Below are 44,943 nucleotides of genomic sequence, written 5' to 3' on the forward strand. Positions count from 1 at the left end.
GAAGCAGAAGAGGCGCTTCGGAAAAGCGAGGCCAGTCTTGCCAATGCACAACGAATCGCCCATCTGGGGAATTGGCAATGGAATATGAGGGAGAATAAAACGTATTGGTCAGACGAGATGTATCGCATCTTTGGTTTCGCTCCACAGACAATTGATGGGGTCTGTGAGGCGTATCTCAATTCCGTTCATCCTGATGACAGAGTACTGGTAAAGCAATCTCTTGATGAGGCATTATCCAGGGGAAAGCCTTACCGTATTGAGCATCGCATTGTTCTACCGGGAGGCTCTGTACGCATTGTCCATGGCCAGGCAGAAGTTATCCTTGATGATACGGGCATGGTGGTTCAGGTGAATGGAATAGTTCAGGATATTACCGAACGTAAGCATATGGAGGAGCTTTGTAAGTTATCAAATGCTATCGAACAAATTTCAAATTCGATTATCGTTACTGATACTGAGGGAAAAATCGAATATGTCAATGCCAATTTCATGAAATTAACAGGGTATACGAGCGAAGAAATTATGGGAAAAAATCCCAGCGTTTTGAAATCCGGTAAAACTCCATATGAAAACTATAAACAATTATGGAATACAATCACTTCTGGTAATAAATGGCAGGGAGAATTTATTAACAAGAAGAAAAATGGTGAACTCTATTGGGAACTGACATCTATTTCCCCGGTAAAAAATCCTGACGGTGTTATTACGAACTTCATTGCGATTAAGGAAGATATTACTGATCGTAAAAAAGTTGAACGACATTTGTGCTTACAATACGCTACAACTCGTGTATTGGTAGAGTCAATCGCCATTGATGAAGTTATCCCCAAAATCATTCAGGCTGTGTGTGAGAGTTTGGGATGGGATATAGGTATTTTCTGGACTATAGATCAGAAAACTAACGTGTTACGTTGTATTGAAATCTGGCATAGGCCTTTCGTGGAGGTACCAGGGTTTAAGGCATTGAGTCGGCAGATTGTTTTTTCCTTTGGTACTGGATTGCCGGGAAAAATTTGGGCTTCCAGCAAACCCATATGGATCAGCGATATTGCCCGTGATGCAAGCTTTCTTCGGGCTGCGCTTGCTGCTAAAGAAGACTTACATGGGGCTTTTGGTTTTCCTGTTTTTACCAGGAATGAAATATTAGGTGTTCTTGAGTTTTTTAGCCACGAGGTACAACAACCCGACGAAGACCTTCTTACGATGATGATGTCTATCGGTGGGCAGATCGGCAAGTTTATTGAGCAAAAACAGGCAGATGAGGCCCTCAGGCGGAGAATAGATTTTGAAAAAACGGTAGCCAGCATCTCTACAAGATTTGTTGCTCTTTCGGACTTCAATAATGCTATTTCCGTTTCGTTGGCTGATATAGGTCTATTGAGTGAAGCGGATAGAGTTTACTTATTTCAGTTCCGTGACAAAGGTGGTATTATGGACAATACCCATGAGTGGTGTGCTAAGGAGATTAACTCCAAAATACAAAATCTTCAGAATCTTCCTACTTCAAAATTTCCCTGGTTAATGGAAAAGTTACATACTGGCGATGTAATTCATATCCCCGATGTTTCCAAAATGTCTCCGGAGGCTGTTGCTGAAAAGGAGGTATTAGAGAAATATGCTATCAAATCGTTGTTGGCGCTACCGGTATATGCTGAAAAGAGATTAGTTGGATTTATAGGTTTCGATAATGCCCTGACTACCGGTTCACGGTATGAGGAAGATTTAGCCCTGCTTCGTATTACGGCGGAGATTATAGGGAACGCAATTGCGCGAAGGCAATCGGAATCTCTTATTAATCATATGGCCTACCACGATGCCCTTACCAATTTGCCTAACCGCATTTTGCTACAAGACCGTCTGGAAGTAGCTATTATGCAGGCAAAACGGAATGAGCATATGGTTGCTGTTATGCTTCTTGATCTGGACCGCTTTAAAACCATCAATGATACCCTGGGACATCACATGGGTGATTTACTGTTGAAGGCTGTTGCGGAGCGCCTGACACGATGTATGCGTGAGAGCAATACCATTGTCCGTATGGGTGGCGATGAATTTATTGTTGTCGTTCCTGACCTTGCTCACGCAAAGAATGCTGCTATTGTTGCGCAGAAGATCCTTGATGTATTATACCAACCTTTCCAGATTGAAGGATACGAGATTCACACCACTACGAGCATAGGTGTAAGTATCTATCCCATTGACGCCGATGATGCTAGTATGCTGATCAAAAAGGCTGATACTGCGATGTATCATGCGAAAGAGCAGGGCAGAAACACCTTCGAGTTCTACATGGAAAGCATGAATAGTAATAACTTTGAGAGAATGATGCTGGAAAACTCCTTGCGAAAAGTGCTTGAAAGGGGAGAACTCTCGATATATTACCAGCCGCAGGTAGATATGGATACAGAGCAAATTATTGGTGTAGAGGCCCTTGTACGCTGGAAGCATCCCGACCTCGGTATGATCTATCCATCTAAGTTTATTCCCATTGCAGAAGAGACAGGTTTTATTATACCTATTGGTGAATGGGTTCTGACTACAGCTTGTACTCAGGCCAAAGCGTGGCATAATGCAGGCTTTCCTACACTCCGTGTCTCGGTAAACCTCTCGGCACGTCAAATAAAGCAACAAAATCTTGTAGGCATGGTTGCAGGCGTGCTAAAAGAAACCGGTCTTGATCCAAAATATTTAGAGCTGGAGATTACCGAGAGCATTGTTATGCACAATATTGAATCAAGCCTCAAAGTGCTCTGTGAACTAAAGGAACTTGGAATACGACTTTCCATTGATGACTTTGGCATGGGGTATTCCTCTCTCAGTTACTTAAGACGATTTTCCATAGATACGATTAAGATTGATCAATCATTTGTGCGGGATATTACTACGAACCAGGATGATGCAGCAATTGTTACCGCTATTATTGCCATAGCAGAAAGTCTTAAATTAAAGGTAATTGCTGAGGGTGTTGAAAACAAAGAGCAATTAGCTTTTTTGCACCAGATCTGTTGTAACGAAATACAAGGATATATTTACAGTCACCCTCTGTCTGCTGTTGATATGGGAAAGCTGTTGTTAAAAAAGTACAAAAGTGAAGAGTAAAAAGCGATTGTGCACGAATCCTTCGTATTTTATTTTACTAAAGGGGGAATAGCGCTTATATAGGATAATACGAAAAGATTTGTTTTATGGATACCATGAAGGGTATTAAATATGAGAAGAATAGTATGTTTACTACAATGCAGTTTTTTTATTCTTGATTACTAATTCACGTTCTAATTTTAGAAGAGTGAGGTAGTGGTCAATAATGTGTTCCGGTAAATCACTTAAAAGTTGGAAAAATTCTCTCTTATTAGGGCTTTTCTTTTGGTAATTATCGCCTTTTTCTGCAACAAAAGAAACCTGCTTGCTCTCTTCTTCTTTAAAGAACTCTATCAACGGTATTGACATGGCATGTGCGATGAGTTCTAGCGATTTTTGCGTATAATTTCTCCTGCCATTTTCTAATTGGTTTATATAACCCTGTGATAGACCGCTTATCAGGGCAAGTTCTTCCTGAGTAATTCCAGCATCTAATCTAAATCTTCTTATATTGCTTCCTACGATATTCCTTTTTTCCATAGAAGCATATGGTATAGCAGTTTGTTATACAAAACAATTTCACAAAGAAATATTTTTCTTTAAATAATATTACAACATGCTATAATACTTCAAAGGAGAATGTAATCACGAGGATTCAGTATGCTATTTGCTAATACTAATTCTTTTTGAAAATATTATGTGGTATTTTACCTATCTCCAATGAATTATTTTGAAGAAGATCTTCGTTCCTTCTATAAACGTTACGAACATATCTCCAGGTATGCATATGATTGCCGGTTAGAATCTAACAATACCCTGGTATATGAATGTGTAACTGAATCTTTTACCCATATCACCGGATATACTCTGAAAGAGGTAAATATCCGTGGAGGTTGGCTTAGCCTTATTCATCCAGATGATATTCACATCTTTATGAAGCATCTTGATAATCTGCTCTCAGGCCAGTCCCATGTAAGTGAGTTTCGTATCATTGCTAAAAATGGTGAAAGCCGATGGTTGCGTGATTTCGCTCAGCCTATATGGGGAAAGGAACAGGGCCGGGTTATTCGTATCTACGGTACGATTCAGGATATCACATCACAAAACCAGTCCGATGAAACGTTAAGAGATCCTGCATCGGTTTATCATAAGTCGTTGTTTAGAAATACCAGTATTGCTTTTCGATGATTTGAGAAATGGTTGTGTTTTATCAGGGTACGCTTATGTGTTGATGCCGAATAGCTGTGCGGCGGGTTAAAGCTAATTCATATACAGAGACCAGCTATTGCGGGCTTTAGCCATCGTGGAATTCGCCATTTTTCAAAGGTATTTCGTGTGAAATGATGTAAATAGATATAGAATGCTGCGCTAGACCCGGCCAGTATACCAAGCCCCAAATAGAAGGGTAATTCCCATGCTGAATTAAATGCATGTTCAGGTATGTGGAATGCAGGTTGTGGTCCCGATCACCCTGTGTGAACACCGATGAGACTACCGAAGCTAATGTAACAACACCGAATGCACTAACACCTAGTTCTCCAACAATAATTTCTAATGCAAAAAATACTCCGGTAATTGGTGCATTAAAACCCGCAGCAATTCCCCCTGCCGCACCCGCTGCAACAAGTGAGCGTACAAGATTGTCGGAAAGACGCGATAATTGTCCAAACATTGATCCCAGGGTAGCACTCTTTGCCGATGAGAAAATGGGCGATTAGCCCAACAGCAAGACCACCCATAGTTGGAACAAGAATAATCATCCAATTACCCAGGTGTGACCTAAGATGATGCCTATCCTGTTAAACTCAAGCCACTGTGTGCTGTTATAGAGCTGCTGAAGAATAATCTTCCTGTGCGCCAGAAGATCTCAAGGCAAACCTAGTCCATCGAACGCAGTCTGGTATATTAAACTAAACATTTGCTTGAAGAGCCATACACCCGCTCCACTGGTGAGACCCACAAAAATAGCTATCCCGGCAAGAATAGCTGATTCAGATATTTGCCGGTTCATGAGCCAGCGTATACTCTTATCAGGTGAAAATCGCTTTAATGATGTGCTTAGTTGTGTCCGGATACATGCCAGCATACTTTGCTCTTTATTTGTTTCAGTAATCTATTTCTTGTTTTTTCGTTGTCTTCTCTGAATTCTGTGGGAATCTGCCTTATTATCCTGTCTCTTTTCCTCTCTTAAATCCTTTGTATTTTCGCTATTTCTCTGATAATCGATAAATTTAACCCCGCCTTCCAATACACAACCTTTTTGTGAGGGTTGGCATTTTTTCCTTAACCGGGCACATTCATCATTTATCTGATGCGGACAAATCCAACTCATTTTTTTCCTCTTTCTGATATTTAAACAATAGTCTTTCTGAATCTTTTTGCTGCTATCCATAATATTACTATACCCATTATAGCAAGTGCAACCATGTGTGGCCATAGAATGTTTGGACCCACTCCTTTGAGGAAGATGCCCCGGACGATTACCAGAAAATATCTGAGTGGATTCAAATAGGTGAGCCACTGGACGATTGCTGGCATATTGGCAATGGGGAACATAAATCCCGAAAGGAGTACCGCAGGGAAGTAGAATAAGAAAACGCTCATCATAGCCTCCTGCTGCGTCTTACTGACTGTTGAAATCAAGAGCCCTATGCCAAGTGTTGTCATAAGGTAAAGGGCCGTGGCGATAAGGAGTATAAAGAGATTGCCTCGTATCGGTACTTCAAACCAAAATATCCCAATCAGGGTAATTATGATTACATCAGCAATACCTATTATGGCAAAGGGTACGGTTTTGCCAAGTATAAATTCTGTTTGTGTGATTGGAGTAACCAGAATTTGTTCTATCGTACCTATCTCCTTCTCACGTACAATCGCCATGCTGGTGAGCATTAAGGTGATAAGCATCACAATGATCGCAATTACACCTGGTACATAGAAATTACGGCTTTCCAGGTTTTCGTTAAACCATGCCCGCGTCTGCATTTCTACCCGAGCAGCCCTTTCGGCAGGACCTTTTATTTGAGTATACCTTGTAATGAAAATCTTTTGTGAGAATTGTCCAACAATTTTTGCGCTGTAATCAAGTACAACCCCTGCTGTATTCGAGTCGGTTCCATCTATGATCACCTGCAGTTGTGCAGTTCGTCCTGCCCTTAAATCGTCCTCAAAGCCCTTGTTCATGCGAAGGACGACCCGAATTTTACCCTGGTCTATCAAGTCACGGTCACGGCCTTCTTTGTTTATGTATTCTACGACATCAAAATAGCCCGACTTCACGAATCGGTCCACAAGTTCACGGCTAGCTACGCTGTTATCGAGATCATAGACCGCCATGGCAACGTGCTTCACATCGGTCGTTACGGCATAACCGAATACAAGCACTTGAATGATCGGCGTTAAGAAGATCATTCCCTTCATCTTTGGATCGCGGAATATTTGAATAAACTCTTTCACGAGCATATGTTTAATGCGCTCATACATAGTATTATGGTAACCTTTTTTTGAATTTTATGTTAGCCAAAATTATCATGGCTATACCAAACATAATCAAGAGTCCTGCCTCGAGCGCCAAAATCTCTAAACCTACACCTTTCAGGTAAATACCTTTTAGTATAGTCACAAAGTATTTTGCCGGAATTGCATAGGTAATTATCTGGATTATTTTTGGCATATTACTAATTGCATACATAAAGTCTGATAATAAAAATGAGGGTAAAAACGTCAATATCATTGCTAATTGGCTGGCGAGAAGTTGACTTTTGGTAAGTATGCTGATTGCCATACCCAATGATAAGGCACCTGCCAGGAAGATTGCTGCCATACCAAAAAGCAAGGCAATGTTACCACGGAGCGGAACCTGAAAAAGATATTCTCCCATGAGCACCGATAAAAGTACGTCAAACATCCCTATAGCGAAGTAAGGGACAAGCTTTCCAATGATCAGTTCCTGGCTCTTTACGGGTGTGGAGATAAGCTGTTCCATAGTGCCTCGTTCCCACTCACGGGCTACCGTTAATGAGGTAAGAAGTGCAGCGATTACCATCATAATTACAGCGATAAGGCCAGGAATAATATAGTTTTTTGACTCCAGGTTGGCATTAAACCAAACCCGGGTCTGTATATCAATCGGTGGTTGAAGTTCTTTTCTTCCTATCCTCTGAATCTCATGAATGGCGATTTCATGTGAGTAAGTCTGGGCGACTGCATCTACATATCCAATCGCGATCGTGGCAGTGTTGGAATCACTTCCATCCACAATGAATTGTACAGGAGCGGGGTTTCCGCGCTCAATGCGTCTTGCAAAATCTGTCGGGATTATGAGGGCTACAAAGGCCTTACCGGAATCGATAGCCTGTTCTACTCCCCGGTAGCTGTGTACAAACTCTTTGAGTGAGAAGTAGTGAGAACCTCTAAAACGGCTTATGAATTCCCGGCTTATCTGAGACTCACTCTGATCCCATACTACCATGGGTACATTATCCACATCAAGTGTCAAAGCATAACCGAAGAGTACCAGCAGCAAGAGTGGAATGGCGATGGCCATACCAAGGCTTCTTGGGTCACGCGCAATATGAATAAATTCCTTATGGGCAACGGCCCTGATTCGAAATAACTTCATCTTCTCAACTCTTATTAGGAAAAACAAGGGACTATCAGAAAACAAGGACTGCCATTCCGAATGAAGCGGAGGTAGAGACACGTTTGAAACCTGTCTCTATTAGAATTAAAGAATTTTGGATCTATACAGGGAGAAATTTCTCGCTTCTTTGTTGACGGAATGACATTTTGAATTTTCGGACAGATTCTCAATACCTATTGTTGCATTATTTCTTCAGTTTCAATTTCAGATATTCACCAATCAAAAGAGAAGTTGGATATAAAACTTCTTCTTCAGTTTGTGCATGCAATATGAGTTTCTCTGCAAAATGTACATATTCCGTCTTCTTTTCTCCCTTTGCTGCATTTATTAAATTCTTTAAGGAATCAATGATTGCTGTATGTTCTTGAAGCATTCGGGGAAGTTCCGCTTTTAATGTATCAGTCATTGTAAGAACATCTTCCATTTCTGCTGTAACTATTCCTTTTGTTACATGGGATAATAAACCGAGCGGTGGTAAGGCAAATTCCTCTTCCTTTACAAAATGTGGATGTAAGATCTCTGCAACAGCCTTTGCCGCATCTCCTGTCTTGCCACCTGCCTTGGTAGCTTTTACAAGTTCCACATGAAGTTCTTCGTGTTCTACCTTTAACGGTTGGGGAATAGGGAATTTTATTGTTTTACTTCCCTTTATTTCGTGAGATTCTGATATATGAGTATGGCTTTGTGCTAAACATCCAATAGAGCTAGACAGAAAAAGAATATGCGTAAATAAAATTGCTAAGATAGTTAATGCATCGAATATATTTTTATTTCTCACTATATTTTCTCCTTATAAAAAGTTTTATGAACATAATTGCTCAGATAAGTTAAACAGAAATAAACATATAAATTCACCATTTCCTGTTAGATTCTCATAATTTCATCATTGTACTCTCTTGCTGAAGCTGCTCCGCCCGGTCATGGGCTTCTATAAGGGACACAAATACGTCTTCAAGCGAAGGATCGATCTTTTCAACAGGTGGAATTCCATAGCCTTTGTCTCTAAGCAAACGGCTGATTGCAGATGCAGCAGTATCGCCATCCTCAGCTATGACGTGCAATCCCTTGCCGAAGAGGGTAACATCTTTGACACCATCAACCTTTTTAATTTCGACCATTGCATCTTGAGGCCGTTCGCACAGAACTTCCAGAACATCCTCTTGCATACATTCTGTCTTAAGCATCTCTGGAGTTCCGATGACAATCAATTTACCACGATAGATAAGACCTATTCGATTACAATATTCGGCTTCTTCCATATAATGGGTAGTAACAAATACGGTAATACCTCTGCCAGATAATTCATAAATCAGATCCCAGAATTGACGGCGGCTGATGGGGTCGACCCCGGATGTTGGCTCATCGAGAAATAGTATAGGTGGTTCATGAAGGATTGCACAACCAAGTGCCAGTCTCTGCCTCCAACCGCTCGATAAAATAGCCGTCCGGGAATGGCGATGCTCCTTAAGGCCAGCCATCTCGATTACCCATTCTTTCCGTTCCTTCTTTTTTTTGGGAGTGATGTGGTAAATGCCGCTATAGAAATTAATATTTTCCTCAACGGTTAAGTCTTCATAAAGTGAAAATCTTTGGCTCATGTACCCAATATGGCTCTTGATCTTTTCCGCTTCGGTGCGGATGTTGAACCCTGCCACTGTTCCTGCACCTCCCGTTGGTGTAAGGATGCCGCACAGTATCCGAATCGTTGTGGATTTACCAGCTCCGTTGGGACCGAGGAAGCCAAATATCTCTCCTTTGGCGACCTCAAAGCTTATGCGGTTTACAGCCATGAATTTGCCGAACCGCTTCTCTAGATCTTTTACCATGACGGCTTTGTCATTTTCCATGGTCTTCACGATCGTTGGACTCCTTATCTTTGGCAAGTACCGAGACAAATACATCTTCCAGTGTCGGTTTAATAGCCCTCATCCCACTAAGTTTAAGATCAGCTTCCCTAAGAAGTTTTTCGACTTGAACTATTGACTTTTCTAGATTCTGGGTTACCAGGTGAATGGAAGCACCAAAAATCCCTGCAGAGTCAGCGTGTAACTGCTCACGCAAGATGGCCAAGGCTTTACGTGGTTCTGATGACCGTATCTCAAGGATGGCTCCATGCATAAGCTTTTTTACCTCATCCGGAGTTCCACAGGCAAGCAGCCTGCCCTTATGGATGAGTCCGACTCTATTACAGCGTTCAGCCTCATCGAGATAAGCAGTTGAGACGAAGATCGTAACCTTTTCGTGGAGCAATCCGTATAAAATATGCCAAAAGTCGCGACGGGAGACCGGATCCACACCATTCGTTGGCTCATCGAGAAAGAGGACTTTGGGTGTGTGAATTAACGTGCAGGTGAGGCCCAGCTTTTGTTTCATCCCACCTGAAAGATTTCCCGCCAATCGTTTCTTGAAGGGTGTTAGGTTACTGAAAGTAAGGAGATTATTTATCTTCTTTTCACGATTCTTACGCGGTATGCCATAAATATCAGCGTAAAAATTGATATTTTCTATCACAGTGAGATCTGGATATAGACCGAATTTCTGGCTCATATAACCGATTTTCTCCTTGATTATCTCTGATTCTTTTACCACATGATGACCAGCGACCCAGGCATTACCCGATGTTGGCTCCATGATCGAGGTCAACAGTCGCATGGTAGTCGTCTTTCCGGCACCATCGGGGCCAACAAGCCCAAAAATTTCTCCTTCAAATACATCGAAGCTGAGATCATCAACAGCACGGATATTATTAAAATTCTTTGTAAGGTGAGTAGTCTTAATCATTTTCATGATATTTATCATATATAAATGGTGCACCAAATGAAGATTCCCATCTTTCTATTGATTATTGATAATGGCATCTGGGATTATAATATCCGCATCAGCAGGCATCCCGGGTTTTAGTTCCATACCAAGATTAGAGATATTGATCTTTATTCGATAAACAAGCTTAACACGCTCCTCTTTTGTCTGGACATTTTTAGGAGTAAATTCAGCCTGAGATGCAATGAATGATACAGAGCCTTTGTATATCGTATCTGGATAGGTATCGGTGATTATATTTGCCTGATAACCAACCTTCACGCGACCTAAATCTGTCTCGTTAATATATGCTCGCAACCATACATTCTCAAGATCACCAATCGTGACAATCGGTGTTCCAGGGGCAACGTATTCTCCCGGTTCTATATTCTTTGAGAGAACGACACCGGAAAGAGGAGAAGCTAGTTTTGCATAACTCAGACGTATCTGAGCTAGCTTAAGGGCTGCCCGTGCCTGCTTAACCTGTGCACGGGCTTGCTCTATCCGCTCTTTTCGAGGGCCTTCCCGAATTAATTTGAGACGTTCCTCGGCCTCCTGTAATCGGGCCACTGCAACCTCGTGATCTCCCTTGGAGTGCATGTATTCCTCAGCAGAAATCGCCTGTTGTTTGAATAGTTTTTCCGCTCTATGAAAATCACTCTCTAAATGTATTTTATCTGCTTTTGCCGCTGCAAGTTTTGCTTCAGCTTCAGCAATTTCCTGAGGACGCGAACCGGCTTCAAGTTCAGCCAGGTCTGCTTGTGCCATTTGTAGTTCAGCACGGCGTATCTCTACCTCGCTATTCAAATCTGAACTATCGAGCAGGGCTACCACTTCATCTTTTTGTACAAACTCACCTTCATCCACCAGACGCTTATCCACGCGTCCTGAAATCTTGAAGCTCACCTCGGCATCAGTGACCTCGATATTACCGGAGACACGAATGATATTCGAATCGCTGTGTGACTTATTTTTGAGATACAGGTATGTTGGCGCTGCTGTGATAATGCCTATGAGTATCAAAAATATCATTATTTTTATACTTTTTCTCATGTCTTACCTCTTAGTTGTACTATATAAGTGAATTGGTATTCACATAATAGACAAAAAATTTATTTCATAACGAGACATTCACTAAATGTTTTCCAGGTCTTTTCTGCATGTCTTGTTACATCAAACTTACCATCACTTATATGCCAGAGAATTGCCGATGGCTGAATGATACCTAAAAACATTAAGGAAATAGTTGCCGGGCCTATGTCTCGTCGTATTTTGCCTTCTTGCTGTCCCTGGATAATAATTTTGTCTACGCAATTGAGATAGTTTATTATGATATTGTATACCTTACCTTTTCGTTCTGGATGCCCATGGTAGAGATCTTCAGAAAAGATAATGCGAAGAATTCCCTGGTTTTCCCGAATAAGCTTAACATGATACATAAGTAGCCGCCTGAGTTGGTCAATTGGTTCAGGAGTCTCGTTACATACAATATCGACATTATCGAGCAACCTCTTTTGAATGTGATGAAGAATGGCATCAAGCATCTCTTCCTTATTTTTAAAGTGTCGGTATATTGCTGAAGGCACAAGGCCGACCTTGCGGGCTATCCTTGCTATGCTTAATCCTTTTAAACCATAACTTGCAATCAAACTTAAGGCTGCTTGTGCTATCTGGCTTTGCCTAACTTCTGTATCTAATTTTTCTGTACTCATATAGTATATTTCTTATGTGAATTATTATTCACATTAATGATACAATATAAAAAGGCTATGTCAAGATATAATATGAAAATTATCCGATTCATGTTTAAGAGGCTATGGAGTATAAGTATATAATGGTGTAGAGGTGCATTGCAATGCATTCCTACCTTTTGAAGGGTGCCGTGGTGTGGAAATATTTCAACTGTTTCGTCTCAATTAAAGATAATTGGACCGGCGAAGAGCAAACTCGAAATAACACAAAGCCATCAAAATACTCAGTTCTTTGTACCTTGATGGCTTTGTGGCGTAAAATTACTAAAATATCTTATCCTATACATTAACTGTTATTTTTAAAGTCCATCATTGTTCTTGGAAATGACAGGCCAAATATATAGGTTCGTTTCTTTGGTTGTGAGCTTATTTCATTCCGGGAAATTAGTGTTCGGTCTTTTGACAACGTAAACAGATATTGTATCAGCGCATCCATTTCCTTATCGGTAAGCCTGTCAAAACCGGGCATCTTGTTCTTTGTACCGTAGAATTTTGGATCGGAAGGATTTTTAATGAATTCCTTTAACCAGGTTTCTGATAAATAGTCGGTCAGGTTTGGTGCAATCCTCTTTGCATCTTTATCGCCTATAGGATGACAAATAGCACAATTCCCTTTTAAGACAAGACCCTTTCCTCTTTCAATACTATCAATATTTTTATTGAGAAGATCCCCTGACTGGCTTAATAGAAACTCTGTCATATCAAAAATTGATTCATCAGGGAGTTTAACGGGAGGCATAGTTCCTGATTCTTTAAAATATTTTGCACCCTTGGGATCTTTTAACAGCCCTACTACCCATTCTCTTGATCCAAAATCAGTAAAATCGGGGGCAGTATCTCCTCCCTGTCCTTTCACCATATGACAGCCTATGCAACTTTCCTTGAAAATCTTTTCCCCTAGATATATTGGATCATTCAGGAAGATCAAATTACCGCCTCCGGGTGGAACACCTTTGGCTGCAAGTTTCATAGCCCTTGCCGATTGATGTTCTGAATCCTCTTTTTGATGGATTATATGTATATCATGGTTGTCGTGGACTATCGAAATAACCGTTAAAACAACGATTCCTGCTAATCCGGAGAATACAGCGCTGAAAAATGGTATTCTTTTCGATGGGTACCTTGAGGTGTTTCTGTCGATAAATGGCAGCACAAACAAGAATATGATAGCCAGTGTTGGTATAATAACAGTACCTACGATTAAGAGGTTACCCTGGCAATATTTTAACAGTTGGAATAAGAACAGGAAATACCACTCTGGCCTGGCAAGAAAATTAGATGCCGGGTCAGCCGGCGCATGAAGTTCTGCGCCTCCGCTCCAAAAGACCCATCCCACGAGAACAGCATATATTCCCATGGCAAATACAATGTCTTTAAATACCTGATCTGGCCAGAATGGATCAACACGGTTTTTTAATACATTCTCTTTCATCTTCCAGTAAGGAGTTACACCATGTTTACGAAAAAGCGCTATATGAATACCAAGGAAGAAGAGTAAGGATATGGGTAGCAAAAATACATGAAGAGCATAGAAACGGGTTAAAGTAAAGTTTCCGTAATCAGAACCACCCTGATGGAGCACTTTGATGTAATCGCCAATTACAGGGATAGTTCCTATGATATTGGTAGCCACCTGAGTAGCCCAATATCCTTTTTGATCCCAGGGTAGAAGATAGCCTGTCAAACCAAAACCCATCAAAAACAGAAGAAGAATTACTCCGGATATCCAGTTGAGTTCACGGGGTTTTTTATATGCACCGAAAATAAAAACCTGGAACATATGAACGATAGCTACGATAATCATGGCGCTTGAGCCATAATGATGCAAGCCACGTACGAACCAGCCAAAAGATGTTTTTTCCTGAATATAATAGACACTTCCCCATGCCGAAGTCGAAGAGGGAGAATAAAAACTGGCCATTACTATACCGGTAACTGCCTGAAGGACGAAAAGGAATACCAGTGCGCTTCCAAATACATATGACCATTTAGCTCCGCCATGTACAGGTTCGTCCAGGGCTACTTTTAAAAATTTATTTAATCCGGTTCTGTCTTCTATCCATTCACGTATTTTATTTGCCATTGATTAAATCACCTTAGAAAAAAAATATCCTGATAGTTATATTACCCTTTTATAATTCACCAATACGTTATTGTTTTCTACCTTTGTCTCAAATGCGTAAAGGTCGCGTGGGGAAGGGCCTGCGAGGGTCTTGCCATCCACATCAAATACACCGCCATGACACGGGCATAAAAACTTATTTTCTTCCTGTCCCCAGTCTATTCCACAACCAAGATGCGGGCAGTTTGTGGAAAATACGTTGAATGAATTATCCTCTTGTCTGATTACCCAGACAGACCCCATAACTAACCCTTCAAAAATATTCCATGCATCCATTTTTGAGGATGTAATGGTCATTTTTTTAGGAACACCAACGGGAAAATCTTCCAAGGAACCAAGATTGATAAAATTCTCAGTTCCGTACACCGTTTCCTTCATTAAAGGATGTACTGCCAATCCAACTAATGGGGCCACTATACCTGCAGCTAAAGCACCTCCTAAGGTGTGAGATGCAATTTTCAGGAATTTTCTTCTACTATTTTCCACTGTTATCCCTTTCTCCTCCTGTTAATAAGAAATTCTGAACCCTCTATCTTTCATCAGATATTTTGATAATTAAAATGTAAATTTTATATGCTTTTTATTGAAAAATAAAGTCAATTTTTAGCTTAAAGATAAATCGAAGGTGATATCTATTTCGTTTTTAACCTTCAGAGTTCCTAATAAAGCTTTGTATGGCTTTATTCCGTAATCCTTCTGAGAGATGGTAAATTTGCCTTTTAAGTCTTTCCCTGTGGTGGTGTTTGCTTTAAACTCTACAGGATGGGTAGCTCCATGCAAGGTTAATTCTCCCTTTACGAGGTAACAACCTTCTTTTTCTTGAGTAATGCTTGTAGAACGGAAGTTAATCGCAGGATATTTTGTGGGATGGAGGACATCCTTGTGAGTGGCCTCTTCAATATCTGTTTTGTCTTTTTCTTTTAATGTGTCTGGCTGGCGCTGTCCGTCTTTCATTGCACAGATTACTTTCAGTGAATTTGCCTTTATTTCTGCCTCTACACTTGCCGAACCAGAAGCAGGAATATTCAGGTTAATAATAAAATCGGTTACCTCAATCAATAAGTCGTGAGCTACTGCACTAAGGAATCCTTCTTTGAATGTATAGACGCATAATTTTCCTGAACTTGGTGTCAAGTGATAATTACCAGCATGTAAAACCATATACCCCTCCTTAACTCAATAAACCTGGATAAAATATTTTACCGAATAAGAAAATAATACTATAGAATTGAAATTTCTAGATAGTAGGAAACAATAATTTAGCTATTTGGTTCCATAAATTTAAAATTTTATTCAAAGAAGAGATTTAAAAGGTAAGCTTAAAAACACTTGCTTGGTTCCTTAAGCATTGAATCGCAATAGTATCCTAATTTTTCCCAATAATGTCAATCTGCCATAACCTCCTGGGAAAATTTAAAAAGAATATTTCTCGAATTTTCTATCATTTCACTTGACTTGTAAAAATGTTGTATTTAAAATTTGAAGTTTAGCCCATCCATGAAGTCTTTCTCTATTTTTAAAAATATTTATTAAGGGAAATTGTAGATGCTTCGATTTAATAAATTCCGCAAAACATTAGAACCCGAAGAGTATATTTTTCAATTGCAAGATTCGACAGAACCGAATCTCTTTCGAGATGTATTTCCCTACGATAAAATTCCCAAGATACCGTTTAATTACCGGCTCAACCCGATGAATATGCCTGATGAGATATGGATTACGGATACGACCTTTAGAGATGGGCAACAATCCCGGCCACCCTATACCGTTAAACAAATTGTGGATCTCTTTGACTTGATTCACAAATTGGGTGGTAAAAGCGGTCTTATCCGCCAGTGTGAATTTTTCCTGTATAATGCAAAGGATCAGGAAGCGGTAAGAAAATGCCTGGAAAAGGGTTATAAATATCCGGAAGTTACGGGATGGATTAGGGCTGTAAAGAGTGACTTCAAATTAGTTAAGGAAATGGGGCTCAAAGAAACCGGTATTTTATGCTCTTCTTCAGATTATCATATCTATTTAAAGTTAAATAAAAATAGAAAGCAGGCGCTGGAGATGTACCTGGATATTATACGGGCTGCTCTGGATGAGGGGATTGCCCCTCGGTGCCACTTTGAAGATATTACCAGATCCGACTTCTATGGTTTTGTCGTTCCCTTTGCTAAGGAACTTATGAAATTATCAAAGGAAAGTAAAATTCCTATAAAAATTCGTGCATGTGATACTATGGGAATGGGCGTTAGTTATCCCGGGGCTGCATTGCCCCGCAGCGTACCAGGTATTATCTATGGACTTAACCACTTTGCGGGTGTTCCCTCAGAGTATCTGGAATGGCATGGCCATAATGACTTTTACCTGGCGGTAAGCAATGCCACCTCTGCCTGGCTTTATGGATGCAGTGGAATCAATGGTACCTTATTGGGTTTGGGAGAACGTACCGGAAATACACCTATAGAGGCCCTGGTAATTGAATATCTCGCCTTACGGGGTAACGATGAACTCATCGATACCACGGTAATTACAGAAATTGCCGATTATTACAGAAATGAGATCGGATATGCAATTCCCCCAACGCAGCCTTTTGTAGGTTCAGAGTTCAATATTACCCGTGCAGGTATCCATTCGGATGGATTATTGAAAAATGAAGAAATATACAATATCTTTGATACAAAAAAGCTTTTAAACAGGCCTATCGGTGTTTCCGTTACCGATAAATCCGGTGCAGCCGGGATTGCTCAATGGATTAATATCTTTTTCGGATTGGAAGGAGATAAGCAAATTCCTAAAAATCACGAGGGGGTTACCAGGATAAAAGAATGGGTGGATAAGCAATACGTTGAAGGACGTATCATTTCCATTTCTGATGGAGAGATGGTAGATCAAGTGCGCATCCATCTCCAGGGCATTATCAAACCAGATATAGTATAAAATAACCATCTTTGAAGCTATATGAGTTTCAATCAAAAAATATCCTTAAAATGTATGGCATTTACGTTCCTCGTGGTAAAGCCATATCTTCCGGTAATGATGCATCAAAAGTATTCCGGGAAATTGGTTGTAACCGTTGTGTCTTAAAGGCGCAAGTTCTCGCTGGCGGCAGGGGGAAGGGCGGCGGCATCCAGTTCATTAATACACCTGAAGAAGCGCAGGCATGTGCAGCAGGCATGCTTGGCTCCTATCTTACAACACACCAGACCGGCCAAACAGGTATTAAAGTTAACTACCTCCTTGTTGAAGAAGCACTTTCAATTCAGAGGGAATTATACCTTGCCATAACTATCGATCGCGCACTTTGTACACCCATCTTGATTGTTAGTTCTGAAGGAGGGGTAGAAATAGAAGAAATTGCCAAAAAGACACCTGATAAAATTGTGAAAGAACCTATTGATGTGTTTTTAGGAATACTTTCATTTCAATTGCGTTGTATTGCATCCAGGCTGGATATATCAGGGGCGCTCTCCATAAAATTTAATAATCTTATTACCAATCTGTTTCATGTTTTTGTGAAAAATGATTGTTCATTAGTAGAAATTAATCCTTTGGTTGTGACGGGAGATGAAGAACTATGTGCATTAGATGCAAAGATAGATGTTGATGATAATGCTCTTTACCGCCATCCTGAATTTCAAGAGTTTATTCAAACCCAAGACCTTTCACCTCCTGAAGCATTGGCTAGGAAATACAAGCTTAGTTACATAAGTCTTGATGGGAATATTGGATGTCTTGTAAATGGAGCAGGTCTCGCTATGGCTACGATGGATATCATTAAGTTCCACGGCGGAGAGCCTGCCAATTTTTTGGATGTTGGTGGTGATGCCTCCCTGGAACAGGTTACCCAGGCGTTTAAGATTATTCTGTCTGACTCTAAGGTAAAAGCAATTTTGATCAATATTTTTGGTGGGATTATGAAATGTGATATCATTGCATCCGGTATTATTCAAGCCGTTAAAGAAGTAGGGATCCATATACCTCTGGTTGTGCGGTTGGAAGGAACGAACGTCGATAGAGCGAAAAAGATACTTCATGATTCTGGTTTACCTATCCTCTCTGCAAAGGATATGAAAGAAGCTGCAAGTTTGGTAGTGAAGGTATCAAGATAGGAGCTTAGCCACAAAACGCGCAGAGAAAGACAATGGGTATATTAATAGATAAAAATACAAGGGTAATATGTCAGGGTATAACCGGGCATGCGGGAAGTTTTCATGCTGAACGAATGTTGGAATATGGTACTAAACTTATTGCAGGTGTTACACCGGGTAAGGGTGGCACGACACAATTGGGCATTCCTGTTTTTGATAGTGTACGTGAAGCTGCAATAGATTTCAGGGCAAATGCTTCTGTAATCTATGTGCCTGCACCCTTCGCAGCAGATGCAATTATGGAGGCCTCTGAGGCGGGGATTGAGTTGATTGTTTGTATTACAGAAGGTATTCCTACCCTGGATATGATCAGAGTTAAAAAATATCTCTCACAGAGAAAAACACGTCTGATTGGTCCAAACTGTCCTGGTATTATTACACCTGATGCATGCAAGATTGGTATTATGCCGGGATATATCCATAAATCCGGTCATGTAGGAGTTGTCTCGCGGAGTGGAACTCTTACTTATGAGGCTGTCTGGCAGCTTACTCAAAGAGGACTGGGACAGTCTACCTGTATCGGAATTGGAGGCGATCCGATTGTGGGTACTGACTTTGTAGACATACTCAGGTTATTTCAGGAGGATAAAGAAACAGAAGTTGTTGTATTAATCGGAGAAATCGGAGGAAGCGCAGAGGAGGAGGCTGCCGAGGTCATAAGACGGGAGATCACAAAACCGGTTATTAGTTTTATTGCAGGAAGTACGGCTCCCCATGGTAAGCGTATGGGGCATGCCGGAGCTATCATTTCAGGGAATAAAGGCACTGCTATTTCAAAAGTTGAAGCATTGAGAAATGCCGGTGTTACTATTGTTGATAGTCCTGCGCATATTGGTGAAACAGTGGCAAAGATGATGTTATTATGAATGGTATGGACTATGAGTTATGAGATTTCTGGTATAATGATAGAAAACGATGCTTTGTATGTTTTTGCGGTAACTGAGAATGAGTTATTAAAGGGAAAGTAGGAAGGTGAAGTGACTGGGGAGAAAATTCAAAAACGAAAAGGGATTGTCCATATCAATCATGAATACTGTAAACGTTGCGGTATTTGTGTTAATTTTTGTCCTGTGAAAAATCTGGAAATTCAGCAACAAAAGCTTGTGGAATTACATAGGTGCATTGCTTGTAAGATGTGCCAGCGGTATTGTCCGGACATAGCTATTGAAATTGAGGAAGTAGATGAAAAAACAGTTGGTACAGGGAAATCAAGCCATCGTAATGGCGGCTGAAGTTGCCGGATTGAAATTCTATGCAGGCTATCCTATAACACCTGCATCTGAAATTATCCATGAGTTGGTCAATAAGAAACACATCAAGGTACTGCAGATGGAGGACGAGATTGCCTCGATTAATGCCAGTATTGGCGCGTCTTTGGCCGGGCTTAAAGCGATGACAGCTACCTCAGGACCAGGGTTTTCTCTTATGCAGGAGAGTATAGGGTTAGCCCATATGATGGAGATACCACTTGTTATTGTAAATGTTCAAAGGGTGGGTCCGAGTACGGGCATGCCTACTTTGCCTGCACAAGGAGATGTTATACAATGCATTCATGGCAGTCATGGGGATTACTTCCCTATCGTATTCTATCCCAATTCCGTCTCAGAACTGTATGCATATACCATTATGGCATTTAATGCGGCAGAGGAATCCATGAGTCCTGTTATCCTCCTCAGTGATGGATATATTAGTCATCTCTATGAGACTATTATACCTCACAGAGATTTTGAGATTAAGAATCGCAGCCGTCCGCCATTAGGTAAGGGCAACCGGCATTTTACAGGACTATCCCACGAAGGGTCTGTGCCAAGGACATCCGATGTTGATAACTACAGGAGGCTTATTACTCATTTATATGAAAAGCAGCAACTGGTGGCTCAGCGATACAATTGCTACGAGTATCTGGAATGTGGTAAAGATACCGATACACTCCTCATATCATACGGGGCGCTCTCCAGGGTAGCTTATTATTTTAAGAATGATTTTGCGCTGTATAGACCGATACGAATGTTCCCGGTGGTCGAAGAAATCAAAATAATCGCATCCAGGTATAAGCGTATCCTTGTTATGGAAATGAATACAGGACACTATGTTCGTGAGATTGAATGTATATTGCATCGTGAGATAGAGTTTATACCAATTTTGGGTGGCCGTATTGATTTACATGAAATAAAACAAAAAATAGGGAAAAAAACGATAGAGAGAAATGAGGAATAAAAAAATCAGCAGGGCTTATTGTTCATAAGAAGCGGAAGAAAAGATAAATCCGTAGAGAGAAAGAGGAATGGATAAAGAGAGCGGTTTTAAACGTTATTTGAAACTTGACTTGTTACCCACACCCTGGTGTCCAGGGTGTGGGAATGGCATTGTCCTGAAAACGATATGTCAGGCTTTTGATGAACTTGACCTGCCGAAGGATGGCACGGTAGTTATTTCCGGAATTGGATGTGCAGGCAGAAGCGCCGGTTTCTTTAATCTTGATTCAGTCCATACAGCTCATGGCAGAGCGATACCGGTAGCTGAAGGTATCAAATATGCAAATGATGCCCTTCATGTTGTTGTGGTGAGTGGAGACGGTGATTTGCTTGGTATTGGAGCTAATCATTTACTCCATGCAATACGGAGAAAAACAAATATTACTGTGGTATGTTATGCCAATGAAATTTATGCTATGACAGGTGGCCAGGCTTCTCCTATCACACCTCACAATACGAAGACCCTGACCACGCCTGATGGTAATCCAGACTATCCAACCGATGTGCAGTTTTTATTTAAACATCATAACTGCTACTTTGCCCGGACTTCAGCGTACCATCTAAATCATATGAAAAAATGCATTAAAGAGGCGTTAAAATTTAACGGCTTTTCCTTTGTGGAAGTAAGAACTATGTGCATTGTTAATTACGGCCGTCGTCTGGGTTATAAGAATTCCAACGAAATGCTTATGCATTACAAGGAACTTTATAAAATCAATGACTACACAGAAGAACTAGCTCAGGATGAAATCGGAATTATAAAAAGCAATTTTTAATATTGAGTTCACCTGAGAGATTATGATTTCTGCAAAGGCTAATAAGTTTAGCCTTCCAAATATTTACCTATCATTCTGTACCGATTATATCGGTTTTCCACAAGTTTGATAATGGGAATACCCTTTAACTCTTCTAAATATTTAATTATATGTGATTTTAATATATGTGCCATTGTTTTGGGGTCCTTATGCGCTGCTCCAAGGGGTTCCGGGATAATTTCATCCACAATACCTAATTTTAATAAATCTTTTGCTGTAAGCTGCAAAGATTTTGCTGCTTCGGATGCATTTTCGCTATTTTTCCACAATATTGCAGCGCAACCCTCAGGCGAAATTACAGAATAATAGGCGTATTCAAGGATGGAAAATTTGTCACCGATGCCAATACCTAAGGCACCGCCGCTTCCCCCCTCTCCTATGACGATATTGATAATTGGAGTCTTCAGTCTGCTCATCTCATAGATGTTTTCTGCAATGGCGTGTGCCTGGCCTCGTTCTTCCGCTCCGATGTCTGGATTGGCGCCTGGTGTATCGATGAGTGTAACAATGGGTAAATGGAACTTTTCTGCGAGCATCATTTTTTGCAGCGCCTTTCTGTATCCTTCGGGGTTTGGCATACCGAAATTACAAGCGATGCGTTCCTTTGTACTCTTTCCCTTTTGCTGTCCGATTATTAAAAGCCTCTCCTGTCCGATTTTTCCTAAACCACAAATAATTGCTTTATCGTCTCCGAAACACCTGTCTCCATGAAGTTCAACAAAGTCCTCAGCGATAAGATTTATGTAATCCGCTGAAAGCGGACGCAGGGGATGCCTCGCTATCTTGACTACATCGTATGGAGTTAATTGAGAATATAGCTTTATCTGAAGCCTCTCTTTTCTCTCCTTCAAATATTCTATCTCTGTTATCCTATTAACGTTATCTTGTGAGGAAGCGGTTTCTAAATCTTCTATACGATGCTCAATCTCCAGTATCAAATTCTCTAATTCTGTTACGGATTTCTCAGACAAAATATCTCCTCTCTTTATATTGTTATATTGCTTCTTAATATTAAGAGAATATCTTATAATGTAATGATTAGTATTCATTATGAGACTTAATATAGCGGATTTATTTTAATTAATTTTTGTCTTATTGCAAGGAAATTAAGACGTATAATTGTGAAGGGTTTATTCTCTAAAAATTGTTAATTCAAATGACTTAAAAACATTGACAAAAAGAAGCCTGAAATGTAACATTTGGTTTCTTTATACATGAAATTTTATATTCTATAATGTAGGGTAAACATAATTCAGAAATCTATGCACTTCGAGACCATCTGTATAATCGGCCCGGGGCTTATTGGTGGTTCCATTGGTTTAGCGTTAAAAAAAAGAAATTTGGCGAGAACCATTATTGGTGTAAGCCAGAGGGCTTCTTCTTTAGAAAAAGCTCTTAAAATGAATGCTATTGATATTGGAGTTTCATGTATTGATAAGGCTGTTAAAGATGCTGATATTGTAATACTAGCTACATCAGTAAATCAAATTATTAAAACTGCGAAAGAAGTTATACAATTAATGAAGAGCAATGCTATTCTCACTGATGTAGGCAGTACAAAGAATTGTATCGTTGAACAAATAACTCAGAACATCAGAAGCGATGTTGCCTTTGTTGGTGCGCATCCTATTGCCGGATCAGAGAAAAAGGGTGTTGAGTTTGCCTCGCCTGATCTTTTTGAAGGTTGTACATGCGTTGTAACACCATCGCAACTCAACCATACAAGCGCATTAGACACAATCTCCTGTTTATGGAAACTCTTAGGTGCTAAAGTAATATATTTAACCCCGGAACAACATGATAAAATATTGGCGGATGTAAGTCATCTCCCTCATCTGGTTGCATCATGCCTTATAAACGCAGTCAAAAAGGAATATCTTAGTTATGGCGCCAGCGGATTAAGGGATACTACAAGAGTCGCATCTGGTGATCCGGAGTTGTGGGTGGATATTTTTGATCAAAATCGAGAAAATATCATACAATCAATCGATCAGCTTATGGTTGAACTTACCGGATTTAAGAATGATCTTTTACATAAAGACAATACTACGTTACTGAACAGACTAAGAATGGCAAAGGTATCACGTGATAGTGTATTTCATAATAATTCGATACACCAAAAAAACCAAATTAAAGAATAGGCTTATTAAGGTATGTACTCAAGAATAGAGGTATTTTTTAAGAGCGAATTTCCTGATCCTTTAGGAAATACCATACGATCAGAAATTGAAGCGTTTGGCTTCCCCGGCGTGACAAGCGTAAGGGTTCACCAGGTTTATATCATTTTTGGAAACGTAAGCAAGCATGATTTGGATACGATTGCCAGAAAGCTTTTTGTGGATACGGTTACTCAGCGTTATCAATATAACGGGGATACAGTAACTCATAGAGGGATGAGTGATCGTTCGCCTTTCCACATTATTGAAATCAGCCGTAAACCAGGCGTTATGGACCCTGCGGAACTATCGATTCTGAAAGCACTCCGTGATATAGGAATACATGTAGACGGTATTAAAACAGCGCAAAAATATATCATAAACGGAAACCTGTCACGGGAGACCGTTCATACTATTGCGACCCGAGTTCTTGCAAATACCAAGATAGAAGATATTTTTGTTTATCCGGAGATGCCAGATTACAACCACGGCAATATCCATTATACCTTTAAGAAGAATTTTGTACCCTTGCTAGACGCTGATAATGCCCGGCTGGAGGAGATAAGCAGGCTTGGTCAGCTCTCCCTAAATCTTCAGGAAATGCAAGCGATTCAGGGGTATTACCGGTCACTGAAACGAGAACCTGCAGATGTTGAACTTGAAACAATTGCACAGACATGGTCTGAGCATTGTATCCATAAGACCCTGAAAGGCATTATTGATTTCAACGGGAACCGCATTGACAATCTGTTACGCAACACGATTATGAGAGTTACGGAAGAGCTTGATAAACCATGGTGTGTTTCTGTATTTAAAGATAATGCCGGTATTATACAATTTGATGATTGCTATAATATTTGTTTTAAGGTAGAGACCCATAACCATCCCTCCGCAATTGAACCATACGGAGGAGCTAATACGGGTGTCGGGGGTGTAATCAGGGATATTATGGGTACCGGATTAGGAGGCAAGCCGATTCTTAATACTGATATATTCTGTTTTGGTCTGCCCGATACCCCCCTGGATAAAATTCCGAAGGGTGTTTTGCATCCAAAAAGGGTCATGAAAGGCGTTGTTGCCGGTGTGAGGGATTATGGTAACCGTATGGGTATTCCTACCTCAAATGGCGCTGTCTTTTTTGATGAACGATATATTGGTAACCCGCTCGTCTTTTGTGGAACTGTAGGTATTATACCAAAGAATAAATGTCAAAAAGAGGCTCGCCCGGACGATCTCATTGTTGTTGTAGGGGGGAGAACCGGCCGTGATGGAATCCATGGCGCAACATTTTCCTCCGTAGAATTACATGATCGGTCAGAACAGATCTCCGGAGGTGCTGTACAAATTGGAAATGCAATAACAGAAAAGGCGTTATTGGATGCCCTCTTACAGGCGCGTGATAAGGGGTTGTACACCTGCATTACCGATTGCGGAGCCGGAGGTTTATCCTCTGCTATCGGTGAAATGGGTGAAAATTTAGGAGCAATTGTTTATCTGGAAAAGGTGCCTCTTAAATATGAGGGCCTCTCTTACTCAGAGATCTGGATCTCTGAGTCACAAGAGCGGATGGTGCTTGCTGTTCCGCCAGAAAAAGAGTCTGAGATTCTTCACGTATTTGAGACAGAAAATGTAGAAGCAACGGTTATCGGAAGATTTACCCGTGACAGGATATTGCGCCTGATGTACAATTCTCAGGGAGTTGGAGAAATAGAGATGAATTTCCTCCACAAAGGTATACCGAGATTAGAGCGCAAAGCTGTATGGCATAGACGTGTCTTTGAAGAGCCTGTTTTATCCGAAAAGGAAGATTACGGATTTGATGTAAAGAAGATACTCTCTGCCTGGAATGTTTGCAGTAAGGAATGGATTATACGCCAATATGATCATGAAGTGCAGGGGGGAAGTGTATTAAAGCCTCTTCAGGGTATTCAGAATGATGGGCCGGGCGATGCATGTATTATTATCCCTGTGCTGGGGAGCAGGAAAGGTATTATTGTATCGAACGGAATGAACCCGCGATATGGTGATATAGACCCGTATCACATGGCTGCCTCGGCAATTGATGAGGCGCTCCGGCAGATAATAGCCGTTGGCGGAAGTTTAAAACAGGTTGCACTCTTAGATAACTTCTGCTGGGGTAATACCAATAAGCCGGATCGCCTTGGCAGTCTCGTAATGGCTGCGCAGGCTTGCTATGATATTGCTCTTGCATATGGGACTCCCTTTATTTCTGGAAAAGATAGTCTGAATAACGAATTTGTTACTGATAAAGAGACGATTGTAATTCCTCCAACGCTCCTTATTTCTGCTATTTCAGTAATGGAAGATGTGCGGAATGCTGTGTCAATGGATATCAAAGAGCCTGGTAACCTGATCTATCTTATCGGGCTTACTCGAGCCGAATTAGGCGGCTCGCATTATTACCATGTCCACGGATATACGGGAAATAATGTCCCAAAGGTAGACGTAACCCTGGGCATGAAAATCATGAATGCTCTGTCCGAGGCAACAAATCAGAGAATTATCAGATCTTGTCATGATTGCTCTGAGGGAGGCCTTGCCGTTACCGCAGCAGAGATGGCATTTGCAGGGGGATATGGTATGTTGCTTAATCTCTCTGCCATAGCGACAGAAGGTCAAATCCACAGAAACGATACTCTTCTTTTTTCTGAGTCAAATACCCGTTTTATTGTTGAGGTGCGGCCTGAACATCACAAGCAATTCGAAGCTCTTATAAAAGATATTCCTTACGGAATGATAGGAAAGGTTATCGGAGAGCCGTTGCTCAAAATTAACGGACTCAACAACAGGCTAATTGTTCATGAAAATATTTACGATTTAAAAGAAGCATGGCAATCGCCATTGAGATGGTAGAGTGCTCTATTTTAATAATGAAGGGTTATGAGGGCACGGAAGATACAATGATTTGGAGGAAAAGCATGTGGAGAGTTATAACTATATTTCTTTGTGTCCTTTCTGACATTGAGGTTTAAATTAAATATATAATCGGTTACTATAGATACTATGACAATACCAAAGGTATTAATTCTCAGAACAGCCGGAACAAATTGTGATTATGAAACCCACTATGCCTTTGAAAAAGCAGGGGCAAAGGTGGATGTAGTTCATATCAATATACTCCTGACAAACCGGAAACTACTGAAGAATTATCAGATATTAGCTCTTCCTGGCGGATTTACTTACGGAGATGATGTTTCTGCTGGTAAAATATTAGCAAATCAAATCAAATATGATCTGGGAGAGGAGATTACAACCTTTATTCATGAGAAAAAATTAATCCTTGGGATATGTAATGGATTTCAAGTATTAACAAAGGCGGATTTACTGCCGGCTTCTGGCCTGTTCCGTAACAATAGTACACAGGGTGAATATCAGCAAGAGGCTACATTGGCCTTTAATGACTCGAACAAATTCGAGGATCGATGGGTTTATTTAAAAATCTGCTCCCACAAATCTATCTTTATCCATGATGAGTATATCCCGACAATATACCTGCCAGTAGCGCATGGAGAAGGGAAATTTATTGTACGGGATGAGAACGTTTTAAATAAGATCACAGCGAATCATCAGATTATCTTTAAATATGTAAACGAACGCGGAGAAGAAGCTGATTATCCATGGAATCCCAACGGTTCTGTTCAAAATATCGCGGGAATTTGTGACTCGACAGGTCAAATTCTTGGTATGATGCCGCATCCCGAAAGGTATGTAGAGCCGACACAGCACCCACATTGGACACGTAACGGACTCAAAGAGCAGGGAGACGGTTTTTTCATTTTTAAAAATGCAGTTCGTTATGTTAAAACTAATTTTTAATAGTTTACCGCAAAGGCGCAAGGCAAGACCTTACTGTCTCGTGTTTAGAGTTTTAACAAGAAACACAAGACCCCAAGCTCTCTGTGCATTTGCGTTGAATTGAACTCTCTAACTTTGATTTATTAAATAAGCGATTTGGAGACAAGATATTATGCAGAAAAACGTTACTCTAAATAAAGAAAGTAGCCCTTCGGTTGATTTGGCCCAGTGCAGGTCTATACTCTCAAACTATAGTTCGGTAACCCATGCGGATCTTATTCCTATCTTACAGCTTATACAAGATGCTTATGGGTATTTACCTCAGGATGTTCTGATAGAAATATCTGCTAAAACACGTATTCCTTTAAGTAAAATTTATGGAGTTGTTACCTTTTACTCACAATTCTATCTGGAACCACGTGGTAAATATACCATCAAGATCTGCACCGGTACGGCATGTCACATCAAGGGTGCACCTGATATAAAGAAAAAGATTTCAGATGTTCTCCAGATACAAGAAGGCGAAACAACTCCGGATTATAAATTTACCTATACACCTGTAGCATGTCTGGGCACATGTTTTCTGGCGCCAGTTATGATGATTGATGGTAGATATTATGGGAAATTAACCGTAGAAAAAACAGAGGCTATTCTCAAGGGTTATTAAAAAAGGAGAGACAAATTGAAAAAATTAGAAAGTCCTGATGAACTGGCAAAGTTCAGGAAATCCCTCGAATCGAAATATCGCTCTGATAAGATACGAGTATTGATCTGTACGACAGGTTGCAGGGCGCTTGGCGCAGAAGAAGTTTTTAAGGCCTTTAAGGCTGAGATTAAAAAGCTATCTTTAGAAGATAAAGTAGAAATTGTTGATACCGGTTGTCAGGGTTTATGTGCCCGGGCGCCTGTCTTAACCATTGAACCCATGGGTATTTTTTATGGCAGAGTGACAGAGACGGACGTTACAGAAGTTGTTTCACGAACTATCCTGAAAGGCGAAGTTATTGAGCGGCTCTGTTATACAGATGCCGGCAAACGTATTCCCTATGTTCGTGATATTCCATTTTATAGCAAACAAGAAAAGATCGTATTAAGAAATTGTGGTGAGATCGATCCAAAAAATATTCATGAATATATCGTCAGAGACGGATATGCAGCCCTTTCAAAGGTGCTTTCGGATATGACACCGGATGATGTAATTCTTGAAATGAAAAACTCAGGCCTCCGCGGCAGAGGCGGCGCCGGGTTTCCTACAGGCAATAAATGGGAATTTGTTAAAAAGGCAGTAGGAGATATAAAATATATTATTTGTAATGGAGATGAAGGCGATCCAGGTGCTTTCATGGACCGGGCAGTTCTTGAAGGTGACCCCCACACGGTGATTGAGGGGATGCTTATTGGTGCTTATGCAATTGGGGCAAGAAAGGGGATTATCTATGTGCGTGCAGAGTACCCCATTGCAGTGGAGCATTTAAAGATTGCCATAGAACAAGCAAAGACCCTTGGACTTTTAGGAGAAAATATCCTTGGGTCTCAGTTTAGTTTCGATTTAGAAATCAAAATGGGCGCTGGTGCATTTGTATGTGGTGAAGAGACAGCCCTCATTGCCTCTATTGAAGGAAAGCGAGGTATGCCGCGTCCGCGTCCTCCATTTCCGGCCACTAACGGCCTTTGGGGAAAACCTACGAATATCAATAATGTGGAGACCTTTGCAAACGTACCCGTCATTATTCTTAAAGGATCTGAATTCTATAAAGCTATTGGTACAGAAACGAGTAAAGGCACAAAGATATTTGCTCTTGCAGGTAATGTAAAGAATACAGGGCTTGTAGAAGTTCCGATGGGAACGACACTGCGTGAAATTGTTTTTGATATCGGTGGTGGTATTCCCGGAAGGAAAAAATTCAAAGCAGCTCAAATGGGAGGTCCCTCAGGTGGGTGTGTGCCTGCTCAGCATCTTGATCTTTCTATTGATTATGAAACAGTCAAAGAGGTAGGGGCTATTATGGGTTCTGGTGGCCTTATTGTCATGGATGACTCAGCCTCTATGGTTGAAATTGCACGGTATTTTATGGAGTTTTGCCAGGATGAGTCTTGTGGAAAGTGTGTTCCTTGCAGGATTGGAACCAAAAGGATGCTTGATATTCTTACCCGTATTACAAAAGGAGAGGGCAAAAAAGAGGATATTGATTTGCTCAGGGAATTGGCCGAGGTTACCAAAACAGCGTCGTTATGTGGTCTGGGTCAAACGGCAGCTAATCCTGTACTGTCTACAATTCATTACTATATCAATGAGTACGAGGAATTGATTAACAAAAAAAGCTCTCAAACTCCGCCTCAGCAGAGGTCGGCCCAACAATCGTAAGTTTAAAGATGCAATACAGTTGGACAGGAATTTCTAGCATTAATAAGGAGAAAAAGGCAAAAGGAGTTGTAGGAACCGGGAGAAGTATAGTATACTTGTATAATATGAAGATTATATCTATTACTGGCACAGCAAGTGGTGTAGGAAAGACGACAATTGCACAATTTTTACTCAGGCATTTTTTTGACTTATCGGCCTTAAAAATTACTACAAAACATGAAGGTAACTGCACCAGGCAATCCGATTGTGATGTATGTGATACTATGGCGTATCCCTATAAGATCACTGTTGATCCGCTTCAGATTAATCAACCGGGTAAAGATACTGCTCTCTTCAAAAGTGCCGGTGCCAGAAAGGTCGTATGGCTTCAAACTCATTCTGAATGTCTTCGAATGGGCATCGAAGAGGCGCTGTCCTATTTTGATAAAGGCAATTTAGTCCTTGTAGAAGGTAACAGCTTTTTACATACCCATAATGCTAGTCTCAGTATTCTTGTTACCACAGCCAGAGAACCGAAGATAAAACGTTCTACAAAACAGATTATTTCCAAGATCGATCTTGCAGTGATTAATAAATATAAAGATGATACCTCTATCGATATTATGAAAACACAAGAGAGGTTGTATCGGATCGGCTGTCATGTCCCTGTTTTTATCATAAATCCATTTTTGGAAAATTACACTCCTAATGAGGTTTTTCTTAATCATATCAGAGAAATAGTGGGACAACCAATCCAATCTCTATAACAAAGAAGCAATAAACAAAGTTATAAAATATTTAAGTTCAACTATTCATGAATATTTTTTCAGGTACTTTGATTTTTGTGGAGGAACGAATGAATCCGGTAAAATTGAAAGAAGGAATTTATTGGGTTGGAGAAATTGACTGGGATCTTCGCAATTTTCATGGCTATTTAACCCAACGGGGATCAACGTATAATGCCTATCTGATACTTGATGAAAAAATTACCCTGATTGATACGGTCAGACCTTATCTCTATGAGAAAATGATGAGCCGTGTATCCTCTCTCATAGACCCTTCACAAATTCATTATATTATTGCAAATCACGTGGAAATGGACCATTCCGGGAGCCTGCCGCTTCTTATGGAAACTGCCAGAAATGCAACGATTATAACCTCCCCAAATGGACAAAAGGGGCTAATTGCTCACTATAAGAGAAAGGATTGGAATTTTAAGGTGGTTAAATCAGATGAGTCTGTTAACCTTGGTAAGAGAAATATCAAGTTCTTTCATACTCCAATGGTTCACTGGCCGGACAATATGGTGAGTTATCTGGAAGAGGATAATGTCCTTTTCTCTAATGATGCATTTGGACAGCATATTGCTTCTTCTGAAAGGTTCGATGATGAATATCCTTTTGGTATCGTTGTTGAAGAGGCAAAGAAGTATTATGCTAATATTGTTTTACCTTACTCTATGCTGGTGAAAAAGGCAATAGATTTAATAGCCCCGCTTGCCATTGACATGATTGCTCCTGCACACGGGGTTGTTTGGCGTTCTTATGTAAAGATGATCCTGGAAGAGTATGGGAAATGGGCTGCTAATCAGGCAGAAATGAAGGCACTGATTATTTATGATACCATGTGGAAATCCACGGAAAAGATCGCTTCTATAATTCAGAAAGCCTTTGAATCATACAAAATTCCCACAAAGATACTCAATCTTCGGTATAACCATATTTCTGACATAATGAACGATATATTAACGGCGAAATTTATCTGCGTTGGTTCTCCTACGTTAAATAGTAATATGCTTCCTACTGTTGCAGGTTTTTTAACCTATCTGAAAGGGCTGTCTCCCAAAAACAGAATTGGGCTAGCCTTCGGTTCTTATGGATGGGGAGGACAAGGGGTTCGCCATGTGGAAGAAGTATTAAAGGGATGTGGCTTTGATATGATAGAATCCATAAATGTTCAGTATATTCCGGATGAAACGCAACTACAGGAAATCTTCGATAAACTAAAGCGGGAAATATCGGGTTTATTGGAAACAACCCGCCTTATTGGGTCTCAAGGGTAAATGTAACCTTTGATGAATTTTTCGGCTTAGTTATTGATGTATTCAATATCTTTAATGTCTTGAAGGAACTTGGAGTGCGGACGAGAGGCAATCCCCGTTTAGAGTTTGAAAAGCGTGTTATGCGAAACCTTGGTGTATTGAAAAGAAAAGGTCTTGTTGAGGAATACAAGGCCAAGAACAAGCGCGTACGGCTTCTTGTATAGGGGTAAGAGTATACCTTACCCAAGTCCGTGCATTACACTGACCGCTTTTCGGACGTGTTAAGACATACTGCTGAATTCCAATGTTAGGATAATTACTTTGCCAAAATTGCCCAAATACGGCACTGCCCCCCTGAGCCACCTTCGATCTTAATAGGGGCTACTATGAGAGTTGCTCCTTTCGGAGGCAACTTATCAAGATTTGCTATATTTTCAAGGATAAATTTTCCTGCACCGTTTATAATATGATGTACCTGAAAATCGGAACAATTTCCACAATCCCCGCTAAGGGTATCAATGCCAATACCTTTGATATGCCTCTTCTCTACCAGGAAACTAGCCGCTTCTTTTGAATAACCAGGAAAGTGCATACAGCTATTTTTATCAATATTCTTGTAATCGTTAAAATTATTCCACCGTTTGCTCCATCCTGTATTGACTAATACAATCGATCCTTTAGGTATTATCCCATGTTCCTTTTCCCATAATGAAATATCTGACAATGAAAGGGTATAGTCAGCATCTCTCTCTGTCTTCTCAGTTATGTTAATAACAACAGCGGACCCAATTAACTGCTCAAAAGGGATTTGGTCTACGGAAGGTTGATTTTGTTCGAAATGGTTTGGTGCATCTATATGTGTTCCAAGATGTTCTGGTGTACTATATTTGCCCGAAAAAACCCTGTCTTTTTTGATTGTAGCAATAATTTCATATTTAAATGGAGTGTAATTACCAATTGGCCAGTGAGGATTCTTTTCATTCAAAGGATACGTTAAATCAATAACCAAAGCCTTACCATCCATAACATCTTCAAGAAGACCAGCCTGTAGATATTTCTCATGAGAAAACACTATCATTCCGAATACGAGTATGTGCAAAAAAATTTTCACCGTGTTACTCCTTAATCTATTCATATAATGTAGTATATCTGATAATTTTATTTATGTCATACCTGAGATTTCTTCAAGTTCTCTATTCATTTTAATAATAGCTTCTCGGGTAGCTTCTTTCCATGCACTCACGCCGTATTTTTCTTTCCATGGCGAGAGGTTATAAGCATAAAGAATAGAACGGGAAGCATTTATAATCGCTCCGAGGCCATCGGGATTAAAACAACATTTCATGTCTTTTGCTGTTGCACCCTGAGCGCCATAACCTGGTATGAGAAAGTAAGCTGCAGGCATAATTTTTCGTAAAATTGATAATTCTTGTGGAAATGTAGCTCCTACAACTGCTCCAATAGCGCTGTATCCCTGCTTACCGATTAATTCCTTTCCCCATACAGGTATCTTTTCTGCAATAATCTCATGGAGTTTTCTCTTTCCACATAAGAGATCCTGAAATTCACCGGAGAGGGGGTTCGATGTTTTAACAAGAATAAATATGCCCTTGTGATTTTTTTTCGCTGTTTGTATAAAAGGAAGCAGACTATCGGTTCCCAAAAATGGGTTAACAGTTATGGCGTCTGTAGAGAAAGGGGATTCGATGACGTTATCTATCTGAACCTCTCCGATATGGGCATTAGCATAAGCCTCAGCCGTGCTGGGAACGTCACCCCTCTTAATATCACCGATTACAATTAATTCCTTTTGTTTAGCATATTTAACAGTTTCCGTATAGGCCCAAATTCCCCAGTAACCATAAAGTTCATAAAATGCAATTTGGGGTTTTACGATACCTACAAATGGAGCAATAATATCGATGACTTGTCTATTAAATTCCAGGATACCATATGCTGCATACGCAAGATTGTCTTTATTCAGGGTTAAGGGCTTTTGTTTACATGAATCAGGAATGAGGGTAAAATAAGGATCTAGGCCTACTACCACGGGGCTGTTTTTTACGCGGATAGTAGCGATAAGGCGGTCGGCAAAATTTTCCATGTTGTACAAAACTGGGACTAGATTTTAATAGCCTTGAGCAATTAAAGCGCTAAAAAATTTTTAAGAAGTTTTGGACCTTCTTCAGTTAAAAAAGATTCCGGATGAAACTGAACTCCCTCCAACGGATATTCCTTATGGCGTATACCCATAATTTCATCATCATCTGCTCTGGCAGTAATTTCAAGACAATCAGGTAATGAATCTCTTTTGACAGTAAGAGAATGATAACGTGTTGCTACAAAGGGATTGGGAAGTCCTTTATAAATAGTTTTGCCATCATGAGTGATCATGGATGTCTTGCCATGCATAAGCCTGCGGGCACGGATCACATCTGCGCCATAGGTATAAGCAATACACTGGTGACCGAGGCAGACTCCAAGGATAGGTATTTTACCGGAGAAGTGCTTTATAATATCATTCGAGATGCCTGCTTCCTTAGGTGTGCAAGGTCCCGGTGATATAATGATATGGTTGGGCATTTTTTCTTCAATTTTTTTAATATTGACCTTGTCATTTCTAAAGACTTCCATTCTTGCGCCAAATGCACCTATTTGTTGCACAAGATTATACGTGAAGGAGTCATAATTATCGATAATAATTACCATAGTATATTTCTTCTTTCCTTAAGCGTTTTGATATTAACAAAATAAGGTATGAATATCAAAGATATTTTTCATGAATAAATAAATAAGACAAGTTGTAACATCTATTTACAATAGATCTGTACCCTAAAAATAACTTGACAATATCGTTTTTTTTGTTAAAATTCCCTTAAGGATTCATTGGTTATTCAATTTAGGGAAAAAATAGATGCTTCATTTCTAAAGGATTTTTAAGTAGTTGTAAACCAGATAAGAGAAGATTGTAAGACTACAAGAGTGGGGTAACCCACTTTTTTGTTTTAATGTTTGGAAATTTTTAAGGATTTAAAGTTCTTTGCCTATACTGGGTAGGAGATTTCAATGAGTCGTTCTAATGCTATACTCTATGAGTTGTTTTCCTTCTGGTTAAAGTAAAGAAACTGTTTACCTTATAGTATAATTATTTAAATTGTATAAAGGTATTTATGGATAAGGAAAGTTTACTACGTTTAGTAGATAGTTTACATAGGGATAAGGAAATTGCCAAAGATGTTGTCTTCCAGGGTATAGAAGCTGCTTTGACTACTGCTGCGCGAAAACATTTTAAATCTCAGAATACTATTTCCATCCAAATTGATAGAGATACTGGAGAGATTATAGCTATGGAGGGCGATCATAAAATCGACCCTTCTGAGTTGGGCAGGATTACAGCACAAACTGCTAAACAAGTTATTATCCAAAAGATACGAGAGGCTGAACGGGATGTGATATATGAGGACTTTATCAGCCGGAAGAGTACTATTGTCAGTGGCACAGTGCAAAGATTCGAAGGTTCTACGATGGTTGTGAATCTTGGCAAAACAGAAAGTATTTTGCATAAACCAGAACAAATTGCTGATGAGCATTATAATACGGGTGAACGGATCAGAGCAATTGTTCTCGATGTTAAGAAAGTAGGAGCACGGGTAAAGATATTGCTCTCAAGAGCACATCCTGATTTTGTTCGCAGGCTTTTTGAGCTGGAAGTACCTGAAATTGCAGAAGGTACAATTGAGATTAAATCTCTTGCAAGAGAGCCAGGACACAGGACCAAAATTGCTGTAGCTTCGAGTGATCCAAATGTGGATAGTGTCGGTGCATGTGTTGGTGTACGCGGGGCTCGGATCAAGAATATTGTTGATGAGTTGAATGGTGAAAAGATTGATATTATCAGATGGTGTGATGAGCCAGAACTCCTGTTGCCGAATGCACTGAAGCCTGCAGAAGTTTCTGGGATTATTCTTTCTGCAGAAAATAAGGTCGCAACGATTGTGGTACCAAATGATCAGCTTTCTTTAGCGATTGGGAAAAGAGGGCAAAATGTGCGCCTTGCAGCTCGCTTAACTTCCTGGGATATTGACATCATAACAGAATCAGAACTTGAAGAGAGGCAAAAATCTCATGCTGTAGAACTTACAGAAGTTGCCGAAGCGAATAAAATGCCCTCAGGTGATTTACCTGCGAAACATGAAATATCTCCCGACAATATTGAAACGAGTGATAAAAAAGAGGAATCTTAATTCTATATATTATATTAGAAAATTACGTTATATTTTAGGAGTTTAGATGGAAAAAATTCGGATCAGTTCACTTGCAAAAGAACTAGGAGTAAAGAGTAGCCTGTTGATTGATAAGTGCCATGAGAGAGGGCTCACTCATATTACTCACCATGCAAATACGCTGGTGCCTGAGCAAGCAGAAATGATACGGCAACTGTTCCAGCCAAGCACAAAGGTAACTCCTGCAGAAGAACCTAAAGTAAAAGAAACGGTGCCACCACCAATTGTTGAACAAAAAAAAGAAGTCAAGACAGTGCCGCAGGCAGGTAATGTTGTTAAAGTTGTTCAACCAAACAAAGTTGTCACAGTTCACAGGGGAAGTGCTCCTGCACAAAAACAGGTTGTAAGGGTAACACCCGTAAAATCATATTGGAAAAAGAAGCACCCGCCGAGTAATATATCCCCTAAAAGGAGAGAGCATTTAGAGGAAGTTGCAGAAGTAAAAAAACCGATAATTAAGGAGAAAGAAACAAAGGTTATTATGGAATCACCAATAACGGTAAAAGACCTTTCCTCCAAATTGGGGATACGCGCAAACGAAATTATAACAAAACTACTTCTTGAGCATAATATTCGTGTAACAATTAACCAAATCTTAAAAGAAGATATTGTTCACTTATTAGGCATCGAGTATGGAATCGAAATTGAGATTAGAAAACGGGAGGTTGTTGAGGAGCATAATTTTATAGCTGAGCAGGTGTCCACAAAAGTAGAGGATATGGTGCATCGTGCGCCAATTGTGACTTTTTTAGGGCACGTTGATCACGGGAAGACATCGCTTCTCGACAGTATCCGGCAAACAGATGTAGCTGCCGGAGAAATAGGTGGTATTACGCAACATATAGGTGCATATAAAGTAGAAATGAACGGAAAGCATGTGGTATTTCTGGATACTCCAGGTCATGAAGCCTTTACCGCAATGCGGGCAAGAGGAGCGAATATTACTGATGTGGTGGTGCTTGTTGTGGCAGCTGATGACGGAGTGATGCCTCAAACAGAGGAGGCGCTAAACCATGCCAAGGCTGCTAATGTGCCGATTGTTGTAGCGGTGAACAAAATTGATAAACCAGGTGCCAATCCTATGAGAGTCAAACAGCAGCTTGCAGGACTGGATTTAATCCCCGAAGAATGGGGCGGAAAAACTCAATTTGTTGAAACTTCTGCTATAACAAAAAAAGGAATAGATACCCTTCTCGAAAGGCTTCTATTAGAATCCGAAATTCTTGAATTAAAAGCAAATCCTAAAAATCCTGCACGCGGTGTGGTATTAGAGGCGCATTTAAGTGAGGGACGGGGTGTTGTTGCCAGTATCCTGATACAGGACGGCACCCTGCATCAGGGAGATATAATTCTCTGTGGTAAAACATTTGGCAGGGCGCGTCTTATGACAAACGAAAGAGGTATTGATCTCAAAGAAGCTGGCCCGGCGATTCCTGTATCTGTTTCAGATTTTTCTGAGGTTCCCGAAGCTGGAGATAAATTCTTTGTAGTCAACGATATACAGAAGGCAAGGGAAATCGCTCAGGAGAGGCAAAAGAAGGAACGAGAGACCTCTTTAATGAAATTTCAGCATGTTACCCTGGATAGCCTTTACTCCAGAATTGCCGAAGGAAAGGTAAAAGAGATTAAAGTGATACTAAAGGCAGACTATAAAGGTTCCGTTGAAGTGTTGAAAAAGGCTTTAGAAGGCCTCTCAACCCCCGAAATTAAAGTGAAAATTTTACACTGTGGTGTAGGGGGGATTACGGAATCAGATGTGCTTCTTGCGGATGCATCGGATGCATTTGTGATTGGTTTTTATGTGACAACTGAGGATAAGGCTCGTATATTGGCAGAAGAAAAAGGAGTTGAGGTCAGACTTTACAAAATTATCTATGATGCTACGAACGAAATAAAGGCTGCAATGGAAGGTATGTTGGAACCAGAAACTAAAGAGGTTGTTCTCGGACAAATTGAAATACGACTTGTTTACAATATCTCAAAGATTGGCAATGTTGCTGGTTGTTATGTGAAATCTGGTAAAATTACCAGAAACGCTTCTGTTCGCTTGATTCGTGATAGTATTATTATTTATGATGGAAAGTTAGAATCTCTAAAGATAGTTAAAGACGATGTGAGAGAAGTTAGAGCGGGTCACGAATGCGGAATAAAGATTGCAAATTATGATGATATTAAAGTTGGCGATATTGTAGAAGCATACGAAGTGCAAAAGATTGCCCGTACCTTAACGGGATAGTAATTGAATTAAAATTAAATAGTATTCTGTAATGGTCTAAAAGAAATATTTTTTGATACTTTAATCGCAGTTTACTATGGTATGAATCTTGAGTTTTATAAATCTAACGATACGGTAATTGGTATTGTAAATATTCGGTTGGTAATAAGGAGCGCAAATACTTTAAAAGATAAGCGCCGTATTATTAAAAGCCTGAAAGATCGTATTAAAAATAATTTTAATGTATCTATTGCAGAAACAGGATCTTTAGACCATTGTCAATATTCTCAAATAGGAATTGCAATGGTAGGAAACGACAATCGATATGTGAATAGCGTTTTGTCAAATTTGATTAACCTGATCAGATGTGCAAACTCTGTAGAGCTTGTTGATTATAAACTTGAATTTGTTTAACTTACTTACCATTAAGCATATAAATTTTAAGTCCCTTATTATGATATTTATTTTTTTCTTCATAAAAAGAAGAGGGAACGTACTATGTCTTCAAGAAGAATTGAGAGATTATCTGAGGTCCTCAAGCAAGAGGTAAGCAAAGCCATCCTCTATAAATTGAAAGATCCCCGGATAAGTTTTATTACCGTAACAAAGGTGGAAATAACACCTGATTTGAAAAGGGCAAAGGTATATATTTCTATATTAGGTGATGAACCAACGCAGAGGAAAACCCTCAGGGCGTTAGAACACGCTAAAGGATTTATCCAGGCTGAAGTTGGTGCGCATTTGCAAACGCGATATACACCTGTTTTATCATTTTTTTTGGATGAATCGATTAAAAAGAGTATGCATATTTCAAAACTTATTGATGAAGCCGTTAAGGGAAGTGATATAACGGTAAAGGGTGAGTAGGAAGAATGAAAAAATTATGTTTAGGCCTGCCTAAGGGCAGCCTTCAAGAAGCAACTATTGATATGATGAAAAAGGCAGGTTATACGGTCATCGTGAATTCACGGTCCTATTATCCTACGATTGATGATGACGAAATTTCTGTAAGATTGATAAGACCGCAGGATATGTCAAGGTATATTGAAAAAGGCATTATAGATGCAGGCTTAACTGGCGCAGATTGGGTAAAAGAGGCTGAATCTGATGTCAGAGTTGTTGTAAGCCTGATATATGCCAAACAACAGTTGACAAAAGTTAAATGGGTTTTGGCAGTTCCTGAAACTTCAGCAATACATACCGTAAATGATCTGCAGGGGAAAAAGATTGCAACTGAATTGGTAAATGTAACACGTCGATATCTTGCTGAACGGGGAATTGTTGCTGATATTGAATTTTCTCATGGCGCTACAGAGGCAAAAGCTCCTGATTTAGTTGATGCAATTGTAGAACTCACCGAGACAGGTAACAGTTTACGGGCAAATAAACTTCGCATTGTGGAAACTATTATGGAATCATCAACACTCCTTATTGCAAATCATAATGCATGGGAGGATGAATGGAAGCGTACGAAGATAGAAAACCTTGCAATGCTCTTTGAAGGAGCTATTATCGCCCGTGAAAAGGTTGGGTTGAAAATGAATGTGCCGAACGGTGCTTTAGATCAGGTATTAAAAAAATTACCTGCGCTGAGGAAACCAACGATTTCATCGTTATCCGAGGGAGCTGGTTATGCAATTGAAACCGTGCTGGATGAAACGATAGCAAGAAAGATAACCCCTGAATTAAAAAGAGCAGGAGCCGAGGGGATTATTGAATATCCCTTAAATAAAGTTATTCTTTAAGAAGAGATGAATTACTACGATATGGTAAGACATAGAAAGAAGTATGAGATGTTTTTTTCCTAACCCGGGTAGTGTTGTTTTGGGTATTATAGCGTTCTTATGTATTGGTCTTTTAGGATGTCATAGTATTACCGCCAGGCAGGAGGCTCAACCTTTAGCTGGTAACAAAAATCAACCTTTAGACGTCCAGGAAAAAACATACTCTTATTTCTGTACCGGCTACTTTTATATGTTAGAGAAAAATTGGGAAGACGCAGCCCGTTATTTTGAAAAAGCGCTGCAGTTAGATAATTCTTCTGAAAAGATACTACGTCACTTAGCGACCTGCTATTTTCAATTGGGTAAGAATGAAAAGGCAGTTAACTTCATTAAAAAATTAGCCGAAATGAAACCTCATGAATTCAATGTACATTATACGTTGGCTACGCTCTATGAGATTGGGGGAAAATATCAAGATGCTATTGTGGAATACGAGAATGCGCGCCGATGCAAGATAACAAAGTTAGACCATGTATTTTTGGCTGATACTTTGTACAGACTTGCCAATCTTTATATGCAGGAGGGGATGATGGAAAAAGGCGCGGAGTGTTACAAAAGTATGCTCGATATGAAACTTGTTAACGAGCCTGCAAAGATATATTATGAGATTGGCCGAAGATATTTTGAAAAAAATGATATTAAAAATGCCTTGGAGTACTTCCTTCTTGTGAAAAAGGCTGATCCGAACTTAAATTTTGCTAACTTCTATCTTACCCTTTGTTACGATGCACTCAACGATTACTCTCATGCCATAAATGAGGGAAAAGCTTTTTTAGAAAAAGAACCAAACAACTGGATTATGCATTTTGCGTTATCTGATATATACAGAAAAATACATGATGAATCCAAAAGAAACGAAGAAATTGAAAAAACCCAAGAAATTTTGAGAAAAAATGTAGATGCTGGTAGCAAAAATCCAAAGGAATATTTTTTATTAAGTCAAATTTATAGGAGTCAACATAGGATTGGTAAGGCAATTGCCGTTATTGAGAATATGAAATTGATTCCTTTGGATAAAGAAACAAGCAGGGATGTCCATTTCTTGTTAGCAAATCTTTATTATGAGAGTCAGGAATTTGACAGGGTAGAAGAAGAGTTATATATGACGGTAAAACTTGATCCTGATTTCCATGAGGCAAATAATTTTCTTGGTTATTTATTTGTTGAAAATAATAAAAATTTGGACGAAGCCATACGGCTTATTAGCAAGGCATTAAAGGCGCAACCTAAGAATGGGGCATATCTTGATAGTTTAGGTTGGGCATACTATAAGAAGGCGCAGAAGGAAAGAAAAGATAATTATCTCGTTATGGCGCTTGAAAAGTTACGGGAAGCTGTTCAATTTGCGGAAGAACCTGATATTTATGAGCATATGGGAGATGTCTATTATAGTCTTGGGTATTGGGATGAAGCTATAAAGGCTTTTGAAGAAGCAAAGGTCCTCTATAAAGAGATATTTAACCATGGGACGAAATTAAAGAATATAACAGCAAAATTAGAAAAAATAGGAAGATTAATTTCTCTGGAAGAAACGATTTTAAAAGTTACTGTAAATCATAGAGAGGTTGAAAATAGTAATCAACCGTAATCAATGTATTAAAATAATTTTGGGAGAGAGAAAGAAATTTGGCAGGACATTCACATTGGGCAAGTATAAAGCATAAAAAGGGCGCTGCTGACGCTAAAAAGGGCAAAGCGTTTTCTAAAATAGCTCGTATGATTACTGTAGCTGCCAGAAGGGGCGGGGGAAACCCAGAGATGAATCCAAGGTTACAACTTGCTATAAGTAAAGCACGAGCTGTTAATATGCCGAAAGATAATATTGAACGTGCTATTCAAAAAGGGACAGGAGAGGGGAGCGCAGAAGCCGAGTTATTTGAATGTATGTACGAGGGATATGGTCCGAGCGGTGTAGCATTAATGGTGGAGATTGTGACTGATAATAAAAATAGAACCCCACCTGAAATAAGGAAAATCTTTGAGCGATTTGGTGGAAATATGGGAGAATCAGGTTGCGTCTCCTGGATGTTCGAAAAGAAGGGGCTTATTATAATAAATAGTGATACCCTCAATGAAGACGATTTGATGATGCTGGCTTTGGAAGCAGGTGCAGAGGACATGCAAAAGGTAGGTGACGCCTTTCAGGTAATCTGTTCACAAGCAGACTTGTACAACATCAAGGTTGCAATTGAAAATAAAAACATAACAGTCCAAACCGCGGAACTAAGCTGGATACCCAAAAATAGTGTTGATTTAGATGAAACTGCAGGCCGCAAAGTATTAGGACTTATGGAGGCGCTTGAAGAACATGATGATGTGCAAAACGTATATTCTAATTTTAATCTTCCACAAAGCCTTCTTGCAGAAATGCAATCTTCGAAGTAAATGGGTAATAGCATACCCTTTTATTTAACTGATAAAACTTGTTCCTTGTAATGTATGAGCTGAGATAAGGATAGTCTTTCGGTAATCCTGCATATTATTATTTATAGTCCCAGTCCAATATCTTTGGTTATGTATTGCAAGCTTTTTTGCGGCTGTTCTACGGGAGCAATCTCAGTTTCTTTATGCGTCTTTGGATGTTTCCTTTCTATATTGAGCAATTCAAGTACCTGATCTCCCTCTAATACCTCTTCTTCCTCCAGCTTTTTTGATAATAATTCTAATTTATCCCGGTTATCATTGATGAGTTTTTTTACCTTTTCATAACTTCTCATAATAATATTGGTAACCTCATCATCGATAATCACCGCGGTTTTGTCGCTATATTCCTTTTCCTGGACAAGATCATGTCCGAGAAAGATATTTCCCGATTGTCTACCGAAAGTTTGAGGTCCTAGTACCTTGCTCATGCCAAACCGGCATACATAACTTCGAGATAATTGTGAGACCTTTTCGAGATCATTTTGAGCGCCTGTCGATATTTCCTGTAATATGAGTTCTTCAGCAGCGCGGCCTCCGAGTAATACACAAAGAGTGTCGAGTATCTCAGATTCGCTGGTTAGATATTTATCTTCCATAGGCAGCTGCATAGTATAGCCAAGTGCTGCAGTTCCTCTTGGAATAATAGAAACCTTATGTACGGGGTCTGTATTGGGAAGTAAGGCTGCTATCAGGGTATGTCCTGATTCGTGAATAGCAACAGTCCTTTTTTCACCACTGCTCATAATCCTGCTCTTTCTTTCCGGACCAGCTAACACCCTGTCTATGGAGGATTCTAATTCCTCCATGCCCACATCAGTCTTATTATACCTTGCTGCAAGCAGTGCAGCCTCATTGATAACGTTGGCTAAATCTGCCCCGGAAAAGCCAGGCGTACGTTTTGCGATAACCTTTAAACTAATATTGGAAGCCAGCTTTATATTCTTGGCATGAACAGACAAAATAGCTTCTCGTCCAATAAGGTCTGGTCTATCAACGGTTACTTGTCGGTCAAAACGACCTGGGCGAAGTAATGCGCTATCCAGGACGTCAGGTCGGTTCGTTGCTGCAATTATAATGACTCCCTTTTGTGAATTGAAACCGTCCATTTCTGCAAGGAGTTGATTAAGAGTTTGTTCGCGCTCATCGTGGCCGCCACCTAATCCTGTGCCCCTTTGTCGGCCAACACTATCGATTTCGTCAATGAAGACAATACATGGGGCCTTTTCTTTTGCTTGTTCAAACATATCTCGCACCCTTGCTGCGCCCATTCCAACAAACATTTCGACAAAGTCTGATCCGCTAATCGAAAAAAAAGGTACCCCTGCTTCTCCAGCGACGGCCCTGGCAAGCAATGTTTTTCCTGTTCCCGGAGGACCAATGAGAAGTACCCCTTTAGGGATTTTTCCCCCTAGCTTTTGAAACCGCTCAGGGAAAGAGAGAAAATCTATGATCTCTTTCAATTCTTCTTTTGCTTCGTCACATCCTGCAACATCTATAAAAGTAGTCTTCTGCGAGCCATTGTCCGAATATAATTTAATTTTTGCCTTTCCAAAAGACATAAAAGGTGATCCCATCCCACCAACTTTTTTGAAGAGAAAAAACCAGCCTAATGCCATAATACCGAAGGGAAATACCCACCACATAAAGATATTTTTAAGAAAGTTATTTTCGGTTGTACCTTTAAATCTAACCTTTTGTGATTCGAGTTCGCTGATAAGCTCTTTGTCGTGTATGGGTACGGTAACAAATGCAATTTTCTGTTCTTTACCAGTTTCTTCAGGAGATGATTTTTTATAATGGCCGCGGATAAGATTAGCTCCTACGGAACAATCGGATATATAACCGTTCTTCAGATATAACCGGAATTGGCTATAAGACAGTTCCTCAGCCTTAGGAGATAAAAACATCTGCACGATATACATAACGGCAAGGAATAGTAATATATATCCAATAGAAAAAGGTGTCTTTTTAGTTTTGTTCTTATTTTTTTTAAGCATGTATTTAGTGAGATAAGTAAACTATAAGTAAAATACTAGCAATTTTTTCCGAGAAAAACAGATTAAATTATAGTAAAAAATAAGGATGATGTCAAAATATTTCAAAAGAGATTTAAGTTGATAATAGATAAAAAGATACTATAATATGCGTAAGTCGGGGTGTAGCGCAGCTTGGCTAGCGCGCTTGAATGGGGTTCAAGAGGTCGTGGGTTCAAATCCCGCCACCCCGACCAATAAATTTAAGGGTTTCTCGAATTTGCCATATCTCGTTTTTCCTCAACT

The 44,943-nt window shown here is 39.9% G+C and carries 40 protein-coding genes, 1 tRNA gene and 2 pseudogenes; 23 read left to right on the forward strand and 20 right to left on the reverse strand.

Annotation, left to right across the window (positions count from 1 at the left end; genetic code table 11):
- A partial coding sequence (locus FBQ94_RS08920; protein WP_285442096.1) for an EAL domain-containing protein occupies nucleotides 1–3,099 on the forward strand: 3,099 nt, incomplete at its 5' end.
- Between the two features lie 132 nt (nucleotides 3,100–3,231).
- Here the strand turns inward: FBQ94_RS08920 and FBQ94_RS08925 are convergent.
- The gene (locus FBQ94_RS08925; RefSeq protein WP_007223243.1) at nucleotides 3,232–3,618 is read right to left on the reverse strand and encodes a helix-turn-helix domain-containing protein; all 387 of its coding nucleotides are present in this window, start codon (nucleotides 3,616–3,618) and stop codon (nucleotides 3,232–3,234) included.
- 180 nt (nucleotides 3,619–3,798) lie between these two features.
- Here FBQ94_RS08925 and FBQ94_RS08930 point away from each other — a divergent pair, with 180 nt between their 5' ends.
- Nucleotides 3,799–4,266 carry a PAS domain-containing protein gene (locus FBQ94_RS08930; protein WP_007223242.1) on the forward strand — a complete coding sequence of 156 codons (468 nt, stop codon included), beginning with the start codon at nucleotides 3,799–3,801 and terminating at the stop codon, nucleotides 4,264–4,266.
- A gap of 77 nt (nucleotides 4,267–4,343) precedes the next feature.
- Here the strand turns inward: FBQ94_RS08930 and FBQ94_RS17440 are convergent.
- The 14 genes and pseudogenes from FBQ94_RS17440 to FBQ94_RS08995 all read right to left on the reverse strand — a co-directional run.
- A pseudogene (locus FBQ94_RS17440) lies at nucleotides 4,344–4,523 on the reverse strand (chloride channel protein); the annotation flags it as partial.
- Between the two features lie 74 nt (nucleotides 4,524–4,597).
- Nucleotides 4,598–4,750 (reverse strand): annotated as a pseudogene (locus tag FBQ94_RS17445) (chloride channel protein); the annotation flags it as partial.
- A gap of 195 nt (nucleotides 4,751–4,945) precedes the next feature.
- Nucleotides 4,946–5,164, reverse strand: coding sequence for a hypothetical protein (locus tag FBQ94_RS08940; protein ID WP_007223241.1), 219 nt, complete (start codon nucleotides 5,162–5,164; stop codon nucleotides 4,946–4,948).
- 27 nt (nucleotides 5,165–5,191) lie between these two features.
- Complete coding sequence (locus FBQ94_RS08945) at nucleotides 5,192–5,410, reverse strand: hypothetical protein (RefSeq protein ID WP_007223240.1); 219 nt, start codon at nucleotides 5,408–5,410, stop codon at nucleotides 5,192–5,194.
- Nucleotides 5,411–5,430: 20 nt separating this feature from the next.
- Nucleotides 5,431–6,561, reverse strand: coding sequence for an ABC transporter permease (locus FBQ94_RS08950; protein WP_007223239.1), 1,131 nt, complete (start codon nucleotides 6,559–6,561; stop codon nucleotides 5,431–5,433).
- A gap of 4 nt (nucleotides 6,562–6,565) precedes the next feature.
- On the reverse strand, nucleotides 6,566–7,699 hold the full coding sequence (locus FBQ94_RS08955; protein ID WP_007223238.1) for an ABC transporter permease: 1,134 nt from the start codon (nucleotides 7,697–7,699) through the stop codon (nucleotides 6,566–6,568).
- Nucleotides 7,700–7,904: 205 nt separating this feature from the next.
- Nucleotides 7,905–8,498 (reverse strand): hypothetical protein, encoded by a 594-nt coding sequence (locus tag FBQ94_RS08960; RefSeq protein WP_007223237.1) that lies wholly within the window; start codon nucleotides 8,496–8,498, stop codon nucleotides 7,905–7,907.
- Between the two features lie 94 nt (nucleotides 8,499–8,592).
- Nucleotides 8,593–9,567 carry an ABC transporter ATP-binding protein gene (locus tag FBQ94_RS08965; RefSeq protein ID WP_040544602.1) on the reverse strand — a complete coding sequence of 325 codons (975 nt, stop codon included), beginning with the start codon at nucleotides 9,565–9,567 and terminating at the stop codon, nucleotides 8,593–8,595.
- Complete coding sequence (locus tag FBQ94_RS08970; protein ID WP_040545048.1) at nucleotides 9,557–10,507, reverse strand: ABC transporter ATP-binding protein; 951 nt, start codon at nucleotides 10,505–10,507, stop codon at nucleotides 9,557–9,559. Before FBQ94_RS08970 ends, FBQ94_RS08965 begins: the two co-directional genes overlap by 11 nt.
- A gap of 48 nt (nucleotides 10,508–10,555) precedes the next feature.
- A complete protein-coding gene (locus FBQ94_RS08975) occupies nucleotides 10,556–11,572 on the reverse strand; it encodes an HlyD family secretion protein (protein ID WP_007223234.1) in 1,017 nt (338 codons plus the stop codon).
- A 59-nt stretch (nucleotides 11,573–11,631) separates the two neighbouring features.
- The gene (locus tag FBQ94_RS08980; RefSeq protein ID WP_007223233.1) at nucleotides 11,632–12,231 is read right to left on the reverse strand and encodes a TetR/AcrR family transcriptional regulator; all 600 of its coding nucleotides are present in this window, start codon (nucleotides 12,229–12,231) and stop codon (nucleotides 11,632–11,634) included.
- 325 nt (nucleotides 12,232–12,556) lie between these two features.
- Nucleotides 12,557–14,353: a cytochrome b N-terminal domain-containing protein gene (locus FBQ94_RS08985; protein ID WP_007223232.1), complete on the reverse strand. Its 1,797-nt coding sequence runs from the start codon at nucleotides 14,351–14,353 to the stop codon at nucleotides 12,557–12,559.
- A 36-nt stretch (nucleotides 14,354–14,389) separates the two neighbouring features.
- Nucleotides 14,390–14,878, reverse strand: a complete 489-nt coding sequence (locus FBQ94_RS08990; RefSeq protein ID WP_007223231.1) for a QcrA and Rieske domain-containing protein — start codon at nucleotides 14,876–14,878, stop codon at nucleotides 14,390–14,392.
- A 117-nt stretch (nucleotides 14,879–14,995) separates the two neighbouring features.
- Nucleotides 14,996–15,553, reverse strand: a complete 558-nt coding sequence (locus FBQ94_RS08995) for a YceI family protein (protein WP_007223230.1) — start codon at nucleotides 15,551–15,553, stop codon at nucleotides 14,996–14,998.
- A 384-nt stretch (nucleotides 15,554–15,937) separates the two neighbouring features.
- Here FBQ94_RS08995 and FBQ94_RS09000 point away from each other — a divergent pair, with 384 nt between their 5' ends.
- The 6 genes from FBQ94_RS09000 to FBQ94_RS09025 all read left to right on the forward strand — a co-directional run bounded on the left by FBQ94_RS09000 (nucleotide 15,938) and on the right by FBQ94_RS09025 (nucleotide 21,562).
- Entirely contained in the window at nucleotides 15,938–17,320 is a 1,383-nt protein-coding gene (locus tag FBQ94_RS09000) for a hydroxymethylglutaryl-CoA lyase-like TIM-barrel protein (protein ID WP_007223229.1), read from the forward strand.
- An 11-nt stretch (nucleotides 17,321–17,331) separates the two neighbouring features.
- Nucleotides 17,332–18,492, forward strand: coding sequence for an ADP-forming succinate--CoA ligase subunit beta (sucC, locus tag FBQ94_RS09005; RefSeq protein ID WP_007223228.1), 1,161 nt, complete (start codon nucleotides 17,332–17,334; stop codon nucleotides 18,490–18,492).
- Nucleotides 18,493–18,524: 32 nt separating this feature from the next.
- Entirely contained in the window at nucleotides 18,525–19,397 is an 873-nt protein-coding gene (gene sucD, locus FBQ94_RS09010; RefSeq protein WP_007223227.1) for a succinate--CoA ligase subunit alpha, read from the forward strand.
- 111 nt (nucleotides 19,398–19,508) lie between these two features.
- On the forward strand, nucleotides 19,509–19,763 hold the full coding sequence (locus FBQ94_RS09015; protein ID WP_007223226.1) for a 4Fe-4S dicluster domain-containing protein: 255 nt from the start codon (nucleotides 19,509–19,511) through the stop codon (nucleotides 19,761–19,763).
- Nucleotides 19,714–20,748: a thiamine pyrophosphate-binding protein gene (locus tag FBQ94_RS09020; protein WP_007223225.1), complete on the forward strand. Its 1,035-nt coding sequence runs from the start codon at nucleotides 19,714–19,716 to the stop codon at nucleotides 20,746–20,748. Before FBQ94_RS09015 ends, FBQ94_RS09020 begins: the two co-directional genes overlap by 50 nt.
- A 67-nt stretch (nucleotides 20,749–20,815) precedes the next feature.
- A complete protein-coding gene (locus FBQ94_RS09025) occupies nucleotides 20,816–21,562 on the forward strand; it encodes a thiamine pyrophosphate-dependent enzyme (RefSeq protein ID WP_007223224.1) in 747 nt (248 codons plus the stop codon).
- A gap of 47 nt (nucleotides 21,563–21,609) precedes the next feature.
- On the opposite strand, the gene FBQ94_RS09030 is transcribed toward FBQ94_RS09025, so the two are convergent.
- Nucleotides 21,610–22,572, reverse strand: coding sequence for an acetyl-CoA carboxylase carboxyltransferase subunit alpha (locus FBQ94_RS09030; RefSeq protein WP_007223223.1), 963 nt, complete (start codon nucleotides 22,570–22,572; stop codon nucleotides 21,610–21,612).
- Between the two features lie 291 nt (nucleotides 22,573–22,863).
- Between FBQ94_RS09030 and FBQ94_RS09035 the strand changes: the two genes are divergently transcribed.
- From FBQ94_RS09035 to FBQ94_RS09065, 7 genes are all read left to right on the forward strand, one after another.
- On the forward strand, nucleotides 22,864–23,742 hold the full coding sequence (locus tag FBQ94_RS09035; protein WP_007223222.1) for a prephenate dehydrogenase: 879 nt from the start codon (nucleotides 22,864–22,866) through the stop codon (nucleotides 23,740–23,742).
- Nucleotides 23,743–23,754: 12 nt separating this feature from the next.
- Nucleotides 23,755–26,631, forward strand: coding sequence for a phosphoribosylformylglycinamidine synthase subunit PurL (gene purL, locus FBQ94_RS09040; RefSeq protein WP_007223221.1), 2,877 nt, complete (start codon nucleotides 23,755–23,757; stop codon nucleotides 26,629–26,631).
- Between the two features lie 150 nt (nucleotides 26,632–26,781).
- Nucleotides 26,782–27,594 (forward strand): phosphoribosylformylglycinamidine synthase I, encoded by an 813-nt coding sequence (gene purQ / locus FBQ94_RS09045; protein ID WP_007223220.1) that lies wholly within the window; start codon nucleotides 26,782–26,784, stop codon nucleotides 27,592–27,594.
- Nucleotides 27,595–27,745: 151 nt separating this feature from the next.
- Nucleotides 27,746–28,240, forward strand: a complete 495-nt coding sequence (nuoE, locus tag FBQ94_RS09050) for an NADH-quinone oxidoreductase subunit NuoE (protein ID WP_007223219.1) — start codon at nucleotides 27,746–27,748, stop codon at nucleotides 28,238–28,240.
- Between the two features lie 15 nt (nucleotides 28,241–28,255).
- The gene (nuoF, locus tag FBQ94_RS09055; RefSeq protein ID WP_007223218.1) at nucleotides 28,256–29,938 is read left to right on the forward strand and encodes an NADH-quinone oxidoreductase subunit NuoF; all 1,683 of its coding nucleotides are present in this window, start codon (nucleotides 28,256–28,258) and stop codon (nucleotides 29,936–29,938) included.
- 104 nt (nucleotides 29,939–30,042) lie between these two features.
- The gene (locus FBQ94_RS09060; RefSeq protein WP_285442098.1) at nucleotides 30,043–30,684 is read left to right on the forward strand and encodes a hypothetical protein; all 642 of its coding nucleotides are present in this window, start codon (nucleotides 30,043–30,045) and stop codon (nucleotides 30,682–30,684) included.
- A gap of 89 nt (nucleotides 30,685–30,773) precedes the next feature.
- Nucleotides 30,774–31,979, forward strand: a complete 1,206-nt coding sequence (locus FBQ94_RS09065; protein WP_007223216.1) for an FprA family A-type flavoprotein — start codon at nucleotides 30,774–30,776, stop codon at nucleotides 31,977–31,979.
- 295 nt (nucleotides 31,980–32,274) lie between these two features.
- On the opposite strand, the gene FBQ94_RS09070 is transcribed toward FBQ94_RS09065, so the two are convergent.
- The 3 genes from FBQ94_RS09070 to FBQ94_RS09080 are packed head-to-tail and all read right to left on the reverse strand — an operon-like array spanning nucleotide 32,275 to nucleotide 34,667.
- Nucleotides 32,275–33,069 (reverse strand): cyclase family protein, encoded by a 795-nt coding sequence (locus FBQ94_RS09070; RefSeq protein ID WP_007223215.1) that lies wholly within the window; start codon nucleotides 33,067–33,069, stop codon nucleotides 32,275–32,277.
- Between the two features lie 51 nt (nucleotides 33,070–33,120).
- Complete coding sequence (gene pyrF, locus FBQ94_RS09075) at nucleotides 33,121–34,062, reverse strand: orotidine-5'-phosphate decarboxylase (protein ID WP_007223214.1); 942 nt, start codon at nucleotides 34,060–34,062, stop codon at nucleotides 33,121–33,123.
- Between the two features lie 41 nt (nucleotides 34,063–34,103).
- Nucleotides 34,104–34,667, reverse strand: coding sequence for an anthranilate synthase component II (locus tag FBQ94_RS09080; protein ID WP_007223213.1), 564 nt, complete (start codon nucleotides 34,665–34,667; stop codon nucleotides 34,104–34,106).
- A 461-nt stretch (nucleotides 34,668–35,128) separates the two neighbouring features.
- Here FBQ94_RS09080 and nusA point away from each other — a divergent pair, with 461 nt between their 5' ends.
- The 7 genes from nusA to FBQ94_RS09115 all read left to right on the forward strand — a co-directional run bounded on the left by nusA (nucleotide 35,129) and on the right by FBQ94_RS09115 (nucleotide 42,625).
- Entirely contained in the window at nucleotides 35,129–36,202 is a 1,074-nt protein-coding gene (nusA, locus tag FBQ94_RS09085; protein ID WP_007223212.1) for a transcription termination factor NusA, read from the forward strand.
- Between the two features lie 46 nt (nucleotides 36,203–36,248).
- Complete coding sequence (gene infB / locus FBQ94_RS09090) at nucleotides 36,249–38,477, forward strand: translation initiation factor IF-2 (protein WP_007223211.1); 2,229 nt, start codon at nucleotides 36,249–36,251, stop codon at nucleotides 38,475–38,477.
- A gap of 81 nt (nucleotides 38,478–38,558) precedes the next feature.
- A complete protein-coding gene (locus FBQ94_RS09095) occupies nucleotides 38,559–38,870 on the forward strand; it encodes a DUF503 domain-containing protein (protein ID WP_007223210.1) in 312 nt (103 codons plus the stop codon).
- 84 nt (nucleotides 38,871–38,954) lie between these two features.
- The gene (rbfA, locus tag FBQ94_RS09100; RefSeq protein ID WP_007223209.1) at nucleotides 38,955–39,323 is read left to right on the forward strand and encodes a 30S ribosome-binding factor RbfA; all 369 of its coding nucleotides are present in this window, start codon (nucleotides 38,955–38,957) and stop codon (nucleotides 39,321–39,323) included.
- Between the two features lie 5 nt (nucleotides 39,324–39,328).
- Nucleotides 39,329–40,201 carry an ATP phosphoribosyltransferase gene (gene hisG, locus FBQ94_RS09105; RefSeq protein ID WP_007223208.1) on the forward strand — a complete coding sequence of 291 codons (873 nt, stop codon included), beginning with the start codon at nucleotides 39,329–39,331 and terminating at the stop codon, nucleotides 40,199–40,201.
- Nucleotides 40,202–40,244: 43 nt separating this feature from the next.
- A complete protein-coding gene (locus tag FBQ94_RS09110) occupies nucleotides 40,245–41,828 on the forward strand; it encodes a tetratricopeptide repeat protein (protein ID WP_007223207.1) in 1,584 nt (527 codons plus the stop codon).
- Between the two features lie 38 nt (nucleotides 41,829–41,866).
- Nucleotides 41,867–42,625: a YebC/PmpR family DNA-binding transcriptional regulator gene (locus FBQ94_RS09115; RefSeq protein ID WP_007223206.1), complete on the forward strand. Its 759-nt coding sequence runs from the start codon at nucleotides 41,867–41,869 to the stop codon at nucleotides 42,623–42,625.
- A gap of 101 nt (nucleotides 42,626–42,726) precedes the next feature.
- Here FBQ94_RS09115 and ftsH read toward each other — a convergent pair whose 3' ends face one another.
- Nucleotides 42,727–44,661, reverse strand: coding sequence for an ATP-dependent zinc metalloprotease FtsH (gene ftsH, locus FBQ94_RS09120; RefSeq protein WP_007223205.1), 1,935 nt, complete (start codon nucleotides 44,659–44,661; stop codon nucleotides 42,727–42,729).
- A gap of 155 nt (nucleotides 44,662–44,816) precedes the next feature.
- Here ftsH and FBQ94_RS09125 point away from each other — a divergent pair.
- Nucleotides 44,817–44,894, forward strand: a tRNA-Pro gene (locus FBQ94_RS09125).
- The last annotated feature ends 49 nt before the right edge of the window (nucleotides 44,895–44,943 follow it).

This window comes from Candidatus Jettenia sp. AMX1, assembly GCF_030263775.1.
GTDB classification, from domain to species: domain Bacteria; phylum Planctomycetota; class Brocadiia; order Brocadiales; family Brocadiaceae; genus Jettenia; species Jettenia caeni.

Bases quoted from the DNA above. Each gene is read 5' to 3' on its own strand.
- FBQ94_RS08925 (WP_007223243.1), bottom strand. From the start codon at position 3,618: ATGGAAAAAAGGAATATCGTAGGAAGCAATATAAGAAGATTTAGATTA.
- FBQ94_RS08930 (WP_007223242.1), top strand. From the start codon at position 3,799: ATGAATTATTTTGAAGAAGATCTTCGTTCCTTCTATAAACGTTACGAA.
- FBQ94_RS08940 (WP_007223241.1), bottom strand. From the start codon at position 5,164: ATGCTGGCATGTATCCGGACACAACTAAGCACATCATTAAAGCGATTT.
- FBQ94_RS08945 (WP_007223240.1), bottom strand. From the start codon at position 5,410: ATGAGTTGGATTTGTCCGCATCAGATAAATGATGAATGTGCCCGGTTA.
- FBQ94_RS08950 (WP_007223239.1), bottom strand. From the start codon at position 6,561: ATGTATGAGCGCATTAAACATATGCTCGTGAAAGAGTTTATTCAAATA.
- FBQ94_RS08955 (WP_007223238.1), bottom strand. From the start codon at position 7,699: ATGAAGTTATTTCGAATCAGGGCCGTTGCCCATAAGGAATTTATTCAT.
- FBQ94_RS08965 (WP_040544602.1), bottom strand. From the start codon at position 9,567: ATGGAAAATGACAAAGCCGTCATGGTAAAAGATCTAGAGAAGCGGTTC.
- FBQ94_RS08970 (WP_040545048.1), bottom strand. From the start codon at position 10,507: ATGAAAATGATTAAGACTACTCACCTTACAAAGAATTTTAATAATATC.
- FBQ94_RS08975 (WP_007223234.1), bottom strand. From the start codon at position 11,572: ATGAGAAAAAGTATAAAAATAATGATATTTTTGATACTCATAGGCATT.
- FBQ94_RS08980 (WP_007223233.1), bottom strand. From the start codon at position 12,231: ATGAGTACAGAAAAATTAGATACAGAAGTTAGGCAAAGCCAGATAGCA.
- FBQ94_RS08985 (WP_007223232.1), bottom strand. From the start codon at position 14,353: ATGGCAAATAAAATACGTGAATGGATAGAAGACAGAACCGGATTAAAT.
- FBQ94_RS08995 (WP_007223230.1), bottom strand. From the start codon at position 15,553: ATGGTTTTACATGCTGGTAATTATCACTTGACACCAAGTTCAGGAAAA.
- FBQ94_RS09000 (WP_007223229.1), top strand. From the start codon at position 15,938: ATGCTTCGATTTAATAAATTCCGCAAAACATTAGAACCCGAAGAGTAT.
- sucD (WP_007223227.1), top strand. From the start codon at position 18,525: ATGGGTATATTAATAGATAAAAATACAAGGGTAATATGTCAGGGTATA.
- FBQ94_RS09020 (WP_007223225.1), top strand. From the start codon at position 19,714: ATGAAAAAACAGTTGGTACAGGGAAATCAAGCCATCGTAATGGCGGCT.
- FBQ94_RS09025 (WP_007223224.1), top strand. From the start codon at position 20,816: ATGGATAAAGAGAGCGGTTTTAAACGTTATTTGAAACTTGACTTGTTA.
- FBQ94_RS09035 (WP_007223222.1), top strand. From the start codon at position 22,864: ATGCACTTCGAGACCATCTGTATAATCGGCCCGGGGCTTATTGGTGGT.
- purL (WP_007223221.1), top strand. From the start codon at position 23,755: ATGTACTCAAGAATAGAGGTATTTTTTAAGAGCGAATTTCCTGATCCT.
- purQ (WP_007223220.1), top strand. From the start codon at position 26,782: ATGACAATACCAAAGGTATTAATTCTCAGAACAGCCGGAACAAATTGT.
- nuoE (WP_007223219.1), top strand. From the start codon at position 27,746: ATGCAGAAAAACGTTACTCTAAATAAAGAAAGTAGCCCTTCGGTTGAT.
- FBQ94_RS09060 (WP_285442098.1), top strand. From the start codon at position 30,043: ATGAAGATTATATCTATTACTGGCACAGCAAGTGGTGTAGGAAAGACG.
- FBQ94_RS09065 (WP_007223216.1), top strand. From the start codon at position 30,774: ATGAATCCGGTAAAATTGAAAGAAGGAATTTATTGGGTTGGAGAAATT.
- pyrF (WP_007223214.1), bottom strand. From the start codon at position 34,062: ATGGAAAATTTTGCCGACCGCCTTATCGCTACTATCCGCGTAAAAAAC.
- FBQ94_RS09080 (WP_007223213.1), bottom strand. From the start codon at position 34,667: ATGGTAATTATTATCGATAATTATGACTCCTTCACGTATAATCTTGTG.
- nusA (WP_007223212.1), top strand. From the start codon at position 35,129: ATGGATAAGGAAAGTTTACTACGTTTAGTAGATAGTTTACATAGGGAT.
- infB (WP_007223211.1), top strand. From the start codon at position 36,249: ATGGAAAAAATTCGGATCAGTTCACTTGCAAAAGAACTAGGAGTAAAG.
- FBQ94_RS09095 (WP_007223210.1), top strand. From the start codon at position 38,559: ATGAATCTTGAGTTTTATAAATCTAACGATACGGTAATTGGTATTGTA.
- rbfA (WP_007223209.1), top strand. From the start codon at position 38,955: ATGTCTTCAAGAAGAATTGAGAGATTATCTGAGGTCCTCAAGCAAGAG.
- hisG (WP_007223208.1), top strand. From the start codon at position 39,329: ATGAAAAAATTATGTTTAGGCCTGCCTAAGGGCAGCCTTCAAGAAGCA.
- FBQ94_RS09110 (WP_007223207.1), top strand. From the start codon at position 40,245: ATGAGATGTTTTTTTCCTAACCCGGGTAGTGTTGTTTTGGGTATTATA.
- ftsH (WP_007223205.1), bottom strand. From the start codon at position 44,661: ATGCTTAAAAAAAATAAGAACAAAACTAAAAAGACACCTTTTTCTATT.